This is a genomic window from Loktanella sp. SALINAS62 (genome assembly GCF_018263905.1).
Lineage (GTDB): Bacteria > Pseudomonadota > Alphaproteobacteria > Rhodobacterales > Rhodobacteraceae > Loktanella.
Map to the genome: position 1 here is coordinate 132,079 of NZ_JAAFZU010000034.1, position 56,320 is coordinate 188,398.

Annotated in this window: 60 protein-coding genes, 1 pseudogene, 1 riboswitch and 1 other annotated feature (2 of these 63 running past the window's edge); of the genes and pseudogenes, 26 read left to right on the forward strand and 35 right to left on the reverse strand. The window is 60.7% G+C overall.

Annotated elements, in window-relative coordinates; translation table 11 throughout:
• A protein-coding gene (gene lysM, locus GZH79_RS12700; RefSeq protein WP_211644148.1) for a peptidoglycan-binding protein LysM crosses the window boundary here: on the forward strand, positions 1 to 103 show its final stretch. 338 nt of this gene lie to the left of the window's left edge; the window shows 103 of its 441 coding nt (coding positions 339–441); its start codon lies off the left edge, out of view; its stop codon occupies positions 101 to 103.
• Here the strand turns inward: lysM and GZH79_RS12705 are convergent.
• On the reverse strand, positions 100 to 552 hold the full coding sequence (locus GZH79_RS12705) for a nucleoside deaminase (RefSeq protein ID WP_211644149.1): 453 nt from the start codon (positions 550 to 552) through the stop codon (positions 100 to 102). The two genes, lysM and GZH79_RS12705, sit on opposite strands and share 4 nt — an antisense overlap.
• Before the next feature lie 64 nt (positions 553 to 616).
• Between GZH79_RS12705 and GZH79_RS12710 the strand changes: the two genes are divergently transcribed.
• The 17 genes from GZH79_RS12710 (at position 617) to GZH79_RS12790 (ending at position 15,815) form a co-directional block, all read left to right on the forward strand.
• Complete coding sequence (locus GZH79_RS12710; protein WP_211644230.1) at positions 617 to 1,426, forward strand: pseudouridine synthase; 810 nt, start codon at positions 617 to 619, stop codon at positions 1,424 to 1,426.
• Between the two features lie 75 nt (positions 1,427 to 1,501).
• Positions 1,502 to 1,702, forward strand: a complete 201-nt coding sequence (locus tag GZH79_RS12715; RefSeq protein WP_211644150.1) for a hypothetical protein — start codon at positions 1,502 to 1,504, stop codon at positions 1,700 to 1,702.
• The gene (locus GZH79_RS12720) at positions 1,702 to 2,556 is read left to right on the forward strand and encodes a 5-bromo-4-chloroindolyl phosphate hydrolysis family protein (RefSeq protein WP_211644151.1); all 855 of its coding nucleotides are present in this window, start codon (positions 1,702 to 1,704) and stop codon (positions 2,554 to 2,556) included. The genes GZH79_RS12715 and GZH79_RS12720 overlap by 1 nt, the downstream gene beginning before the upstream one ends.
• Before the next feature lie 9 nt (positions 2,557 to 2,565).
• Positions 2,566 to 3,756: a toxic anion resistance protein gene (locus GZH79_RS12725; protein ID WP_211644152.1), complete on the forward strand. Its 1,191-nt coding sequence runs from the start codon at positions 2,566 to 2,568 to the stop codon at positions 3,754 to 3,756.
• A 3-nt stretch (positions 3,757 to 3,759) separates the two neighbouring features.
• Positions 3,760 to 4,731: a DUF2927 domain-containing protein gene (locus GZH79_RS12730; protein ID WP_249219154.1), complete on the forward strand. Its 972-nt coding sequence runs from the start codon at positions 3,760 to 3,762 to the stop codon at positions 4,729 to 4,731.
• 18 nt (positions 4,732 to 4,749) lie between these two features.
• Positions 4,750 to 5,859, forward strand: a complete 1,110-nt coding sequence (locus GZH79_RS12735) for an SPFH domain-containing protein (protein WP_211644153.1) — start codon at positions 4,750 to 4,752, stop codon at positions 5,857 to 5,859.
• 44 nt (positions 5,860 to 5,903) lie between these two features.
• Positions 5,904 to 6,494, forward strand: coding sequence for a cytochrome B (locus tag GZH79_RS12740; protein WP_249219155.1), 591 nt, complete (start codon positions 5,904 to 5,906; stop codon positions 6,492 to 6,494).
• 59 nt (positions 6,495 to 6,553) lie between these two features.
• A complete protein-coding gene (locus GZH79_RS12745) occupies positions 6,554 to 7,666 on the forward strand; it encodes a TFIIB-type zinc finger domain-containing protein (protein WP_211644154.1) in 1,113 nt (370 codons plus the stop codon).
• 11 nt (positions 7,667 to 7,677) lie between these two features.
• Entirely contained in the window at positions 7,678 to 8,583 is a 906-nt protein-coding gene (locus GZH79_RS12750) for a carbohydrate kinase (protein ID WP_211644155.1), read from the forward strand.
• Between the two features lies 1 nt (position 8,584).
• On the forward strand, positions 8,585 to 9,022 hold the full coding sequence (gene dtd / locus GZH79_RS12755; protein ID WP_211644156.1) for a D-aminoacyl-tRNA deacylase: 438 nt from the start codon (positions 8,585 to 8,587) through the stop codon (positions 9,020 to 9,022).
• A gap of 63 nt (positions 9,023 to 9,085) precedes the next feature.
• Entirely contained in the window at positions 9,086 to 10,252 is a 1,167-nt protein-coding gene (locus tag GZH79_RS12760; protein ID WP_211644157.1) for an alpha-hydroxy acid oxidase, read from the forward strand.
• 116 nt (positions 10,253 to 10,368) lie between these two features.
• The gene (locus GZH79_RS12765; protein WP_211644158.1) at positions 10,369 to 12,243 is read left to right on the forward strand and encodes an amylosucrase; all 1,875 of its coding nucleotides are present in this window, start codon (positions 10,369 to 10,371) and stop codon (positions 12,241 to 12,243) included.
• A gap of 120 nt (positions 12,244 to 12,363) precedes the next feature.
• Positions 12,364 to 13,023: a 50S ribosomal protein L25/general stress protein Ctc gene (locus GZH79_RS12770; protein WP_211644159.1), complete on the forward strand. Its 660-nt coding sequence runs from the start codon at positions 12,364 to 12,366 to the stop codon at positions 13,021 to 13,023.
• 114 nt (positions 13,024 to 13,137) lie between these two features.
• Complete coding sequence (gene pth / locus GZH79_RS12775; RefSeq protein ID WP_211644160.1) at positions 13,138 to 13,812, forward strand: aminoacyl-tRNA hydrolase; 675 nt, start codon at positions 13,138 to 13,140, stop codon at positions 13,810 to 13,812.
• Positions 13,809 to 14,855 carry a DUF2332 family protein gene (locus GZH79_RS12780; protein WP_211644161.1) on the forward strand — a complete coding sequence of 349 codons (1,047 nt, stop codon included), beginning with the start codon at positions 13,809 to 13,811 and terminating at the stop codon, positions 14,853 to 14,855. Before pth ends, GZH79_RS12780 begins: the two co-directional genes overlap by 4 nt.
• A gap of 4 nt (positions 14,856 to 14,859) precedes the next feature.
• On the forward strand, positions 14,860 to 15,234 hold the full coding sequence (locus GZH79_RS12785) for a DUF2237 domain-containing protein (protein WP_211644162.1): 375 nt from the start codon (positions 14,860 to 14,862) through the stop codon (positions 15,232 to 15,234).
• Entirely contained in the window at positions 15,234 to 15,815 is a 582-nt protein-coding gene (locus tag GZH79_RS12790) for a DUF4893 domain-containing protein (protein WP_211644163.1), read from the forward strand. Before GZH79_RS12785 ends, GZH79_RS12790 begins: the two co-directional genes overlap by 1 nt.
• On the opposite strand, the gene GZH79_RS12795 is transcribed toward GZH79_RS12790, so the two are convergent.
• The 15 genes from GZH79_RS12795 to GZH79_RS12865 all read right to left on the reverse strand — a co-directional run bounded on the left by GZH79_RS12795 (position 15,768) and on the right by GZH79_RS12865 (position 29,134).
• Positions 15,768 to 16,322: a LuxR C-terminal-related transcriptional regulator gene (locus GZH79_RS12795; RefSeq protein ID WP_211644164.1), complete on the reverse strand. Its 555-nt coding sequence runs from the start codon at positions 16,320 to 16,322 to the stop codon at positions 15,768 to 15,770. The genes GZH79_RS12790 and GZH79_RS12795 overlap by 48 nt on opposite strands.
• 15 nt (positions 16,323 to 16,337) lie before the next feature.
• A complete protein-coding gene (locus GZH79_RS12800) occupies positions 16,338 to 16,721 on the reverse strand; it encodes a hypothetical protein (RefSeq protein WP_211644165.1) in 384 nt (127 codons plus the stop codon).
• A 167-nt stretch (positions 16,722 to 16,888) separates the two neighbouring features.
• Complete coding sequence (locus GZH79_RS12805; protein ID WP_211644166.1) at positions 16,889 to 17,458, reverse strand: PepSY domain-containing protein; 570 nt, start codon at positions 17,456 to 17,458, stop codon at positions 16,889 to 16,891.
• Positions 17,459 to 17,676: 218 nt separating this feature from the next.
• On the reverse strand, positions 17,677 to 18,909 hold the full coding sequence (gene trpB, locus GZH79_RS12810; RefSeq protein ID WP_211644167.1) for a tryptophan synthase subunit beta: 1,233 nt from the start codon (positions 18,907 to 18,909) through the stop codon (positions 17,677 to 17,679).
• Between the two features lie 75 nt (positions 18,910 to 18,984).
• Complete coding sequence (locus tag GZH79_RS12815; RefSeq protein WP_349291200.1) at positions 18,985 to 19,626, reverse strand: phosphoribosylanthranilate isomerase; 642 nt, start codon at positions 19,624 to 19,626, stop codon at positions 18,985 to 18,987.
• A gap of 1 nt (position 19,627) precedes the next feature.
• A complete protein-coding gene (locus GZH79_RS12820) occupies positions 19,628 to 19,996 on the reverse strand; it encodes a LapA family protein (protein ID WP_211644169.1) in 369 nt (122 codons plus the stop codon).
• A 33-nt stretch (positions 19,997 to 20,029) separates the two neighbouring features.
• Positions 20,030 to 20,329, reverse strand: coding sequence for an integration host factor subunit beta (gene ihfB / locus GZH79_RS12825; RefSeq protein ID WP_283094808.1), 300 nt, complete (start codon positions 20,327 to 20,329; stop codon positions 20,030 to 20,032).
• A 283-nt stretch (positions 20,330 to 20,612) separates the two neighbouring features.
• On the reverse strand, positions 20,613 to 22,292 hold the full coding sequence (gene rpsA / locus GZH79_RS12830) for a 30S ribosomal protein S1 (RefSeq protein WP_211644170.1): 1,680 nt from the start codon (positions 22,290 to 22,292) through the stop codon (positions 20,613 to 20,615).
• A gap of 213 nt (positions 22,293 to 22,505) precedes the next feature.
• Positions 22,506 to 23,138, reverse strand: a complete 633-nt coding sequence (locus GZH79_RS12835) for an NAD(P)H-dependent oxidoreductase (protein ID WP_211644171.1) — start codon at positions 23,136 to 23,138, stop codon at positions 22,506 to 22,508.
• Positions 23,139 to 23,257: 119 nt separating this feature from the next.
• The gene (locus GZH79_RS12840; protein ID WP_211644172.1) at positions 23,258 to 23,875 is read right to left on the reverse strand and encodes a d(CMP) kinase; all 618 of its coding nucleotides are present in this window, start codon (positions 23,873 to 23,875) and stop codon (positions 23,258 to 23,260) included.
• On the reverse strand, positions 23,872 to 25,224 hold the full coding sequence (aroA, locus tag GZH79_RS12845; protein WP_211644173.1) for a 3-phosphoshikimate 1-carboxyvinyltransferase: 1,353 nt from the start codon (positions 25,222 to 25,224) through the stop codon (positions 23,872 to 23,874). The genes GZH79_RS12840 and aroA overlap by 4 nt, the downstream gene beginning before the upstream one ends.
• A gap of 80 nt (positions 25,225 to 25,304) precedes the next feature.
• Positions 25,305 to 26,036 carry a tRNA (guanine(46)-N(7))-methyltransferase TrmB gene (locus GZH79_RS12850; protein ID WP_211644174.1) on the reverse strand — a complete coding sequence of 244 codons (732 nt, stop codon included), beginning with the start codon at positions 26,034 to 26,036 and terminating at the stop codon, positions 25,305 to 25,307.
• 37 nt (positions 26,037 to 26,073) lie between these two features.
• The gene (locus tag GZH79_RS12855; protein WP_211644175.1) at positions 26,074 to 26,823 is read right to left on the reverse strand and encodes a dienelactone hydrolase family protein; all 750 of its coding nucleotides are present in this window, start codon (positions 26,821 to 26,823) and stop codon (positions 26,074 to 26,076) included.
• Positions 26,824 to 27,042: 219 nt separating this feature from the next.
• Positions 27,043 to 28,317 carry a glutamate-5-semialdehyde dehydrogenase gene (locus tag GZH79_RS12860; protein ID WP_211644176.1) on the reverse strand — a complete coding sequence of 425 codons (1,275 nt, stop codon included), beginning with the start codon at positions 28,315 to 28,317 and terminating at the stop codon, positions 27,043 to 27,045.
• Positions 28,318 to 28,354: 37 nt separating this feature from the next.
• Positions 28,355 to 29,134: a pyrroline-5-carboxylate reductase gene (locus GZH79_RS12865; protein ID WP_211644177.1), complete on the reverse strand. Its 780-nt coding sequence runs from the start codon at positions 29,132 to 29,134 to the stop codon at positions 28,355 to 28,357.
• A 274-nt stretch (positions 29,135 to 29,408) separates the two neighbouring features.
• Between GZH79_RS12865 and proB the strand changes: the two genes are divergently transcribed.
• Positions 29,409 to 30,569, forward strand: a complete 1,161-nt coding sequence (gene proB, locus GZH79_RS12870; protein ID WP_211644178.1) for a glutamate 5-kinase — start codon at positions 29,409 to 29,411, stop codon at positions 30,567 to 30,569.
• 123 nt (positions 30,570 to 30,692) lie between these two features.
• Here proB and metK read toward each other — a convergent pair whose 3' ends face one another.
• From metK to miaB, 8 genes are all read right to left on the reverse strand, one after another.
• Positions 30,693 to 31,874, reverse strand: a complete 1,182-nt coding sequence (gene metK / locus GZH79_RS12875) for a methionine adenosyltransferase (RefSeq protein ID WP_211644179.1) — start codon at positions 31,872 to 31,874, stop codon at positions 30,693 to 30,695.
• A gap of 5 nt (positions 31,875 to 31,879) precedes the next feature.
• Positions 31,880 to 31,928, reverse strand: a riboswitch (SAM-SAH riboswitch).
• Between the two features lie 32 nt (positions 31,929 to 31,960).
• A complete protein-coding gene (lnt, locus tag GZH79_RS12880; RefSeq protein ID WP_211644180.1) occupies positions 31,961 to 33,454 on the reverse strand; it encodes an apolipoprotein N-acyltransferase in 1,494 nt (497 codons plus the stop codon).
• A gap of 2 nt (positions 33,455 to 33,456) precedes the next feature.
• The gene (locus tag GZH79_RS12885) at positions 33,457 to 34,332 is read right to left on the reverse strand and encodes a hemolysin family protein (RefSeq protein ID WP_211644181.1); all 876 of its coding nucleotides are present in this window, start codon (positions 34,330 to 34,332) and stop codon (positions 33,457 to 33,459) included.
• 23 nt (positions 34,333 to 34,355) lie between these two features.
• Positions 34,356 to 34,856 (reverse strand): rRNA maturation RNase YbeY, encoded by a 501-nt coding sequence (gene ybeY / locus GZH79_RS12890; protein WP_211644182.1) that lies wholly within the window; start codon positions 34,854 to 34,856, stop codon positions 34,356 to 34,358.
• 9 nt (positions 34,857 to 34,865) lie between these two features.
• Positions 34,866 to 35,882, reverse strand: coding sequence for a PhoH family protein (locus GZH79_RS12895; protein WP_211644183.1), 1,017 nt, complete (start codon positions 35,880 to 35,882; stop codon positions 34,866 to 34,868).
• A gap of 131 nt (positions 35,883 to 36,013) precedes the next feature.
• Entirely contained in the window at positions 36,014 to 36,346 is a 333-nt protein-coding gene (locus GZH79_RS12900; protein WP_211644184.1) for a hypothetical protein, read from the reverse strand.
• 11 nt (positions 36,347 to 36,357) lie between these two features.
• Entirely contained in the window at positions 36,358 to 36,909 is a 552-nt protein-coding gene (locus GZH79_RS12905; protein WP_211644185.1) for an OmpA family protein, read from the reverse strand.
• A gap of 195 nt (positions 36,910 to 37,104) precedes the next feature.
• Complete coding sequence (gene miaB / locus GZH79_RS12910) at positions 37,105 to 38,415, reverse strand: tRNA (N6-isopentenyl adenosine(37)-C2)-methylthiotransferase MiaB (protein ID WP_211644186.1); 1,311 nt, start codon at positions 38,413 to 38,415, stop codon at positions 37,105 to 37,107.
• 119 nt (positions 38,416 to 38,534) lie between these two features.
• Between miaB and GZH79_RS12915 the strand changes: the two genes are divergently transcribed.
• From GZH79_RS12915 to GZH79_RS12940, 6 genes are all read left to right on the forward strand, one after another.
• On the forward strand, positions 38,535 to 39,398 hold the full coding sequence (locus tag GZH79_RS12915) for a hypothetical protein (protein WP_211644234.1): 864 nt from the start codon (positions 38,535 to 38,537) through the stop codon (positions 39,396 to 39,398).
• A gap of 120 nt (positions 39,399 to 39,518) precedes the next feature.
• Positions 39,519 to 40,154 carry an SRPBCC family protein gene (locus tag GZH79_RS12920; RefSeq protein ID WP_211644187.1) on the forward strand — a complete coding sequence of 212 codons (636 nt, stop codon included), beginning with the start codon at positions 39,519 to 39,521 and terminating at the stop codon, positions 40,152 to 40,154.
• A 16-nt stretch (positions 40,155 to 40,170) separates the two neighbouring features.
• On the forward strand, positions 40,171 to 41,355 hold the full coding sequence (locus GZH79_RS12925; protein WP_211644188.1) for a zinc-dependent alcohol dehydrogenase: 1,185 nt from the start codon (positions 40,171 to 40,173) through the stop codon (positions 41,353 to 41,355).
• Entirely contained in the window at positions 41,355 to 42,149 is a 795-nt protein-coding gene (locus GZH79_RS12930; RefSeq protein WP_211644189.1) for an SDR family NAD(P)-dependent oxidoreductase, read from the forward strand. Before GZH79_RS12925 ends, GZH79_RS12930 begins: the two co-directional genes overlap by 1 nt.
• Complete coding sequence (locus tag GZH79_RS12935; RefSeq protein ID WP_211644190.1) at positions 42,139 to 42,918, forward strand: SDR family NAD(P)-dependent oxidoreductase; 780 nt, start codon at positions 42,139 to 42,141, stop codon at positions 42,916 to 42,918. Before GZH79_RS12930 ends, GZH79_RS12935 begins: the two co-directional genes overlap by 11 nt.
• A 223-nt stretch (positions 42,919 to 43,141) precedes the next feature.
• The gene (locus tag GZH79_RS12940; protein ID WP_211644191.1) at positions 43,142 to 45,001 is read left to right on the forward strand and encodes a glucose/sorbosone family PQQ-dependent dehydrogenase; all 1,860 of its coding nucleotides are present in this window, start codon (positions 43,142 to 43,144) and stop codon (positions 44,999 to 45,001) included.
• Positions 45,002 to 45,115: 114 nt separating this feature from the next.
• Here the strand turns inward: GZH79_RS12940 and GZH79_RS12945 are convergent, their stop codons facing one another.
• The 11 genes and pseudogenes from GZH79_RS12945 to GZH79_RS13000 all read right to left on the reverse strand — a co-directional run bounded on the left by GZH79_RS12945 (position 45,116) and on the right by GZH79_RS13000 (position 55,496).
• Positions 45,116 to 46,336, reverse strand: a complete 1,221-nt coding sequence (locus GZH79_RS12945; protein WP_211644192.1) for a GAF domain-containing sensor histidine kinase — start codon at positions 46,334 to 46,336, stop codon at positions 45,116 to 45,118.
• A gap of 122 nt (positions 46,337 to 46,458) precedes the next feature.
• Positions 46,459 to 47,621: pseudogene (locus tag GZH79_RS12955) on the reverse strand (IS3 family transposase).
• Positions 47,217 to 47,333: a sequence feature (AL1L pseudoknot), on the reverse strand. Its footprint overlaps the pseudogene before it by 117 nt.
• Before the next feature lie 674 nt (positions 47,622 to 48,295).
• The gene (locus GZH79_RS12960; protein ID WP_349291202.1) at positions 48,296 to 48,583 is read right to left on the reverse strand and encodes a formate/nitrite transporter family protein; all 288 of its coding nucleotides are present in this window, start codon (positions 48,581 to 48,583) and stop codon (positions 48,296 to 48,298) included.
• A 15-nt stretch (positions 48,584 to 48,598) separates the two neighbouring features.
• Entirely contained in the window at positions 48,599 to 49,627 is a 1,029-nt protein-coding gene (locus GZH79_RS12965) for a LacI family DNA-binding transcriptional regulator (protein ID WP_249219156.1), read from the reverse strand.
• A gap of 245 nt (positions 49,628 to 49,872) precedes the next feature.
• Positions 49,873 to 51,024 carry a substrate-binding domain-containing protein gene (locus GZH79_RS12970; protein ID WP_249219157.1) on the reverse strand — a complete coding sequence of 384 codons (1,152 nt, stop codon included), beginning with the start codon at positions 51,022 to 51,024 and terminating at the stop codon, positions 49,873 to 49,875.
• A 43-nt stretch (positions 51,025 to 51,067) separates the two neighbouring features.
• Complete coding sequence (locus GZH79_RS12975) at positions 51,068 to 52,204, reverse strand: ABC transporter permease (RefSeq protein WP_211644196.1); 1,137 nt, start codon at positions 52,202 to 52,204, stop codon at positions 51,068 to 51,070.
• Positions 52,205 to 52,217: 13 nt separating this feature from the next.
• A complete protein-coding gene (locus tag GZH79_RS12980; protein ID WP_249219158.1) occupies positions 52,218 to 52,982 on the reverse strand; it encodes an ATP-binding cassette domain-containing protein in 765 nt (254 codons plus the stop codon).
• A gap of 99 nt (positions 52,983 to 53,081) precedes the next feature.
• Positions 53,082 to 53,414 carry a hypothetical protein gene (locus GZH79_RS12985; protein ID WP_211644198.1) on the reverse strand — a complete coding sequence of 111 codons (333 nt, stop codon included), beginning with the start codon at positions 53,412 to 53,414 and terminating at the stop codon, positions 53,082 to 53,084.
• Positions 53,411 to 54,295: an NAD(P)-dependent oxidoreductase gene (locus GZH79_RS12990; RefSeq protein WP_211644199.1), complete on the reverse strand. Its 885-nt coding sequence runs from the start codon at positions 54,293 to 54,295 to the stop codon at positions 53,411 to 53,413. Before GZH79_RS12990 ends, GZH79_RS12985 begins: the two co-directional genes overlap by 4 nt.
• On the reverse strand, positions 54,292 to 54,732 hold the full coding sequence (locus GZH79_RS12995; RefSeq protein ID WP_211644200.1) for a hypothetical protein: 441 nt from the start codon (positions 54,730 to 54,732) through the stop codon (positions 54,292 to 54,294). The genes GZH79_RS12990 and GZH79_RS12995 overlap by 4 nt, the downstream gene beginning before the upstream one ends.
• On the reverse strand, positions 54,729 to 55,496 hold the full coding sequence (locus GZH79_RS13000) for an SDR family oxidoreductase (RefSeq protein ID WP_211644201.1): 768 nt from the start codon (positions 55,494 to 55,496) through the stop codon (positions 54,729 to 54,731). The genes GZH79_RS12995 and GZH79_RS13000 overlap by 4 nt, the downstream gene beginning before the upstream one ends.
• Positions 55,497 to 55,600: 104 nt before the next feature.
• On the opposite strand from GZH79_RS13000, the gene GZH79_RS13005 reads away from it, so the two are divergent.
• A protein-coding gene (locus GZH79_RS13005; RefSeq protein ID WP_211644202.1) for a 2-hydroxyacid dehydrogenase crosses the window boundary here: on the forward strand, positions 55,601 to 56,320 show its 5' portion. The gene runs 228 nt beyond the window's last position; 720 of the gene's 948 nt are visible here — the first part of the coding sequence; it begins with the start codon at positions 55,601 to 55,603; its stop codon lies off the right edge, out of view.

Sequence of the window (56,320 nt, forward strand, 5' to 3'; positions counted from 1 at the left end):
GGCCAGCAAGTATCACGCGATTTTCGAAGCGAACAAACCGATGCTGACACACCCTGACAAGATCTATCCGGGCCAGAACCTGCGGATTCCGCAAGACAGCTAAGCCCCGCGTTTACCTGCGAAAAAGCGGCGCAACATGTCTTCGGACGATTGCGCCGCAATGCCGTCGTAAATCTCTGGGACGTGATGGCACTGGGGATGGCTGAACACCCGCGGCCCCTGTGCGACGCCGCCCGATTTCGGATCAGCCGCCCCGTAATACAACCGCGCCAGCCGCGCGTTGCTGATGGCCGCAGCGCACATCGGGCAGGGTTCCAGCGTCACGTACAGATCGCACCCCGTCAGCCGGTCCTGCCCCACTGCGGCACAGGCCGCGCGGATGGCCAGAACTTCGGCATGGGCGGTGGGGTCGTTCAATTCGCGCGTGCGGTTGCCCGCCTGCGCCAGAACACCCGCAGGCCCGACAATAACGGCGCCGACCGGCACCTCGTCCCGACCGGCGGCAGCGGCGGCCTGTTCCAGCGCCAATTCCATGTAACTGCGAAACGTCATGCCACTTGATGCCCCCGCGCTGCACGCTCTGGCAAGAGCCGTGCTTTCAGGCTATCGCTGCGGCATGACAGACAACACCCCAGAGGGCGACCGCATCGCCAAGGTTCTTTCGCGTACCGGTGTCGCAAGCCGACGCGAAGCCGAACGCATGATCGAAGCCGGACGCGTCAGCGTCAACGGCAAGACCATCATCAGCCCCGCGCTGAACGTGACCGACCGCGACCGCATCGTCGTGGACGGCAAGCCGGTGGGCAAGCCGGACGCACCGCGTCTGTGGCTGTATCACAAGCCTGCGGGTCTTGTGACCAGCGCATCCGACGATCAGGGCCGCGATACGGTGTTCGACAACCTGCCCGATGACCTGCCCCGCGTCATGAGCATCGGACGGCTGGACATCAATTCCGAAGGATTGTTGCTGCTGACCAACGACGGCGGCATCAAGCGCAAGCTGGAACTGCCCAGCACCGGTTGGCTGCGGCGCTACCGCGTGCGGATCAAGGGTTCCGTGTCAGAAGCGAAGCTGGATGAATTGCGTGCCGGTATCACCGTGGACGGCATGACCTACCAGCCGATGATCGTGACATTTGACCGCCAGCAGGGCGCCAACGCATGGCTGACAATCAGCATCCGCGAAGGCAAGAACCGCGAAATCCGCCGCGCGATGGAATCGGTGGGCACCGTGGTGAACCGGCTGATCCGTGTCAGCTATGGTCCGTTTCAGCTGGGCAATCTGGCCCCCAGCGGGGTCGAAGAGATCAAAGGCAAGGTCCTGCGCGACCAACTGGGCCTGAAATCAGCGGAACCCGAAACCCGCGCGCGCAAGCCCGTACAGCGTCCGCGCAAGCCGTCCGGCCCAGCGCCGAAGCGACGATAGGACGCAAAAATACTCGCAAATGAACCGAACGGCCCCTACCTAAGTTACATCGAAACATAGCCGGACCGTCCGCCCATGATGCGCCTTGTTCTTCTCGTCTTGCTGATCGCAGCTGTGGCGCTTGCCTTTGCCAGCGTGATGACGGCGTTGCGCAGCGTGAATGGCACCCGGCCCCGGCCGGAGACACCGATGCCTAAACCCTTTCGCCTGATTTCGTTCGTTTTACTGTTCCTGCTGATGCTGGGCGTCAGCACCGGATGGCTGGGGGCTGCGTAATGGCGCAAAAATTCGGCGGCAAATTCAGCCCCGGCGCGACGGGGCAGGACGTGACGGACCGCCCGACGGTGCATCCCGTGGGCGCGCGCGCGAACCTGATGTTCCTGCCGCCCATCGCGCTGGTGTTTGCATCATTGAATAATGGCCCGTTTGTGATGGCCATGGCCCTGATCGCGGCGGGCCTGATGACCTGTGGTGCGTGGCTGCTGCGCGACGGGTTGCGCGCCCAGGCGGCCTATGCCGCGCGATCGGTCGCGCGCCGCCCGGCCCTGCCGCGCAAGATCATGGCCGCCGGGCTGGCGGGCATCGGCGTCGGGCTGGCGGCCAGCACCGGCGACACCGGGATCGCGGGGTCCGTGGTTTACGGCATCGCGGCGACCGGTTTGCATCTGGCGGCGTTCGGCCTTGATCCGCTGCAGGACAAACGGCTGGAAGGTGTGGACACGTTCCAACAGGACCGGGTCGCGCGGGTCGTGGACGAGGCTGAGGTATTGCTGGCCGACATGACCGATCAGATCGCGCGGCTGCGCGACCGCCCCCTGACCGCACGGGTGGCCGCGTTCCAAGGCACCGCGCGGCGGATGATCCGGACCGTCGAACAGGACCCCCGCGATCTGACGGCAGCGCGGAAATATTTGGGCGTCTATCTGATGGGCGCGCGCGACGCGACGGCGCAATTCGCCGATCTGGCAACCCGCCGTCCGCAACCCGAAGCGCGCGCCGATTACATGGCCCTGCTGGACGATCTGGAACAGAATTTTGCGGCACGCACCGACAAATTGTTAGCTGACGACCGTAATGCTATGGATGTTGAAATGAAGGTTCTGCGCGACCGGTTGGCGCGCGAAAGGTAGGATGAAACCATGTCAGACACGACCCGCGCCACGGCGACCGCACGTCTCGCCGATATCGACAAGATCAACGCCGTCGTGTTGCCGGAACCCGGCGGCGCACTGGTGCCGCTGGATCAGGCCGATCCTGTAACAGGTGACGCCATCCGGTCACGCATGGCGGAAATCGATCTGGGCGACAGTGGGTCCATCGTGTCGTTCGGAACCGCCGCACAGGCCGAATTGCAGGCGATCAGCCAGTCGATGCTGGCCGGTGTCCGCAACAAGGACGTCGGCCCCGCTGGCGATTCCCTGCGCGAAATCGTCAGCACGATCCGCGGATTTTCGGTCAGCGAACTGGACGTCGGGCGCAAGCAGTCATGGTGGGAAAAGCTGCTGGGACGCGCGACGCCGATGTCGAAATTCGTGGCCCGTTTCGAAGATGTGCAGACCCAGATCGACCGGGTGACCGACGATCTGCTGCGGCATGAAACCACGCTCCTGAAAGATATCGAATCGCTGGACCAGCTCTATGAAAAAACGCTCGCCTTTTATGACGAACTGGGGCTGTACATCACGGCGGGCGAAGCAAAGCTGGCCCAAATCGACAGCACCGACATCCCCACCAAAGAGGCGGATGTCAAAGGCGCGGCAGACGATCAGGGTGTGATGGCCGCACAGGAATTGCGCGATCTGCGCGCCGCGCGCGACGATCTGGAACGCCGGGTCCACGATCTGAAACTGACGCGTCAGGTGACCATGCAGTCGCTGCCGTCGATCCGCATGGTGCAGGAAAACGACAAAAGTCTTGTGACCAAAATCAACTCTACCTTGGTGAACACCGTGCCGCTGTGGGAAACGCAGCTGGCGCAGGCCGTGACGATTCAACGGTCGTCAGAAGCGGCCAACGCGGTGCGCGACGCCAACGATCTGACCAACGAATTGCTGACCGCGAACGCGCGCAACCTGCGTGACGCGAACAGCGTGATCCGCACCGAAATGGAACGCGGCGTGTTCGACATCGAAGCCGTGAAACAGGCGAATACCGATCTGATCGCAACCATTCAGGAAAGCCTTGAAATCGCGGATGCAGGCAAGGCACGCCGCGCCACCGCCGAACAGGATCTGCAAAAGATGGAATCGGAATTGAAAAATACGCTGGCCGCCGCGCGCGCGGGAACGGCCCGCACGCGCGATACGGTCGGAACCTCTGCCGGTGCATGATTCATGATCCGTTTTGGTGCCCTGATGCGTTGCGGCGGTCTGTTGGCCGCGCTGGCTGCTTGTTCCCCACCGGTTGCACCGGCGGCGCCTGAACAGGTGGTGCGGCCCGTCGAACGCACGGTGGCACCACCTGCCCCCCCCGCACCGGTGCAGACCATCGCGCCAAGCGAAGAAAGCGAAAAGCTGCGGGTCTATTACCGGCGGCTGCAAAACGATCTGCTGACCCAAGGTTTGTTGCGCGGCGACGGCGGCGGCGTGGACACACCGTTCACCGATACAATGCTGGCGCGGAATTTCATTCGCATCGCGCTTTATGACGAATACGCCGCCGATGGCGACAGCCTGCGCGCACAGGTCACTGAATCGCGGTTGCGGCGCTGGGATCAGCCGATCCGCATGGCCGTGGAATTCGGCCCCTCTGTGCCGGATGCCCAGCGCGCGCGCGACCGGACCGGGGTTGCGTCCTATGCCGCACGCCTGTCGCGTGTCAGTGGCTTGCCGATCCGGATGACCGACCAGAACCCGAATTTCCACGTGTTGTTCCTGTCGGAAGACGACCGTGCCGGATACGCCGACCGCCTGCGCAAGATCGTGCCGGGCATCGGGGCGGGCAGCCTGCGCGCGATCATGGCACTGCCACGGGATCAATTGTGCATCGTGATTGCGTTTTCAGAAGGCGGTTCCAGCAGCTATGCCAAGGCCGTCGCCGTGATCCGCGCCGAACATCCCGACCTGTTGCGCACGTCCTGCGTACATGAGGAAGTGGCCCAGGGTCTGGGGCTTGCCAACGACAGCCCACAGGCGCGCCCATCGATCTTTAACGACGACGAAGAATTCGGTCTGCTGACGACCCATGACGAATTATTGCTGAAAATGCTTTATGATCCGCGCTTTACCACCGGCATGTCCGTGCAGGACGCCGCCCCCATCGCCCGCCGCATCGCCACCGAACTGATCGGTGGCGGGGCAAGCTAACCGCTAAAGGAATACTTTATGTCCATTTTCGATTTCCTGTCCGGCCAATTCATCGACGTCATTCACTGGACAGAGGACAGCCGGGACACGATGGTCTGGCGGTTCGAACGTCACGGACACGAGATCAAGTATGGTGCGAAACTGACGGTCCGCGAAGGTCAGGCAGCGGTCTTTGTCCACGAAGGCCAGTTGGCGGACGTGTTCACGCCGGGTCTGTACATGTTGGAAACCAACAACATGCCGATCATGACCACGTTGCAGCACTGGGACCACGGGTTTCAGTCGCCGTTCAAGTCAGAGGTGTATTTCATCAACACGACCCGATTTACCGATCGAAAGTGGGGCACGAAGAACCCGATCATGCTGCGCGATCCGGAATTCGGGCCGATCCGGCTGCGCGCCTTTGGCACCTATACGATCAAGGTGGCGGACCCCGCGCTGTTCCTGCGCGAAATTGTTGGCACGGACGGCGAATTCACCGCCGACGAGATCACATTCCAGATTCGCAACATCATTGTCCAAGAGGTCAGCCGCGCATTGGCGTCCAGCGGGCTTCCGGCGCTGGACATGGCTGCTAACACCAAGGATCTGGGTGATCTGGTGGCCAAGGCCATCGACGGCGCCGTGACGCAATACGGCCTGAACATCCCGGAACTGTATATCGAAAACATCAGCCTGCCGCCTGCCGTGGAAAAAGCACTGGACGACCGGACCAGTCGCGGCATCGCGGGTAATCTGGACGACCACATGAAATGGAAAGCGGCAGAAGCGATGGCGCAGCCCGGATCGGCGGCAGGACAAGCGATGGGCATGGGCATGGGGGCCGGTCTGGGGATGCAGATGGGCAACATGATGCAGGCGGGCCCGTGGGGCCAGCGCCCGGCGGCCCCTGCCGCCTTGGCACCGCCGCCGCCACCGCCGCCGGTGGAACACGTCTGGCACATCGCTGCGGGCGGACAGACCACCGGCCCGTTCAGCAAGGCGCGGATGGGCCGGATGGTGACCGAAGGCCAGCTGACCCGCGACAGTATGGTCTGGACCCAAGGACAGGACGGCTGGAAACGTGCCGAGGATACGGAACTGGCGCAATTGTTCACCGTGATGCCCCCGCCGCCACCCGGCGCATGATGCGTGATGCGAAACTTATCGGGCGGCTTTGACGTGGCTCTGCCATGACAACTGCACCTGACCTTCCGACCGGACCCTCTTGGACTGCGCGATTGCACGCGCGGATGCCCGCCCGTCGCACGTGGCTGAAAGCCATGCACGGTGCCATGATCCCGATGTTCATCTGGTTTTTGGTCGTGACCCCGGCGGATGTGGTGCCGCTGGGTCCGGCGGCGTTTCAGGCACATTCGCTGCTGGCGCTGGTTTTTGTAACCATGGTGCTGGTCTGGTATGCCGACTACCTGCGCCGCGGACTGGCCGGGCGACCCGGTCCGAAATTGCCGCCTGCGGCGCGCGTGGTGCATCGCTGGCTGCATATCTCGTTGATCTGGGGATTGTTCGGGGTGGCCCTGACAGGGTTTCTGCTGGGCCTGACGTCAGAGCGGTTGCTAAAGGCCGGGGGAATCCTGCCATTCGCGCCGCCGCTGGATTTCAAGGCCGCGAATGCGTTCATCGGCAAGGTCCATATCTACGAATACTACCTTGTCGCGGTGATTGCGGCATTCCATGCGCTGTTTCACATCTGGCGGCATACAGCGTTGCGCGACAACGCCCTGCGGATCATGGCGCCGAAACGCTGGCACAAATACCTCTAGGGGGTGGTTCCCGGCGCTGATCGTGACATGTTGTGTCCAGTTCACTGACCGGAGCCGCCATGCCTGCCGACACTGTCGCGCCCCCTGCCCCGACCGACCACCGTTTCCCCTGCGGAACCTGCGGGTCCGACCTGCGGTTCGATCCCGGATCGGGTGATCTGGTCTGCGACCATTGCGGCAACCATCAGGACATCGGCAGTCGCGCCAGCCCGTTCGTGACGCTGTCGGAACAGGATTTCGCCGCCGCCGTGAACGCCCAACTGCCCGCAGCAGAGGTCGAGGAAACCCGCGTATCGCAATGCCCTAGTTGCGGCGCACAGGTGGAATTTGACGCCGATCTGCACGCCACGGAATGCCCGTTCTGTGCGACCCCCGTGGTCACCACGACCGGCACGCACAGGCATATCAAACCGCGCGGGCTACTGCCATTCGGTCTGGAAGAGTCTCAGGCGCGTGACGCGATGAAGGACTGGCTAGGCCAGCTTTGGTTTGCACCCAACGGGCTGCAGCAATACGCGCGCAAGGGGCGGCGCATGGACGGCATCTATGTGCCCTACTGGACGTTTGATGCGCAGACGCAAAGCGCCTATTCCGGGCAGCGTGGCGACGATTACTACGTCAACCGGACCGTCATGCGCGACGGTAAACGCCAGACCGTGCGGGTCCGCAAAACGCGCTGGAGTCCGGCGCGTGGCCGGGTCGCGCGGTTCTTTGACGATGTGCTGGTGCTGGCGTCCACGTCGTTGCCAAAGCAATATACCGATGGGCTGGAACCCTGGGACCTTAGCGCGATGGAGCCCTATCAGCCCGATTATCTGGCCGGATTTCGCGCCGAGGGCTATCAGGTCACGCTGACCGACGGGTTTGAACAGGCGCGCGTCCATATGGATGCGATGATCCTGCGGGACGTGAAATTCGACATCGGCGGCGACCGCCAGCAGGTGTCCGACGTGCAGACGCAGGTGTCGGATGTGACGTTCAAGCACATCCTGCTGCCGGTCTGGCTGGCCGCGTATAAATACAAGGGCCAGACCTATCGCTTTGTGGTCAACGGACGCACGGGCCGTGTTCAGGGCGAACGCCCCTATTCCGCGTGGAAGATCGCGCTGGCCACGATCCTTGGGCTGGTGGTGGCGCTAACAGTCGGCTACCTATACGCGACGAATTCATAAAGGACCGACCGATGATCCTGTGTTGCGGCGAAGCCCTGATCGACATGCTGCCCCGTGAAACCGCGGATGGCGAACCCGCCTTTGCGCCCTATGCGGGCGGTGCCGTGTTCAACACGGCCATCGCGCTGGGGCGGCTGGGTGCGGATGTGCAGTTCTTTTCGGGGTTGTCGTCGGACCTGTTCGGACAACAACTGGTCGGCGTTCTGGCCGACAGCAAGGTCGATGCCGCCCCCAGCCATATCAGCGACCGGCCCACGACGCTGGCCTTTGTGCGGCTGGTGGACGGGCACGCAACCTATGCGTTTTATGACGAAAATACCGCCGGGCGGATGCTGACACCGGACGATCTGCCCGATGTGAAGGCGGATGCACTGTTTTTCGGTGGCATTTCGCTGGTGGTGGAACCCTGCGGCGATGCCTACCGCGCGCTGATGCTGCGCGAAGCGGGCGACAAGCTGACGATGATCGATCCCAACATCCGCCCCGGTTTCATCACCGACGAAGCCGCCTATCGTGCGCGACTGGACGCCATGCTGGCAGTGGCCGATATCGTCAAGATCTCGGACGAGGATCTGGCGTGGCTGACCGGTGATGCCGACCCTGACCGATTGCTGGGCGACAGCGCGACGCAGGTCGTTTTGCTGACCCGCGGGGCCGATGGCGTAACGGTGCGGACCCGGACCGAACAGTTCGACGTGGCCGCAGACAAGGCCACGGTCGTCGATACCGTGGGTGCGGGCGATACGTTCAACGCGGGGTTCCTTGCCGGGTTGGACCGCGCGGGCCTGCTGTCCAAGGACGCGGTGCGACAGGCCAGCGCGGATGCGTTGCACACGGCAGCCCGGTTGGGCGCGCAGGCGGCGGCGATCACCGTCAGCCGCGCGGGCGCCAACCCGCCGTGGCAGCACGAGCTGTAGCATGCGCGCGCTAATCCAGCGGGTGACAGAGGCATCGGTGCGCGTCGATGGCAACGTGATCGGACAGATCGGGCCGGGTCTGTTGGTGCTTGTCTGTGCGATGCAGGGCGATGCCGCCGACGCCCCGGCACGCATGGCGGCCAAAATCGCCAAGCTGCGCATTTTCAAGGACGACACCGGCAAGATGAACCGATCCCTGCTGGACACCGGCGGTGCCGCGTTGATCGTCAGCCAGTTCACGCTGGCAGGCGACACCAGCCGGGGCAATCGGCCGGGGTTTTCCAGCGCCGCCGCCCCCGACGACGGGCGCGCCGCCTATGGCGATTTCATCGCACAGGTGCAGGCGCTGGGGATCACGGTGGCGACGGGGACATTCGGGGCCGATATGGCTGTCAGCCTGACCAATGACGGACCGGTGACGCTGTGGCTGGACATCTAGCCTATTCATGGCACATCAGAGCGGTTCAGCCCTAGGCGAGGCTGGCGGGACAAAGAGGGCACCATGCGCGTCATCACCACCATCGACGACCTGAAGGCGCTGCATAAACGCCGGGTGCCACGGATGTTTTATGATTACTGCGAAAGCGGCAGTTGGTCGGAACAGACCTTCCGCGACAATGAAACCGATTTCGACCTGATCCGCCTGCGGCAGCGCATCGCCGTGGATATGTCGGATCGGCGGCTGGTCAGCACCATGGCAGGGCAGGATGTTGCCATGCCGGTGGCACTGGCCCCGGTCGGTTTCACCGGGATGCAATCGGCGGACGGCGAAATCAAGGCCGCCCGCGCGGCAGAAGCGTTCGGCGTGCCATATACCCTGTCGACCATGTCGATCTGTTCGATCGAAGACGTGGCGGCGCATACGACCAAACCGTTCTGGTTCCAGCTTTACGTGATGCGCGACGCCGAATTCGTCGATGATATCATTGCCCGCGCCAAGAATGCGGGCGTCGATACGCTGGTGCTGACGGTGGATCTGCAACTGCTGGGCCAGCGGCACAAGGATCTGAAAAACGGCCTGTCCGCGCCGCCGAAACTGACGCCTTCTGTCATGCTGAACCTTGCCACGAAATGGGGCTGGGGCATCGAGATGCTACAAACCCGGCGGCGGTCGTTCGGCAATATCATCGGACACGCCCGCAATGTCGACAGCGTCGGATCGCTGTCGTCGTGGACGGCGGAACAATTCGATCCGCGACTGGACTGGACCACGATTGCCCGGCTGAAGGACAAGTGGAACGGCAAGCTGATCCTGAAAGGCATCATGGACCCCGACGACGCAGTGCGCGCTGCCGATCTGGGCTGCGATGCGATTGTCGTCAGCAATCACGGCGGTCGTCAGCTGGACGGGGCGCTGTCGTCCATCCGCGTCCTGCCCAGCATCCTTGCCGCTGTCGGTGACCGGGTCGAAGTCTGGATGGACGGCGGCATCCGGTCCGGTCAGGACGTGCTGAAGGCGCTGGCCCTTGGGGCGCAGGGGGTGATGATCGGGCGGGCCTATGTTTACGGGCTGGGTGCGATGGGACAACAGGGTGTCACAACCGCACTGGAAATCATCTATCGTGAACTGGACCTGACCATGGCGCTGTGCGGACGGCGCGACATCAATAACGTGGACCGCGATATCCTGCTGATCCCTAAGGACTTTGAAGGCGAATGGGTATCCTGATTTTCGCTTTATCCAGCGTTGCGCAAGCCGGCGATCCCCAAAGCCGATGCTGGCATGCGACTTGGCCCGCGCGGTCCGCGCCTTATAATCTGGGTCACTGTTAGCAAAGGTTCGACATGTCAGCCAAACCGCGCCGCGGCATCACCAACGACGACCTTTTCGCGCTGCGCTGGGATCGCGGCAGGCGTGATTTGATCGGACCGTTGCACCGTCTTTACGGCCCGGATTCGGCAGACCTGCTGGACAGGTTGCGTGACCTGCTGAAAAAGCATTGGCGCGCGCGGCCCGCTGATCTGCGGCGGCTGGATCTGGAACGCGATCTGAATCCCGACTGGTTCCTGTCCGAAAACATGGTGGCCTATGTCTTTTATATCGACCGGTTTGCGGGCGATCTGAAACACCTGCCGTCGCGCATCGATTATCTGCGCGATCTGGGCGTGACCTATGCCCATATGATGCCCTGTCTGAAACCGCGCCCCGGTGCCAATGATGGTGGGTATGCGGTGATGGATTACACCGCGATCAATCCGGCGCTGGGGACGATGACAGATTTCCGGCAGTCAAACCTTGCACTGCGGGCGTCCGGCATCAGCCCGGTGATCGACATGGTGCTGAACCACACTGCCAAGGAACACGATTGGGCCGTGCGTGCCCGCGCGGGCGACCCGTTCTATCAGGCGTTTTATCGCATGTTCGATGACGACACCCTGCCGCGCCAATATGAAAAGACATTGGTCGATGTTTTCCCCGATCAGGCGCCGGGCAGTTTCACCTGGTATGACGATATCGGCAAATGGGTCTGGACCACGTTCAACGAATACCAATGGGATTTGAACTGGGAAAACCCAGAGGTGTTTCTGGCCGTGCTGGACAACATCCTGTTTCTGGCCAACCGCGGGGTCGAGGTGTTCCGGCTGGATGCCGTCGCATTCATGTGGAAACGGATGGGCACGACCTGCCAGAACCTGCCAGAGGTGCACGATATCCTTCAGGCGCTGACGCAGGCCACGCGCGTCGCCGCCCCCGCCGTCGTTCACAAGGCCGAAGCGATCGTCGGGCCGCAGGATCTGGTGCCCTATCTGGGCACTGGGCGTCATGCGGGGCGGGTCAGCCAACTGGCCTATCACAACAACCTGATGGTGCAGTTCTGGTCGACGCTGGCCAGTGGCGACAGCCGGTTGATGACCCATGTGCTGAAAACGCATTTCCCCGAAAGCTTCCGCCGGGCGTCCTTTGCGCCCTATATCCGCTGTCATGACGATATCGGCTGGGCCATCACGCCAGAAGATACCGCACATATCCCGCACATGGACGCCAAGGCGCATCGCAACTATCTGGCCGATTTCTATAACGGCACACATCCGGACAGTTTCGCGCAGGGGGCCGATTTTCAGGTCAACGCGGACACCGGCGACCGGCGCACCAATGGCACGTTTGCCAGCCTCGCCGGTCTGGAAAATGCGTCAACGCCGGACGCGGAAGACAAGGCAATTTCGCGGATCGCGCTGGGTCACGCGCTGATCGCATCCTATGGCGGCATCCCGTTGATCTATATGGGTGACGAAATCGGGATGACGAACGACCATAGCTATCTGGACGATCCCGCGCGGGCCGATGATGGCCGCTGGATGCAGCGCCCGATGATGGACTGGGACGCCGCCGTCGCAACCCAAGGCCGCGCCGCACGCATCCGCGCCGACCTGTCGCATATCCTGCGCGTGCGCAAAGCAACCCCGCAATTGGCAGGCATGATCCCGACCCGCGTGGTCGACACCGGGCATCGCGCATTATTTGCTTACCAACGGCTGGGCGACGACCGCGAAGTGACCTGCATCGTCAATTTCACCGACCGGTCGCAAACACTGCGCACCGCCGATGCGCTGCTGCGGGAAGTGCCGCAGACCGATCTGCTGACAGGGCAGCGCCTGATCACGTCAGAGGGTCGCATGACGCTGGCGCGGTATCAGTCCGTCTGGCTGCGGCCCGACTGATTTGGCCGACACGGGGGCGGAATCCGGCTTTTCAAGCGGGGCATGACGTTTTATAGGGGCGGCTCACCCGGCGCCATGCACCCTTGGAGGATGGCGCCCATTATTATTTGGAGATACCACATGGCTGACAAGATCCCTGATCTGCACGCCGAGGTCCGCGCGGGGACAGGCAAGGGGGCCGCCCGCCAAGCTCGTCGCGACGGAAAAGTACCCGGAATCGTTTATGGTGGCGGCAACGACCCGCTGGCAATCAACATCGATTTCAACAAACTGCTGACGCGCCTGCGCAAGGGCCGGTTCATGTCGACGCTGTTCAACCTGAAGGTTGAAGGCCACGACGATGTTCGCGTGATCTGCCGCGGCATTCAGCGCCATGTGGTCAAGGACCTGCCGTCGCACATCGACCTGATGCGCCTGAAGCGCACGTCGCGCGTCGACATCTTTATCCCGGTCGCTTTCGTCAACGAAGACACCTGCCCCGGCCTGAAAGCCGGCGGCGTGCTGACCGTGGTCCGGAATGAAGTCGAAATGAACGTGCTGGCGGGTGACATCCCCGATCAGCTGGTCGTCGATCTGGCATCGGTGAGCATCGGTGACACGATCAACATTTCCGACATCACACTGCCCGAAGGGGCGACGCCGGTCATCAGCGACCGTGATTTCGTCATCGCCAATGTCACCGCGCCACGCGCGCTGACCGCTGACGACGGTGATGATGATGACACCGTTGACGCCGACGAAGTGCCGACGACCGAAATGGGCGCACCTGACGGCGAATAATCACGCGGTTGATCCGGAAATTGGATCAATCATTGGAAAAGGGACCCTTCGGGGTCCCTTTTTGCATTCTCGGGTGGGCTTTCACTTGGGTCGCGGGCGATTTAGGATAGGCGCATGAAATTGATTGTCGGCCTTGGAAATCCCGGCGCGCAATATGCGGGCCACCGTCACAACATCGGCTTTATGGCGATGGACCGGATCGCGTCCGATCACGGCTTTGCGCCGTGGCGGTCGAAATTTCAGGGGCTGGTGTCCGAAGGCCGGTTGGGGTCCGACAAGGTCGTGCTGCTGAAACCCACGACGTTCATGAACAACTCCGGTCAGTCCGTGCAGGCGGCGGCTGCATTCCACAAGATCGACGTGGCCGATGTGATCGTTTTTCACGACGAACTGGATCTGGCCCCCGGCAAGGTGCGGCTGAAAACCGGCGGTGGCCATGCAGGACACAATGGCCTGCGGTCGATCCATGCGCACCTGTCGCCCGAATACGACCGTGTGCGGCTGGGGATCGGCCATCCGGGCCACAAAGACCGCGTGGCGGGCTACGTGCTGCACGATTTCGCAAAGGCCGATCAGGACTGGCTGGATGATGTGCTGCGCGGCGTGTCCGACGGAATCGCGGAACTGGTGGCAGGCCACGGCGACAGGTTTCTGAACGCGATTGCACAGCGGGTCGCCCCGCCGCGATCATCGACCACCACACCCAAACCAAAACCCGAAGCCGCAGCACCGGACCCTGCCCCTGACACACGGTCCGCGATGCAAAAGCTGATGGACCGCTTTACGTGACGACGGCGCGCATCCAGGATGCGTTCGCCGTGCAGGCCACACATTGCGCGGCATTGGGATCACCTTTTATGGAACGGCTGTGCGGGTTGTTTGCCACCCGCGATTGGCCGCACGGTGCCCTGCGGGACCGGATCGCGGATTGGCCCGGCGATCCGTCAAACCGGGCGGACGCTGTGCCGTTGCGTCTGGCAGGCGCGCTGCATGCGCTGAAACTGTCGGGCGATACGGTCCTGACCGCCGCCTATCCGCCGCACACGGTCGATGATGACGCGCTGTGGCTGGCGGTCGGCACCAGCATGACCGAACACGCCACATTCATTAATCGGTTCATCGACAGCCCGCCGCAAACCAACGAAGTACGGCGCGCAGCCGCGATCATCGCCGCCGCCCATTGGTTGCGGGACGTGCATCCGCTGCCGTTCAGGCTGTCGGAACTGGGGGCCAGCGGCGGGCTGAACCTGATGTGGGACCGCTTTGCGCTGGCGCTGCCGGGTCTGACGCTGGGGCCGGACGATCCGGCGTTGACGCTGCGACCTGACTGGACTGGCCCGCTGCCGCCTGCGACCGCACCGCAGGTGGTGGACCGGGCGGGCGTCGATCTGCGGCCCGTCGACGCGCATGATCCGGCGGGCGCGCTGCGGCTGCAGGCCTATCTGTGGCCGGACCAGCCCGACCGTCTGGCGTTGACACGTGCCGCGATTCGGGTCGCCGGACCGCCACCTGCGCAGGCTGATGCAATTGACTGGCTGACACCGCGCCTGACGCATGTGCCGCGCCAGTTGCACCTGATTTACCACACCATCGCCTGGCAGTATTTTCCGCCCGATGTGCAGGCCCACGGTCACGCCCTGATCGCTGAAGCCGGGGCTGCCGCGACCCCAGATACCCCGCTGGCTTGGGTCGGGATGGAGGCGGACACCAACCAGAACGGTGCCGCGCTGACCGTGCGATTATGGCCAGGTGATCACGCGCTGGAATTGGGGCGCGTCGATTTTCACGGGCGCTGGCTGCGCTGGACGCCCCCCGCAGACATGCTAGGTTAGGGTCATGGAAAAAGAACCTTCTTACAATGTGCTGGGCGGGCCGCTGCAACCCTGTTCGACCGACCCGGTGACCGGCTTTTTTCGCAATGGCGCGTGCGATACCTGTGCGCAGGATCAGGGCAGCCACACCGTCTGCGCTGTCCTGACGGCAGAGTTTCTGGCCTTTTCGAAATACGTCGGCAACGACCTGTCCACGCCGCGTCCTGAATTCGGATTTCCGGGGCTACAGCCGGGCGACCATTGGTGCCTGTGCGCGGGCCGTTTCCTGCAAGCCCACGACGAAGGCTGCGCGCCACAGGTCGATCTGGATGCAACGCACCTGCGCGCCGCCGATATCGTTCCGGTGGATATTCTGCGCAAATACGCGATAGCACCCTGATGCTGCGGCTGGCTGTATTGCTTTGCCTGTTCGCCGGGACGGCGGCGCAGGCCCAGACCACATTGCGCCCCGCCGATCAGGTCCGGCTGGACGCCCTGACCACCAGCGCCGGCACGGCCTTGCTGGCGGCGCTGGCGCGCGGATCACGCGGCGACATCGACCTGCTGCAAGAGGTGATGGAAGGCACGCCCCTAGCGCCCATTGAAACGACGCTGTCCGGCGACTGGTCGTGCAGGACGATCAAACTGGGCGGCGCCACCGCGCTGACAGTTTATGCGCCGTTTGATTGCGTGATCACACCGTCGGATGACGGCGGATTCGACATTGAAAAGACGACGGGGACGCAGCAGATGATCGGGCAGATCAGCCTGCGGCCCGAAGGCATGGTGCTGACGGCGACAGGTTACGTCGCCGATGCTGAACCGGTTTCATATGCCGAACTGCCCGACGATTACGTCACCGACGGCACGGTCTGGCCGATGGTCGGGGTTGTCGCACAAACAGCACCGGACCGCGCGCGCATCCTGATGCCGTTACCCGCGCTGGAATCCAGCTTTGACGTCCTGTCCCTGACGCGGTGACTGTGACGGCGGCGCACGCCCGTCACCCACGGGACCGGACATCAATTCCTCGATAAACAGGCTTAGCAGTTGGGGGCGGCCCGACACGGCGGCCTTGCGGTAGATCGCATTTGTCTGCGCCTTGACCGTGCCTTCGCTGGTCTGGCGCAGGCGGGCGATGTCCGGCGTCGACAGCCCCTTGATCGCGAACAGGGCCACATCGCGTTCGGCGGGTGCCAGCCCCCAATCCGCAAAGCGATCTTCGAGCAGGTCCATGAAGGCGCCGGATGCGACGCGCAACTGATCTTCGATCAGGCGATTACGGCGCACGGTGCGGACCAGCAGGATCGCGCCAAGGATCACGCCCAGCAGCAGGCCAACAGCGGCCCCCAGTTCGATCAATTCGTGGATCATCCAGCTGAATGCGAACAGCCCGGTCACGGTCGATATGATGTTGACGACAAAAAGCACGGCACTGACGGCCTGAAACAGCAGAACCAAAATCAGAATGCTGCGTGTGCTCACCATCGGATCGGCGCAGGGTCAGTCATCGTCATCGTCGTCGTCGTTGCCCCCGCGTCCCCTGCCCCGCCCACGGCCACGGCCACGGCCTTTGTCGTCGTCGTCATCATCCCTGTCGGCGCGGCGGCCACCGTTTGAGCTGCGATTGTCATCGTCGTCGTCGCCGGCTTTGCGGCCATCGTTGCGGGGCCGGTCATTATCATAGTTGCCACGCGACGGGTTGGCGACGCGTGGCACGGTCGAACCGCTGGACCGTCGCGTCCAGCTATCGCGCAAGATTTCGCCCGTGGCGGGGTTAAAGATCATTTCCCTGTCAAGCGTTGGGGAGAGCGCCCGTAACTGGATACGGCCCAGCAGGGTGCGGCTGATCTGGATTTGTTCAAACCCCTGATTCTGAAGTTGCATGATAATCTGATCCTGCACCGATTGTGCCTGCGCGAACAGGGGCGCAGACCAAAGCATCAGAACTAAAAGCAGACGTTTGCACACGGCGGGTTTCCAACATTAGAATGCCCCCGCTTATGCGCGGGGGCGAGGAAGTCTAGCGAGTTCAACGCCCTTGAGAAGGACGTTCAGTCATCATCACCGTCATCATCATCACGGTCGTCATCACGGCCGCGGCGGTTGTCGTCGCGGTCGCGGCGGTTGTCACCGCCAGCCCGGCTGCGGACGTTCCCACGGCCCCGGTCGTCATTCCCGCTCACTTCAGCTGAGCGGTCACGTCCAGCCTGCCCGCGTCCACGCTGGTCATCGTCGCCATCGTCGTCGCCATCGTCATCGGAAAACCGGCGTCCGTTGCCACCAAGTCCGGGGTCATCGTCGTCGTTGTTGCGGGTGGCGACGAAATTGCGGCGTTCGTTGCTGATCTCGATCCCGGGTGCATATGTGCGGCCGTCGGTCAACGTGCTGACTTCTTCCTTCAGAATCTCACCCGTGCGCGCGTCATAGACGACTTCAAGTTCGCGGTCGCCGCGGATGGCTTCCACCTTGACCTGATCTGAGCCGTTCACGACCTCGATCCGGCTGTAGCCCTGTTCGCGCAGGGCCGATATGACCTGATCCGAAATAGACTGCGCAGTCGCGGCGGTGCCGACTGTCGCCACGCCACAGGCCAGCATCGCGGACATCATAAAGTGTTTCATGTGGGGTCTCCCTTGGTTTCATGCAGCACGCCGTTCCCGTTTGGCGACGTGGCTGATAAATACCAAACGGCAACAACCCGCATCACGCCATTCGCACAGGGTTTAGGCGGGGCACAATAAACCTGCGGCACAACGGCTTAAACTTTGGTTTAGGGCCCCGAAACGCAGAACGCCGCCCGTGATACGGACGGCGCGCTGTCGTATGGTCGGGGTCTGGGTCAGCCCGGCATTTTCATTTCAAACCCAAGGTGTTTGGCCACGGTAAAAATGTCCTTGTCGCCGCGGCCACACATATTCATCACCAGCAAATGGTCGCGTGGCAGGTCCGGTGCGATTTTCATGACGTGTGCCAGCGCATGGGACGGTTCCAGCGCAGGGATGATCCCCTCTTTTGCGCAGCACAGCTGAAACGCTTCCAACGCTTCGACATCGGTGATCGACACGTATTGCGCGCGGCCAATGTCGTGCAGCCAGGCGTGTTCGGGACCGATGCCAGGATAATCAAGGCCCGCCGAAATGCTGAATCCTTCGAGGATCTGGCCGTCGTCGTCCTGCAACAGATACGTGCGGTTACCGTGCAGCACACCGGGGCGCCCGCCTGTCAATGATGCACAGTGTTCCATCTTGGCGTTCACGCCCTTACCGCCTGCTTCGACGCCGATGATGTTGACGTCTTTGTCGTCAAGGAACGGATAGAACAGGCCCATCGCGTTCGACCCGCCGCCGATCGCGGCGATCAGCGTGTCGGGCAAACGGCCTTCGGCGGCCTGCATCTGTTCGCGTGTTTCCTTGCCGATGATCGCCTGAAAATCGCGGACCATCGCTGGATAAGGATGCGGTCCGGCGACCGTGCCGATGCAATAGAATGTGTCGCGCACATTGGTCACCCAGTCGCGCAGCGCGTCGTTCATGGCGTCCTTCAGCGTGCCGCGACCGGACGTGACGGGAATCACCTCTGCCCCAAGCAGACGCATGCGGAACACATTCGGTGCCTGGCGTTCGACGTCATGCGCGCCCATGTAGACCACGCATTGCAGGCCGAATTTCGCACAGACGGTTGCGGTGGCAACGCCGTGTTGACCGGCACCGGTTTCCGCGATGATGCGTGATTTTCCCATGCGGCGGGCCAGAATGATCTGACCCAGCACATTGTTGATCTTGTGGGCACCGGTATGGTTCAGTTCGTCCCGTTTGAGATAGATCTTGGCGCCACCAAAATGATCGGTCAGCCGTTCGGCAAAGTATAGCGGGCTGGGCCTGCCGACGTAGTGGGTCCACAGGTCATGCATTTCCGCCCAGAAACTGTCGTCGGTCTTGGCGTTTTCGTACTGCGCTTCCAGCTCAAGGATCAGCGGCATCAGGGTTTCGGATACGAAACGCCCGCCGAAATCACCAAAGCGGCCCTTTTCGTCGGGGCCGTTCATGAAGCTGTTGAAAAGATCGTCCGGCATGGGCCCATCCTTGGTCAAAGTGCCTGTCAGCAGTATCCCTGTCGCGCCCTGCGTTCAAGCGGTCGCGGCGTCACGTCACAGGGCGCGGACCGCAGCGCAGAAATCACGGATCGCATCCGCGTCCTTGTCGCCCGGTGCGCGTTCCACACCTGACGACACATCCACCATCGGCGCACCCGTCCGGGCGATGGCATCCGCCACATTGGACGGCCGCAATCCGCCAGCCAGCATCCATGGCACAGTCCAACGGACGTCTTTGAGCAAATCCCAGTCAAACGCGTGGCCATTGCCGCCCGGCAGATCGCTGTCGTTGGGTGCCTTTGCATCGACAAGCACCTGTTCGCACACCGCCATATAGGCATCCAGTTGCGCCAGATCGTCGGCGTTTTCCACCCCGATGGCTTTCATCACGGGCAGTCCGCTGCGGTCGCGAATTTCGGTCACCCGTTCTGGGCTTTCCGATCCGTGCAATTGCAGCATGTCCAGCGGCACCCGTGCCAGCAGTTCGTCAAGCGCCTGATCGTCCATATCGACCACCAGACCAACCTTTTGCACACCCAGCGGCACGACCAGCGACAATTGGGCCGCCTGATCCAGTTCCAGATGGCGCGGCGATTTGGAAAAGAAAACCATTCCGATATCATCGGCGCCACATGCCACTGCGGCAGCGACGTCCTGTTCCGTGCGCAGGCCGCAAATCTTGATACGTGTGGACACGTCAGCCCGCTTTTCTGCGGGGGGCATCCAGCAGGGCAATCACGTCGTCACCCTTGTCAGGCTGCGCTGTCTGCATCCGCAGTTCTGCCACTTCCTTGCGCAGGCGGGCCAGTTCCTTATCCTTGCTGCGGGCATCCACCCGTTCGGGATATTCGCGGATCCATTCCCAGACCAGTCCGACCAGCAAACCGATGCCCGCCGCCAGAAAGATCACGATGAACAGCGGCAGCGTCACGTTGGGCGAAATGTTCAGCAGGTCGGCAAAGGGCGTCGGCATTGCCTGCAATGTCGTCGCGTCCCGATTGGCAAGACCCACAAGGATCAGGACAACCGCCACGATCGCCCAAAAGACGTATTTCAAGGTTTTCATCGCGTCAGTCCTTATCAATGGCGCAGAACGGGATCAGGACCCGTTCAGGCGGTCGCGCAGCAGTTTGCCTGTCTTGAAGAATGGCACATGCTTCTCTTCGACTTCAACCGATTCACCCGTCCTTGGGTTCCGCCCAATCCGACCGTCACGCTTTTTGACAGAAAACGCCCCAAAGCCGCGCAGTTCGACACGTTCGCCACGCACAAGAGCGTCAGTGATCTGATCGAATATCGTGCTGACGATCCGTTCAACGTCACGCTGATACAAATGGGGATTATCATCGGCAATCTTCTGTATCAGCTCCGACCGGATCATCTCACCCTCCACATGCATGTCGTGTGTCCGGGGTCCAAAAGGTCCCGCCACCGTGTCCAAGTTTATTACCGATCTGCGCAAGTTTGAAAACGTCGTTCACAGATTCTGCCGCGAAAAACGTAATTGACGCAGCCACCGGCGCGGATTTTCATGAAATTGTTATAGTTTATGGAACAGTTGCGCATTCGCGCAGCGTTATGGGCAACCGCGTTCCCCGGGCCGATTCGCGCAAGCAGATATAAAAACGGCCCCGCCAGATCGCTCTGGCGGGGCCGTTCCGTCATCATTCAATGAAGAAAGGTTACTCGTCGCCCTTCAGCGCCGCACCCAGAATGTCGCCCAGCGATGCGCCGGAATCAGAGGAGCCGTACTGTTCGACAGCTTCTTTTTCTTCCGCGATTTCGCGTGCCTTGATCGACAGGCCCAGCTTGCGGGTCTTTGAATCGATATTGGTCACACGCGCATCGACCTTGTCGCCCACGCCGAAACGTTCGGGGCGCTGTTCGGACCGGTCACGCGACAGATCGGAACGACGAATAAAGGATTTCATGCCTTCATAATCGACTTCGATGCCGCCGTCTTCGATCTTGGTCACTTCGACCGTGATGATCGAACCGCGCTTCACGCCACCAATGGCGTCGGCAAAGGGATCACCGTCCAGCGCCTTGATCGAAAGCGAGATACGCTCTTTTTCGACGTCGACTTCGGATACCTTGGCCTTGACCATGTCACCCTTGCGGAAATCGCCGATGACGTCTTCGCCACGGCCTTCCCATGTCAGGTCGGACAGGTGGACCATGCCGTCAATGTCGCCTTCGAGGCCAACAAACAGACCGAATTCGGTGATGTTCTTGACTTCGCCTTCGACTTCGGTGCCTTCGGGGTGCGTTTCAGCGAACACTTCCCATGGGTTGCGCTGTGTCTGCTTCAGACCCAGCGACACACGGCGTTTCGCGCTGTCGATTTCCAACACCATCACTTCGACTTCCTGAGAGGTCGAAACGATCTTGCCGGGGTGCACGTTCTTTTTGGTCCATGACATTTCGGACACGTGAACCAGACCTTCGACGCCGGGTTCCAGTTCGACGAATGCACCGTAATCGGTAATGTTCGTCACGCGGCCGGAATGGGTGGAATCAAGCGTGTACTTGGCTTCGACGGCATCCCACGGATCGTCCTGCAGCTGTTTCATGCCCAGGCTGATACGGTGGGTTTCCTTGTTGATCTTGATGACCTGCACCTTGATCGTTTCACCGATCGTCAGGATTTCGGACGGGTGGTTCACACGGCGCCACGCCATGTCGGTCACGTGCAACAGACCATCGACACCGCCCAGATCAACGAACGCACCGTATTCGGTGATGTTCTTGACGACGCCGTCAACTTCCTGGCCTTCGTGCAGGTTGCCGATGACTTCGGCGCGCTGTTCGGCACGGGATTCTTCAAGGATGGCACGACGCGACACAACGATGTTGCCACGGCGACGGTCCATTTTCAGGATCTGGAACGGCTGTTTCAGACCCATCAGCGGGCCAGCATCGCGCACGGGGCGGACATCAACCTGAGAGCCGGGCAGGAACGCGACAGCGCCGCCCAGATCGACGGTGAAACCACCTTTTACGCGGCCAAAGATCGCGCCATCGACGCGCAGTTCATCGGCATAGGCCTTTTCCAGACGGTCCCAAGCTTCTTCGCGGCGGGCCATTTCACGCGAAATGACGGCTTCGCCACGTGCGTTTTCGACCTGACGCAGAAACACTTCAACCTCGTCACCGACGGACAGGTTGGGCTCTTCGCCGGGTTCTGCAAATTCCTTAAGATCGATGCGGCCTTCCATCTTGTAGCCGACGTCGATGATGGCTTGTCCCGCTTCGATCGCGATGACCTTGCCCTTGACGACCGAACCCTCGGAGGGGGTGTCGATCTCGAAGCTCTCGTTCAACAGGGCTTCGAATTCTTCCATGCTTGTGTTGCTTGCCATGTGGCGCTTTTTTCCTAATCTGACGTTTTATACGGGCCGAACGGTTGTCTCCGCCGGTCTTTGGATTGCAATTGGCCGCATCATCGATACGGGACATAAAACAACAGGGCCGGTACAATACCGACCCTGCTCGAGTCTCATGCCCGCACCTGTCTCGATGCTTCGGCCTGCGTTGCATACTACGCAGGCCGCCATATCGCAAGCCCCGCCGGGTCAGTCGATCCGGGTGAACAGGCGATCTTCGGCGCGGCGCACCTTGGCGGCATCCACCAGCCAGTCGCCTTCGGCGGCACGGTAGCCCAGAACCAGCATCACCGACGACCGCAGCCCGCGGTCCCGCAGACCCAGAATTTCGTCAAAGGCATCGGGATCAAAGCCTTCCATCGGGGTGCTGTCAACGCGGTGTGCGGCGGCGGCGACCATCGCCACGCCCAGCGCAATATAGGCCTGTTTGGCGGCATGCTGGACATTGATGTCGGCATCGCGGCCCACCAGATTGCCCTTCAGTCCTTCGTAGTACTGACGCAACTGGTCGGTGACACCGCCGCGCGCAGCACCGGTTTCGTCGCGGACCATGTCGATGCGGTCGTTGGTGTAGTCATCCCAGACGGCGAACACCAGAACGTGACTGCCGTCGACAAGCTGCTTCTGGCCAAAGGATGCGTCTGACAGCTTGGCGCGGATATCCTTGTTGGTGATCACCAGCACTTCGAACGGCTGGGTGCCGCTGGATGTGGGTGCCAGGCGCAGCGCTTCCAGAATGGCGTCGACCTTGTCGTCGGGCACGGTTTTCGACGGGTCCATCTTTTTGGTGGCGTAACGCCACTGAAGGTCATCCATCAGCATGATCGGGTCATTTCCTGTCATTTCCACGCCCAATTGCGGGCTGTGTTCTGTGTTTGAAATAGGGGACCCCGGATCAGAAAGTAGCGATTTTGTCGCACATGGGATGTGCGGCGATGCAGTCAGTCGCGCGCGGGCAAGGCACGGGTGACGATGGCAATGGCCTGCGCCAGTACGGCGTCAGCCGACAGGTCCGACGTGTCAAGGATCACGGCATCAGCGGCAGGTCGGAGGGGGGCTGTCGCGCGATTTGCGTCGCGGGCGTCGCGGGCCTGTACGTCCGCCAGAATGGCAGCACGGTCAGCAGGCTGGCCGCTGTCGCGCAGTTCCAGATACCGCCGTTCCGCGCGGGTTTCGGCGCGGGCAGTCACGAACAGCTTGACCGGGGCGTCGGGGCAGATGACCGTGCCGATGTCACGCCCGTCCAGCACCGCGCCCCCGTCACGGCGGGCAAAACCGCGCTGAAAATCGACCAGCGCCTGCCGCACATCGGGGATCACGGCGACGCGGCTGGCGGCATCGGCCACAGCCTGCGTGCGCAAGGCGGGATTTTCCAGATCGGCAGGGTCAAGCCCGCGCGCCACGTCGATCGGTGCGCCCCCGGCCAAGACACCTGCGCCGACCGCACGATACAACAACCCCGTGTCCAGATAGGCAAAGCCGAAATGCGCGGCCAGCGCGCGCGACAGCGTGCCCTTGCCCGCCGCAGCAGGACCGTCGACAGCGACCGTCAGCTTCATGCGCCCGACCGGGAAAGTTGCGCGCCCAGATCGGCCATCAACGGCTCGAAGATCGGAAAGGATGTCGTGATCGGGCGACCGTCGTCGACGCTGACCGGCTGCTGCGCCGCCATGCCCAGCACCATGAACGCCATGGCGATCCGGTGGTCCAGCCGGCTGGCGACGGTCGCACCACCGGGCACGCCACCGGCCCCCAGACCATGCACGCGCCACCAGTCAGGCCCGTCATCCACGATGACACCGCAGGCGCGCAGGCCCTGAGCCATCGCGTCGATCCGGTCGCTTTCCTTGACGCGCAGTTCTTTGACGCCCTGCATGTCGGTGACGCCGCGGGCGCAGGCCGCAACGACCGACAACACGGGATATTCGTCGATCATACTTGCCGCACGATCCGGCGGCACGCTGATACCCTGCATGTCGGGGCTGTAGCGGGCGCGCAGGTCGGCCACGGGTTCGCCGCCTTCGATCCGTTCGTTTTCATAGGTCAGATCGGCGCCCATGTCGCGCAGGGTGGTGAACAGCCCCGCACGGGTCGGGTTCAGGCCGATCCCCGGCACCAGCACGTCGGACCCCGGCACGATCAGCGCTGCACAGACCGGAAACGCGGCAGAGCTGGGATCACGCGGCACGGCGATCTGCTGGGCTTGCAGTTCCGGCTGGCCCTGCAGCGTGATGATACGGCCTTCGTCGGTATCCTCGACCGTGATTTCAGCGCCGAAACCGGACAGCATCCGTTCGGTATGGTCGCGGGTCGGTTCGTGTTCGATCACAATGGTTTCGCCGGGCGCATTCAGCCCCGCCAGCAGCACCGCGGATTTCACCTGCGCGGACGGCACCGGCACGGTGTAGCGCACCGGCAGCGGATCGTGTGCGCCCGCGATGGTCATGGGCAGACGGCCACCCTCGCGGCCGACGGCGTGCGCGCCGAACAGGGCCAGCGGGTCGGTTACGCGGCCCATCGGGCGCCCGTTCAGCGATGCGTCGCCGGTAAAGGTCGCGGTGATCGGGCTGGTGGCCATCGCCCCCATGATCAGCCGCACACCAGTGCCGGAATTGCCGCAGTCGATCACGCCATCGGGTTCGGCAAAGCCACCAACGCCGACGCCCTGCACCGACCACGCCCCACCGCCGTGATCCGTGACGGTCGCGCCAAAGGCCCGCATCGCCCGCGCGGTGTCCAGTACATCGTCGCCTTCCAGCAGGCCGGTGATGCGCGTTTCGCCAATCGACAGCGCGCCCAAAATCAGCGCGCGATGCGAAATTGACTTGTCACCCGGCACAGGGGCCGTGCCGGTCAGCGGCCCGCAGGGCGAGGACGTCATGGGAATGGGGGTGCCGTGGCCGGACATATCGGGCTTCCTTTGCTGCGCGTCCGATCCCTACCCCACCTGCCCGTGAGGGAAAAGACCGGACAGGTGGTCAGGGCGCGTCAGCCTGTGGTGGTTTCGCCGTCACGCAGGAATGTCAGGTAGTGCGGCGTGCGGTCTTCGCGGATCGCCTTTTGTTCGTAGCGGGTGCTGATCCAGTCGTCCCAAGGGTCCCGCCAGTCGGCGGGGCGTTCGGCGGTCCATGTGAACCCCGCCTGCGGCACCTGTTCCAGCGTCTGGCGTACGTAATCGGGAATGTCGGTCGCCACGCGGAATTCGGCACCCGGTTTCATGCAGCGCGCCAGCGGTTGCAGATGTTCCTGCGTGACGAAGCGCCTGCGATGGTGGCGCGCCTTGGGCCAGGGGTCAGGGTAGTTCAGGAATGCCTTGTCCAGACAGGCATCGGGCAAGACGTCGAACAGATCGCGCACATCGCCGGGATGGACGCGCAGGTTGTCGACATCGGCCTGCCGGACCTTGCCCAGCAGCATCGCCACGCCATTGATGAAAGGTTCGCAGCCGATGATGCCGACATCGCGGTTGGCCTGCGCCATGCCGATCAAATGTTCGCCACCGCCAAATCCGATTTCCAGCCACAGCGGTTTGCCGTCAAAGATCGCGTCGGGGTCAAGCGGGGTGCGGTCGGGGTTCACATCCCAACCGACCGGACCGGGCGACAGATTATCCAGATCGTTGTCCAGATAATCCTTTTGGCTCGCACGGATCGTCTTGCCCTTGAAACGGCCATAAAAATTGCGCCACGGGGCGCCAGAGGGGTGTCGGTCCTGTGTCATGGCGGTCCTTTAGACCAATGACACCCCTCGCTGCAAGTTACAGGCTGTCGGACAGAAAGGTCTGCAACCCGTCCCATGATCCCTGATCGGCAGTCAGGTCGTAATCGTCAGACCCGAACACGGTAAAGCTGTGGCGCGCACCGCCGAAAACCTCTGCCCCGTGGGTGACGCCAGCCGCGTTCAGATCGGTCAGTAGGCTGGCCAGCGCGTCCATGCCGGACACCGGATCGGCAGAGCCGTGGAACAGCATGACCGGGGCCTGCACGCCTGAATAGTCCTGCCCCTCTGGCAGGTCGAGCCCGCCGTGGAAGCTGACGAAACCGTCGATATCAGCGCCTGCGCGCGCCGCTTCCAGAACGGCGGCCCCGCCGAAACAATAGCCGATCATCACGATGTTATCCGTCGCACCGGTGATGTTCGCGGCTTCTGCGATGGCCCCCATCAGACGCGCGCGAAAGGTGTCGCGGTCGCCGTACATCTCGCCCGACAGCGCCTGATACTCTTCCATGCCCTGCGGGTCGGTATCGGCGCCGTAAACGTCGATGGCAAATGCGGTATATCCCTGTGCCGCCAGCATGTCGGCGCGGCGTTCTTCGTAATCGGTCATGCCGTCCCAGTCGTGGACGATCAGCACTGTGCCGCGCGGCGTTTCCAGATCGGTGTTGGTGGCGACGTAGCCTTCGAACGTGACGCCGTCGATGTCGTAGCTGTGGTATTCACCGATCAGCTCTGCCTGTACGGCACCCGCGATCAGGCTGGCGGCGGCGGTCATGGCGATGGTTTTCATGTGTCTCTCCCTGAGGTGACTGATGGCGTGGATGTAGTGCTACGCAGGGTAAAGTCGCGGGCGGGATGCAGGATATGTGCGGCGGCAGGATGCCGCAGCATAACATACGCACCTGCAATGCCCGGTGTTTGGACCTTTGCCCCCTGCGTTGATCAAAGGAATTTCGGCTTGCAGCTTTTAAGCAGCCGTCGCGTTTTCAACTTTGCGCGCCATCCTAACCTACGGCCGTTGCTGACCGGTTCCAAAGACGAGATATTTGAAACTGGTCAATTGCTCTGCCCCGACTGGTCCGCGTGCGTGCATTTTACCTGTCGCGATCCCAATTTCGGCACCCATACCAAACTCGCCCCCGTCCGCGAACTGGGTTGACGCGTTGTGCATGACGACGGCTGAATCAATGGCCGTCATAAAGCGTTTTGCAGCCTCCATATCTTCGGAGATGATCGCGTCCGTGTGGCCTGACGAATGGTCCTGCACGAATGCAATGGCCTCGTTCAGGTCACCTACAATTTTGACAGAGATGATATTGCTTAGATATTCTGTGTCCCAATCTTCGTCGGTTGCGGCAACGATGCCCGGCAGAATACCTTGCGCTTCGGCGTCACCACGAAGTTCGCAATCCCCAAGGGCCTGCGCCAAGCGCGGCAACACACCAGCCGCGATGTCGCGGTCGATGACAACGCACTCTGTCGCGCCACAGATGCCGGTCCGGCGCATTTTGGCGTTCTGAACGATGCCAACGGCTTTTTCGATATCTGCGCTGGAATGGATGTAACTGTGGTTATTGCCATCCAGATGCAGCAGCGTCGGCACCCGTGCCTCTTTTTGCACGAGCGAAACCAATCCGCGTCCGCCACGCGGAATGACCAGATCAACCGTGTCTGTGCTGTGCAAAAGCAGCTTGACGGCCTCGCGGTCACGGGTATCGACCAGTTGAACGGCATCTTCGGGCAGACCTGCCGCCTTTAGGCCCGCTGCCAGACACGCGACGATAACGCGCGAGGAATGCAGGCTTTCGGAACCGCCGCGCAGGATGACGGCATTGCCGGATTTCACACAAAGCGCACCCGCATCGGAGCCCACGTTGGGGCGGGATTCGTAGATCATCGCGATGACACCGATCGGCACACTGACGCGGTCGATCTTCAGGCCATTGGGTCGATCAAAACTTGCAAGGGTCCGGCCCAACGGATCGGATTGTTCCGCGATGGCGGTGACGGCGTCCGCCATGGCGGCCACGCGGTCTTTGGTCAGGGTCAAGCGGTCGATAAACGCCGCGTCCTTACCGCTGATGCTGTCCAGATCGGCCGCGTTTGCAGTCAGAATTTCGCTCGTCCGCGCGCGCAGTTCCTTTGCCGCTTCGTGCAATGCCTGATTGCGCTGTTCTGCTGTCGCCAAAGCAAGCTTTTGCGCCGCGGTTTTTGCGCGCTGGCCAAGCTGTGCAACGATTTCTGTGACGTCCATCGGCTTTGTTTCGATGCTCATATCGTTCATATCATGTCTCCTGTAGGCTGCGCGTGTCGCGCGGTATTTATTTCAACGCGGCGGCGCGTCGATATGCGGCCTGCACCGTATCATCCAAAAGCGCGTCCAGTTGCCCGCCACGTCGCAACGCGTCCAATCCGGCCTGTGTCGTGCCGTTCTTGCTGGTCACGGAGTTTCGCAAATCTGCCAGCGACGCATCCGACTGTCGGGCGGTCTCAATCGTGCCGGCGATGGTATCAAACACCAGCGTGCGGGATGTCTGTTCATCAAACCCCAAGCGCATTGCGGCATCCACATAGCTGCGCATGATCTCGAACACATATCCCGGCCCGCTACCACTTACAGCGGTGAGCCGGTCGATTTCATCCTCGCTGGCGAGGGGGACACAGCTGCCTGTCTGAGAGATAAACGCGGTGACTTCATCGATCTGCTGTTTGGTGCAGACCGGATTTGCATAAAGCCCCGACACCCCCATCCCGACCATGGCCGCCAAATTGGGCATGACGCGCATAATCGCGGCTTCGCCGACGATACCCGCCAATGTGGCCACACTGCAGCCTGCCGCGATCGACACAAAACAGCCGCCCGGTTTCAATGCGGCACTGTAATCGGGCAGCAGGTCAGCGATCATCTGCGGCTTGATGGCGATGACAATGACGTCAAATTCTGCCGTCGGCAGCGATGTCGCTTTTGTGACATGCGTCACGCCTTTTGGCAGGTCTATGGCTGCGGGATCGGCGACCGTAAACTGGTTGCCGTCGTGATTGACCCATTGACGCAACATCGCGCCACCCATCTTGCCACATCCGAGCAAAAGTATCTTCAATTTCGGTCTCCTTGTCTTCGACCGTCCTGCACACATCGTGTGCCGCACCCTTTTGATGGGGCGCTGGATCAACCGGTAGATTTTTATCGGCGCCAAGCGGAGCAAATAGGCAAACAAACTGCGCTGCATCGCAGCAACCTGTTTGCATTCGCAGCGGGAGTGCGTGTTATACGACCCCCGAACACCTGAATGAGGGCTTGCTATACGGCTACGTCCAAGGACGCAAACGGATAGTATTTTCCTACTTAAAACAAACTGTTAACGGAGATGCTATATGTCGACGAAGAAAAAGATCGTGATCAAGATCGGATCAAGCTTGCTTGCCAATAGCGACAATCTGACACTGCGTTATGCTTTTATGAACGGCCTGCTAAGCGACTTGGCGCAGCTTCAGCGAGAGGGACATAATATTGTTTTGACGTCGTCCGGATCGGTTGCGCTGGGGTTGAATATGATCGGAAAACGACCCGAGGACGCAGGCATTCTGGACAAGCAGGCAGCAGCCGCCTGCGGTCAGCCACTGCTGATGAACGCCTACCGTCAGGTCGCATCAGAGTACGATCTGGAAGTCGCGCAGATGCTGGTGACCGTCGAAGATATGGAAGAACGCCGCCGTTTTCTGAACATCAAAAACACCATGCTAAGATTGTTCGAAAACGACATCATGCCGATCATCAACGAGAACGATACCATTGCAACGCGCGACCTGCGTGTTGGCGACAATGACCGTCTGTCGGCCAAAGTGGCCCAAATGGTAGAGGCGGATAAACTGATCATCCTCACCAGTGTCGATGGTCTGTATGATCGCGACCCGTCGGATCCTGACGCGACTTTCATCCATGAAATCGAAGACGTCAGCGAGCATCTGGATTCAACCACCAGCATCAGCGCATTGGGCAGCGGCGGTATGCTGACGAAAATGCATGCGGCAAATATGGCGCAGAATGCGGGCGTCGAAACGATTATTGCAGAGGGCATTATCGAACGTCCTGTGTCCTCTGTTCTTAACAACGAGCGCCGTTTCACGCGCTGTCTGGTGCGGGGCGAAACAGCTTCGCCATTGAAAGTATGGCTTAGCAACCGGCTACAGGTGTCCGGCGCGCTCGTCGTCTCGAATGAAGTTGCAGAAGGCATCGTGACCAAAAAGCGTGGGATCAGCCGGATGGACGTCACCTCGCTTCAGGGCGATTTCACCAAGGGCGACGTTCTGCACGTATATGATGAGGATGGTCAGGAAATCGCCCGCGGGCTGACAAATTTCTCGTCCGAAGAAACAATGCTGCTGGCGCGGCATCTGGATATGCCTGTCGAGAATGTCATCGGCTACAAGACGAAGAGCGATATCATTGGCGCCGAAAACATCCTCGTGCTTGAGGAAAATCATCTTCAGCTTGAAGCACCTGAACACGATCAGAAAATCGTTGTTCCAGCATAATCAATCGCGCGCGACCGGGCCCGATGCATCCGGCGTATCGGGCGCATAGCCTGCTTTCGCAGTCTTCATGACAGCAAAAAGGGCGGGCCAATGGCCCGCCCTTTGCAACACTCAGAACACCGATCAGACCGCGCGGGTCAGGGCGTCGGCAAGGTCGGTGCGTTCCCAGCTGAAACCGCCGTCGTCCTGCGGCGCACGGCCAAAGTGGCCATAGGCCGCCGTGCGGGCATAGATTGCGCGGTTCAGCCCCAGATGCGTGCGGATGCCCTGCGGGGTCAGGTCCATCACCTGCGGAATGATCCGTTCCACTGCGGATTCGTGGACCTGTCCGGTGCCGTGCATGTCGACGTAGATCGACAGCGGTTTGGCGATGCCGATGGCATAGGACAGTTGCAGCGTGCAGCGGGTCGCCATGCCGGAAGCCACGATGTTTTTCGCCAGATAACGCGCGGCATAGGCGGCAGAGCGGTCCACCTTGGTCGGGTCCTTGCCGGAAAAGGCGCCACCACCGTGCGGGGCGGCCCCGCCGTAGGTATCCACGATGATCTTGCGGCCCGTCAGGCCCGCATCGCCGTCCGGCCCGCCGATCACGAATGTGCCGGTCGGGTTGACCCACCATTCGGTCGCATCGGTGATGAAACCGTCGGGCAGCGTTTCGCGGATATAGGGTTCGACGATGGCACGGATATCGGCCTGCGACTGGGCATCGGATTCGTGCTGGGTGGACAACACGATCTGCATGACCTCGACCGGTTTGCCATTGGCATAGCGCAGGCTGATCTGGCTTTTGGCATCGGGGCGCAGCAGCGGTTCGGCCCCGGATTTGCGCACCTCTGCCAGACGGCGCAGGATGGCGTGGGCATACTGGATCGGCGCAGGCATCAGGTCGGGCGTTTCGGTGCAGGCGTAACCGAACATGATCCCCTGATCGCCGGCCCCTTCGTCCTTGCCTTCGGCGCTGTCGACGCCTTGAGCGATATGGGCAGACTGGTTGTGCAGCAGGTTCGTGATTTCCACAGTTTCGTGGTGGAACTTGTCCTGTTCGTAACCGATGTCCTTGATGCAGGCGCGGGCGATGTCGGGCACGCTTTGCTTGAATTCCGCCAGACGGGATTTGTCGGACAGGCCGACCTCTCCGCCGATGACGACGCGGTTTGTCGTGGCGAATGTCTCGCAGGCGACACGCGCTTCGGGTTCTTCTGCAAGAAATGCGTCAAGGATGGCGTCGGAAATGCGATCACAGACCTTGTCAGGGTGACCTTCGGAGACGGATTCCGAGGTAAAAATGTAGTCTTGGCGTGCCATGAAAGTGCTCCGGTAATGTGATCCCGTCCCGTCAGGAAGCCGTTGGAACGGGGGATGATGCGGCGTAGGCGGTTGCTATAGAGGGGTCAAGCGGCAACTTTATGGCCGCGCCGCTTCGCCCCCCAGGTGGCGCAGAGCCCCAACAGAACAAGCAACATAACGGGCCAATCGCCCCACCGTGTATAGACTGTGGGCGACAGCGCGGGTGGCAGTGCCGCGTCGATGTGGCCCGCCTGTCCCAATGGCAGTGACGCAAGGATCCGGCCGCGCGCGTCGATCATTGCGCTGATGCCGGTGTTGGCGGACCGCACCATCGGCAGGCCCTGTTCGATGGCCCGCAGTCGGGCCTGCGCCAGATGTTGTTGCGGGCCTGCCGCCTCGCCGAACCAGGCGTCGTTCGTGATCATGACCAGTAGCCGGGGTCTCGCGCCCGCCACCGTGATTTCTTCGGCAAAGATACCTTCGTAGCAGATCAGCGCCCGCGCGGCGCCGATGCCCGGCAGGTCGATCAGCGACTGACGCGGCAGGCCTTTGGCAAAGCCGCCGCCATCGGACGGGGCAAGCCCGCGCACACCCAGCGATTTCAGCACGTCACCAAAGGGCACATATTCCCCGAACGGCACCAGATGGGATTTGTCGTAAACGTCCTGCACCTGCGCACCACGCCCTAACACGATCAGGCTATTGTAATACTGTCCGTCTTCGACCCGGTTGATCCCGGTGATCAGCGGTGCGCCACGGGCGGCGTCGGCCATCGCTTCCAGTTCGGGCCAGGAATAATCAAGCCGGACGGGAATGGCGGTTTCGGGCCAGACGATCAGGTCCGGCACGGGGTCCGCGCGGGTTGCATCCATCATCCGGTTGAAAAACACGCGATTGCGTTCGGGGTCCCACTTTTCATCCTGCGGTGCGTTGGGCTGCACGATGCGGATCAGCGGACCATCCACCGTGTCTGCCGGACCGGGGGCCAGCAGCGGCAGGGCAAGGCCTGCCAGAACAGCAGGGACACCCCCCCACCAGCGGCCACGGGCCAGCATCACCAGCCCTGCAGAGATGATCAGCAATAGCAGCGTCAGCAGATGTGGCCCACCAAAGGCCGCCAATTGCGACAAGGGCATCGGGATCAGCGCATGGCCGATCAAAGCCCACGGAAACCCGGTGAACAAATAGCCGCGCAACGCTTCTGCCAAGGTAAGGCACAGGACCAATGCGGGCAGACGCCCTGCCCCGATCAACCGCGCGGCGGCAACGGCCACGACCCAGAACAGGGTTTCGCGTAGCGCCATCAGGCTAACACCCAAGGGGGCAGCCCAGCCCCACGTCGCCGCATCCACCAAAAACGGTTCTACCAGCCAGCGCAGGGTGAACCCGAAATACCCCAGCCCCAGCGCACCCATGGCCACCATTGCGGCGCGCAGGGTCGGCGCAGTTGTCAGGACCGCCAGCGCCAGCGCCCAGCCCAGCATGGCAGCGGGCCACAGATCAAAGGGAGCATGCGACAACGCGATGAACACGCCAAGCGCCAAAAGCCCGGCCAGCCGCAGCCAAGCGGATGCAGTCCAGACGCGTGCCAGTGTCATTGTCAGGCCTTTGGCATGCGCACCCGCAGCCGCTTGATGCGGCGCGGGTCGGCATCCAGAACCTCGAATTCGGGACCGTCAGGGTGCTGAATGACCTCTCCCCGGACGGGCACATGCCCTGTCAGCATGAAGACCAGACCACCAAGACTGTCGATTTCCTCTTCGTCGATTTCTTCGTGTTCGGTCAGGTTCATGCCGATTTCGGCCTCGAACTCTTCCAGTCCGGTCTTGGCTTGCACGATGTAGACGCCGGGCGATTCTTCGGTCCAGCTTTGCGCTTCTTCGACATCGTGTTCGTCTTCGATCGCACCGACGACCTGTTCGATCAAATCCTCGATTGTGACCAACCCGTCTGTGCCACCGTATTCGTCGATCACAAGTGCCATATGGATGCGTTCGGTTTGCATCTTTGCCAGCAGGATGCCCAGATGCATCGAGGGCGGCACATACAGCAGCGGTCGCAGCAGTGCGCGCAGATCAAAGGCGGTCGCGTCACCGTTGAAACCGTATTTCAGCGCAAAATCCTTGAGGTTCACGAACCCCATGGGTGTGTCCAGCGTACCGTCGAACACCGGCAGACGCGTCAGACCGCTTTGACGGAATACCTCGACCAAATCGTCCTTGGATGCTGTAACGGGCGAGGCGGTGATATCCGCCTTTGGAACGGCGACGTCCTCGACCTTGAGCCGGCGCAGGTTCAGCATCCCCAACATGGGCGCTGCGGCCCCGCTGGCGCGCAGGTTTTCCGGTGTCAGGTCACGGGTGTCATCATTCGGGCTTAGTGCCTCGAACAGGCGCGCGAAAAATCCGCGACTGTCATCTTCGGTCTGGTCGTCGCGACTGTCTGTTTCGCTTGACCTGTCATCGGTGTCGTTCATTGGCCCTCTGCCTGATCGTGCCTTTACCCGGCGTCTTCGCCATATGGGTCCGCATACCCCATAGCGACAAGTATCCGCGACTCCAAGCCTTCCATCAAGTCGGCATCGCCGTCGCGTTCGTGATCGAACCCCAGCAGATGCAGGGTTGCGTGCACAATAAGATGCGTCGCGTGTTCAGCGATGGGTTTTGCTGCGGCTTCGGCTTCTTTGGCACAGGTATCATAGGCGATGGCGATGTCGCCCAGTTCCGGGTCGGACGGGTCGGGTGGCGGCGGCATTTCGCCGTCGATCCCGGCCGCACGTTCATCCGACGGCCACGACAAAACGTTCGTCGGTGACGGCTTGCCGCGAAAATCGGCATTCAGCGCCGCAATCCGCACATCATCGCAGCCCAGCAGGCTGATGTCCCAATCATCGGGGTCCAGACCGACCTCTGCCAGTGCGGCCGCACAGGCGGGTGCGGCCAGCGCCGCAAGGTTCAGCGCATCCCAGCGCGGATCTTCGCAAATCAGATCAACGGCCATGTGGTCGGGTCACACCTTCTTGGCTTCTTCCGCCTCGTAGGCTTCGATGATGGCTGCTACCAGCGGGTGCCGCACCACGTCCTTGGAGGTGAAGTAGTTGAAGCTGATCTTGGGGATGTTTTTCAGCAACCGTTCTGCATCCCACAACCCCGAACTGACACCGCGCGGCAGATCGATCTGGGTGCGGTCGCCGGTAATTGTCATGCGCGACCCTTCGCCCAGACGCGTCAGGAACATTTTCATCTGCATTGACGTGGCGTTCTGCGCTTCGTCCAGCACGACGGCAGCGCGGGCCAGTGTACGGCCCCGCATGAACGCAAGTGGTGCAATCTCGATCCGCTTTTCCTCGATCAGCTTGGCGACCTGCTTGGCGGGGAAAAAGTCGTTCAGCGCATCATAAAGCGGCTGCATGTAGGGATCGACCTTGTCCTTCATGTCGCCGGGCAGATAGCCCAGCTTTTCGCCCGCCTCGACAGCGGGACGTGCAAGGATGATCTTGTCGACATTGCCGCTGATGAAATGGTTCACCGCGACCGCGACCGCCAGATAGGTCTTGCCCGTTCCGGCGGGACCGATGCCGAACGACAGTTCATTGTCGAACAAGGACCGGACATAGGCTTTTTGCGCGTCTGTGCGCGGTTCGACCAGTTTCTTGCGGGTCTTAATTTCGACGCGGTCGGCGGTCGTGCCTTTGAACATTTCCTTTTGGTCGCCAGCCAGTGGCGGTCCATTATCGACCCCCATCCGCAGCGCCCCGGTCACATCGCCGGGTTCCAGCGTGCGGCCCGATTCCAACCGCTGATACAGCGATTGCAGGATATCGCGGGCGGATTGACGGGCATCGGGTTCGCCCAGCACCTCTAACCGGTTGCCACGGCGCAGGATCTGCACGCCAAGCGCGCTTTCGATGGCTGCAAGATTGCTGTCATACTGACCGCACAGGTCGATCAGCAGAAAGTTGTCTGGAAATTCAAGGGCGCCGGCAGGGGCGTCAATGTCCGCGACGGTGGGGGTGCTTTGGGCCAATCAAGTCTCCGGGTTAACGCCTGTGTGGGTGAAGGTGGCAACGCTTGTCACCAAGTGCAACCCGTTGATGCCAGCTTGGGTTGCCCCGGCCCAAGAAAAAAGCCGCGGATCCGATCCGCGGCTTTTGATCTTTACCGAAAGTTGCTGGCCCGGACCGGGTCCGGGATCGAGGATCCGGCCTTGAATGGGCCGACCGCGGTGTTTGGCGGGGCAACCCCGGAACAGACCGGACGACCGTCCGGCGTCATGCGTTCGGACAGGTAGCCTTCGACGCCGTCGTCGATGATCCAATGGTCACAGCCGTTGGGGTCGACCCAGACGCCCGCAATCAGCGTCGACAGATGGTGAGAGTTGATGCCGCGATCGACGCTTTTGTCGCCCGGCGTCGCGGCCAAATCCAGATCGGCACAGGCGGTCAGCGCCGTGCCCGCCAGGATCAGGCCAAACAGTTTAAAGCAGTTCATGTCCATTCCCCTTAACGGATGCAGTAGATTTCGACGCGGCGGTTCTGCTGCATCCCGGCGGCGGTGTTGTTGGTCGCGCGCGGCTGGCGTTCGCCAAAGCCTTTGACATCGACGACACGTGCCCCGATCTCTTGTGCGACACCTGCAACGGCGCTGGCGCGGTTGTTGGACAGGCGGATGTTGTATTCATCGGACGCGCGGCTGTCGGTATGACCGTAGATCATGAACCCGAACGCGTTGGCGGACCGGAAAAAGCTTTGCAGCTGGGCACGGGCGTGGTTCGTGATGTGGTAACGATCCGTGGCGAACAGCGTATCGGTCGGGATCACCCCGCAAATTTCAGACCGATGGCAGACCGGACGGCCGTCACGGGTGCGGTGTGGCGACATGTAACCTTCGGCGCCGTCATCCATCGCCCAATGTTCGCAACCATCGGGGTCGATCCAGATCGTCGGGCGATAAATTTCGCCGTTCTGCTGCGCCGACGCGCTGCTGGCGATCAAGCCGGCAGCCAAGGCCGCGGCAAGCCCTGCGTTCAAAATATATTTTAGTTTCAATGCCACGTCGCAATCCCCTCGATAAATCGGCAGCTACAAGCAGAAGTAGGTCTTGCACTGTATTAACACACAATCGCCATGTTTCTAGCAAGTATGGTTCATCAGGGGATGCTTTTTTCCATATATTGTGTCCAATGGGGCAACAATAGCCGCCCAATCGTCACTTTTTGCAGCGAATGTGGAATACGCAGTGCCGTGCCATCAGTCGATCAGAACGCCGCCCAGCGAATTCGGGCCAGCGGTTTCGATCCGGACACGCCGCACCTGCCCCAATGCGGTTTCGGGCGCGTCGGCATAAACGGCGTGCAGATAATCTGACTTGCCGATCAGCTGGCCGTCGATGCGGCCCTTCTTTTCGAACAGGACGCCGACCTCGCGGCCGACCATGCTGGCCTGGATCGCGCGTTGCTGTTCGGTCAGCAGCGCCTGAAGCCGTTGCAGGCGGTCGTTCATCACGTCTTCTGGCAGTTGCGGTTTTTCGGCTGCGGGGGTGCCGGGGCGTGTGGAATACTTGAACGAATAGGCCTGCCCGTAGTTCACCGTACGGATCAGATCCATTGTCGCCTGAAAATCGTCTTCGGTTTCACCGGGGAACCCGACGATGAAATCACCCGACAGCAAGATATCGGGGCGGGCCGCACGGATGCGTTCGATCAGGCGGATATAACCCGCCGCCGTATGTTTGCGGTTCATCGCCTTAAGAATGCGGTCGGACCCCGATTGCACGGGCAAATGCAGATAGGGCATCAGTTTGGCGCAATCGCCATGCGCCGCGATCAGCGCATCATCCATGTCGTTGGGATGCGATGTGGTAAACCGGATGCGTTCCAGCCCGTCGATCAGGGCCAGTTCCCGGATCAATCCGGCCAATCCGCCGTCGTGGCCGTGATAGGCGTTCACGTTCTGCCCCAGCAACGTCAGTTCCGCCACACCTGCGTCCACCAGTTCGCGGGCTTCGGCAATAACACGGGTGGCGGGGCGGCTGACCTCTGCCCCGCGGGTATAGGGGACCACGCAGAAGGCACAGAATTTGTCGCAGCCTTCCTGCACGGTCAGAAATGCCGAAGGCGCGCGCTTTGCCTTGCCGCGCGATTTCAACGTGTCGAATTTGTCGTCTTCGGGGAAATCGGTGTCCAGCGCCCGCTTGCCGCTGCGTACGGCGGCGTCCATTGCGGGCAGACGGTGATAACTTTGTGGACCGACGACCAGATCGACAACGGGCGCACGGCGCATGATTTCTTCGCCTTCGGCCTGTGCCACACAGCCTGCCACGCCGATTTTCAGATCGGGGTTCGCATCCTTGAGCGGGCGCAGGCGGCCCAGTTCGGAATACACCTTTTCCGCCGCTTTTTCGCGGATATGGCAGGTGTTCAGCAGGATCATGTCCGCGTCTTCGGGCCGGTCGGTCGTCACATAGCCCTGCCCGCCTAACGCTTCTGACATGCGTTCGCTGTCATAGACGTTCATTTGGCAGCCATAGGTCTTGACGAAAAGCTTGCGGGGCGCGGACATCGGGATCACTCGCTGGCAGGGGGCAGAGGGCGTGCGTTCCCTAACCCCTGTCGCCTCGTCTTGCAATGGACTGCGATTTCGCAGACGGTGCCGCAGACCCCAAGGCTGACCCGGCACCGATGATTTATCCCTCTTTGACAGCGTTTCTGAAGGCCGAGAAAGGCGCGATTGGCAAGGGCCCCATCGCGTTGATCCTGCTGGAAGACGATGTCGAGGTCGACAGCACCCTGCGGCATCATCTGGAAAGCGGATTCCGGCGGGTGATCGCGTTCGGTCTTGCCAATATCGACGTGGCCCCTGATGTAGCGCCCCTGATTACCCGCGTGTACACGGATGTGCTGGATGACGGCGCGCTGGAAAACATCGTGAACGGTGTCATCGAAATCGCAGAAGGCCAATGGCTGTTCTACTGCTACAATTCCGAATATCTGTTTTTTCCATTTTGCGAAACACGGACCGTGGGCGAGATGATCGGGTTCTCGATGGAAGAACGCCGGCATACGATCCTGAATTTCATTATCGACATCTATGCGGGCGATCTGCACGCCCATCCCACTGCGGTCAGCATGGATGACGCGTATCTTGATCGGTCCGGTTATTATGCACTGGCGCGTCAGGACGCGTGGAACAACGATATCGACCGGCAGTTCAATTTTTTCGGCGGATTGCGCTGGCGGTTCGAGGAACACGTGCCCGTGCCGCGCCGCAGGATCGACCGCACATCGTTGTTTCTGGCCAAGAACGGCTTGCGGATCAGGGCGGATCACACGGCGAATGACCCCGAATACAACACCTATGCCTGCCCGTGGCACAACAGCCTGACAGCAAGCGTCGTGTCGTTCCGCACGGCCAAGGCGTTGGCCCGCAACCCCGGATCTGCCCCGCATATCAAGACGTTCCGCTGGCACAACTCTGCCCCGTTCGAATGGCATTCGCAGCAATTGCTGGCGTTGGGGCTGATGGAACCGGGGCAATGGTTCTGACCGCACGCTAGACACGACACGGGTCGTTTCCGCCAAACCGGCCCCAACAAATGTTGCCGGAACATCGGCACCCCAACGTCCGTTTCCAAATCGCAGACGCGCGAGAGTTGGAGGCCGACAATGACAAACAGACATCGAAGTGGACGCAACAGCGGTCTGGGCGCATTGGTCGTCACCGCCGCCGGACTGGCGGGTGCCGCGCTGTTTTATCAGGCGCAAACCCGCAATCGCGTCGCATCCCGCCCGCCCGACAGCGCGCCGGGCCGCACCGCGCGGCAATTGCGGTTCGGACGCAAGGCCGTGGTCGGACGCACCGTGACCATCGACCGCCCCCGCAGCGACATCTATGCCTATTGGCGCAATTTTGAAAATCTGCCGACGTTCATGGAAAACGTCCGCGAGATCAGCGTCGACGGCGACCTGACCCACTGGACAATCACAGGGCCGCTGGGCCGCGATATTCATGTCGAAACGCGGATCGTGACCGACGATGCACCTACACAGATCGCATGGCAGTCCACCGAAAATTCCGACATCGAAACGCAGGGCAAAGTCCATTTTCACGACGCCCCCGGCGGACGCGGCACACAGGTCGAAGCGATCATCGCCTATAAACCACCGATGGGTGAACTGGGCCGCTGGGTCGCCAAGGTGTTTCAGGCGGAACCACACCTGCAGGGCCGCCGAGAGCTGAAACGCCTGAAAATGCTGCTGGAGGCGGGCGAAATCGCCACCTCTGCCAACCGCAAATCCTGATCCATAGGAGAACATCATGCGTGCACTGACTTGGCATGGCCGGCACGACGTCCGCGTCGATACGGTCCCCGATCCTGAAATCATCAATCCCCGCGATGCGATCCTAGAGGTCACATCGACCGCGATCTGCGGGTCGGACCTGCATCTGTATGACGGCGTGATTCCCGGCATGATGTCAGGCGACATTCTGGGGCACGAATTCATGGGCCGCGTCGTCGATGTCGGACCCAAAAGCACGCTGAAGGTCGGGCAACGCGTCGTCGTGCCGTTTACCATTTCCTGCGGCGCCTGCTTTTTCTGCCAGAAACAGCTTTATTCGGCCTGCGACAATTCCAATCCGGTCGAAAAGCAGGATGTCACCGAAAACCTGTATGGTCATGCGGTATCGGCGCTGTTCGGGTATTCGCATCTGACCGGGGGCTATCCCGGCGGTCAGGCCGAATATGTCCGCGTGCCGTTTTCCGATATCGGCCCCATCGTCATCCCCGACGGGTTTGACGACGACGAGGTGCTGTTCCTGTCCGACATCCTGCCGACCGGCTGGATGGCTGCCGAAAACGCGGGCATCGAGGACGGCGATACCGTCGCGGTCTGGGGCTGCGGACCTGTCGGGCTGTTCGCCATTCAGGCGGCAAAGCTGATGGGCGCCGCACGGGTCATCGCCATCGACGAATTCCCCGCACGGCTGGATCTGGCGCGCCAGATGGGCGCTGATGTCATCGACTTTAAACAGACGCATGTGCTGGACGCGCTGATGGACATGTCAGGCGGCATGGGGCCGGATGCGGTGATCGACGCTGTCGGCATGGAATCGCACGGCTTTGCGCCCGATACGGTCATGGACAACGTCAAGCAGCGCGTCGGCATGGGTGCCGACAGCGCCCACGCCCTGCGCGAGGCGATCATGGCTGTCCGCAAGGGGGGACGCATTTCGATCCCCGGTGTCTATGGCGGCTTTCTGGACAAGTTTCCGCTGGGCGCACTGATGGAAAAAGGTGTGCAGGTGAAATCCGGCCAGACCCACGTGCAGCGCTATCTGGACGAGCTGTTGCGCCGTATCGGGGACGGGGAAATCGACACCACGTTCCTGATCTCTCATCGGTTGCCGCTGGAAGATGCGGCGCGCGGATACGAGAATTTCCGCTACAACCAGAACGAATGGACCAAGGTGATCCTGAAGCCTGGCACGATGTCAAACTGATGGCAGACGCACGCAAATTCGCCGTCGTCACCGGTGCGTCCTCTGGCATCGGGTTAGAATTGGCCCGCTGCGCCATCGCGGATGGCTGCGACATTCTGATCGCCGCGCACGAGCCCGAAATTCTGGCCGCCGCGCAGATGCTGCGCGGTACCGGCGCCACGGTCGACGCGGTGGAAACGGACCTTGGCACCAAGCTTGGGCTGGATGATCTGTGGTCCACGATTGCGGACCGTCCGATTGATTATCTGATGGCAAACGCGGGCCAGGGATTAGGCGACGCGTTCCTTAATCAAGATCCGCGCGATATCGAACAGGTCATCCACGTCAACGTCACCGGCACCACGTCGCTGTTGCACCGCGCGATCCCGCAGATGCGGGCACGCGGCAGCGGGCGCATTTTGATCACCGGGTCCATTGCGGGCGTGATCCCCGGCGCGTTTCAGGCAGTTTATAATGGCACAAAAGCCTATCTTGATATCCTGTCATGGGGCCTGCGCGAGGAATTGCGCGACAGCGGCGTCACCCTGACCTGCCTGATGCCGGGGCCGACGGATACAGAATTTTTCGCCCGCGCCGACATGCTGGATACCCCCGTCGGGCAGGCTGACGACAAGGACGATCCGCAAAAGGTCGCCCAAGCGGGATATGCCGCAATGATGCGCGGCCACGCCGGGGTCACGACCGGATTCATGAACAAGGTGCAGGCAAGCCTGGCCGGGATCATTCCCGACAGTGTGCTGGCCAAGATGCACCGGAATTTGGCCGAACCAAAGGAACACACTCATGACCCGTAAGCTTGCGGTCATCACTGGCGCATCCACGGGTCTGGGCTATCAACTGGCCCGGTTGGCCGCGCAAGACGGCCACGATCTGATCATCGTGGCTGACGAGGACGCAATTCACACGGCGGCGGACAAATTGCGCAGGCTGGGGGCCGCCGTCGACGCGCAGGTCATAGACCTGTCCGGGCGTCAGGGCGTCACCGCGTTCTGGGATATGATCGGTGAACGCGAGGTGGATCTGTTCGTGCTGAACGCCGGGCGCGCGTTGGGACATGCGTTTGATGAACAGGACTGGCCGGATGTGAAACGACTGGTCGATCTGAACATCCTACAAACCACATCGGTGCTGCACACTGCAGGCACGCGAATGCACAAGCGCGGCACAGGTCGCATCCTGTTGACGGGGTCAATCGGCGGCTATGTCCCCGGACCGTTCGATGCCATCTACAATGCGACAAAGGCCTATCTGGATAGCCTGTGCTATGCGCTACAAGAGGAATGGAAAGACTCAGAGGTGACGCTGACCTGCCTGATGCCGGGTCCGACAGAAACACCGCTGTTTCAACGTGACGACAACGATCTGCAAGAGGCACCAATTACCGGAAAAGCCAAATACGACCCGGTGATGGTGGCGGAACAGGGCTATGCCGCTGCCATGTCCGGCGCGCGACGCGCTGTGCCGGGATTTGCCAGCAAAGTCATCACGATGTTCGCCAGTATCGTTCCGGACGAGATGTTGTCCCGCATCCATCGACGCGGCGCTGACCCCGTAGAAGATTGATCCGTCAGGCCCCCTGAAAGCTTGGCCGCGACACTGACCGGACATCAAACGCAATGCCCGCCCGACAAACGATCCGGCCACCCGGATCGGACAAAACGAATGTGCTTTCAGATCACGATTGTTTATCGGGAAATCGCCCTGACACGCGGAACTGCGACAGATTGTCACCGTTCACTCCATGAACGGCGCGGCTTGGCTGCGCCCCCGAGATTGGAATGATGACATGATAAAGCGACACCGCAAATCAACCCTTGTGACCCCTATGACCGGCGGCGGACTGGCCGCGATTCTGGCCCTGGGTGCTGGAATGGCCATGGCACAGGTCACACCGACGGACATTGCAACCGGCGACAGCAGCCTGTTTTCATCGCGCGTCCTGACGACCGGGCTGGATAACCCATGGGCCATGCGCTGGGGGCCGGACGACCGCATCTGGTTGACCGAACGCACCAGCGGAGAGGTCACGCGTGTTGATCCGACAACGGGTGCGCAACAGGTTCTGCTGGCACTGGACGACGTTTACACCGGACCCCAACACGAAGGTCTGCTGGGCCTCGCCCTACATCCCGAACTGTTGCAGGGCACCGGCAACGATTACGTCTATGTCGGCTACACGATCAACAACGGCACCGCCGAGCTTCCCGATCCATCGGCGCAGATCGTGCGGTACACGTATAACGCGCAGTTGCAGCAGTTGGTGGAAAAGACCGTGTTGATCGACGGTCTGCCCGCGTGGAACGACCACAACGCCGGGCGCGTGGTGTTTGGCCCCGACGGCAAAATCTATTATTCCATCGGTGAACAGGGCGCGAATTTCGGTCGCAACCTGCGCCGCCCGAACCTTGCGCAGGAATTGCCAACCGAGAGCGAGGTCAGCAACGAAAACTGGCGCAGCTATTCGGGCAAGATCCTGCGTCTGAACCCTGACGGGTCCATCCCCGACGACAACCCCATGATCGATGGCGTCCAAAGCCACATCTACAGCTATGGCCACCGCAACCCGCAGGGGCTGGCGTTTGGCGACGATGGCACGTTGTACGAATCCGAACACGGCCCCGCGACGGACGACGAGCTGAACATCATTCAGGCAGGCGGCAATTACGGCTGGCCGCGTGTTGCAGGGCGCATCGACAATCAGAACTACCGCTATGTGAACTGGAGCGCGGCACCCGAAGACGTGTCGGAAAACGCCGATCCATTGCCCGACAGCGTGCCCGTTTTTCCCGAAACAAGTTTCGAAGCCGATATGATCCCGCCGCTGGCGACCTACTGGACGGTCAATGACGATTATCCAATTGGCGAAATCTGCGGCTATATCTGCGATCCAACAATCGCGCCGTCGTCAATCCTGCCCTATCAGGCCGGCAACGACGGGATTGCGGAATGGGACAATTCGGTCCTGTTGCCGACACTGAAACACGGCACGCTGTATGTCCAACCGCTGACCGATGACGGCATGGACGCGGACGGTGATCCTGTGGCGTGGCTGTCGACGCAGAACCGCTATCGTGATGTGCTGATCGGGCCTGACAAAACCACGGTATATCTTGCCACGGATGCCTTTGGGTCTGCCGCGCAAAAGTTCGGCGACGGGCTGAACACCTCGATCCTGCACAATCCCGGCGCGATCCTGAAATTCACCTATGGCAAAGGTGGCGACAGCGGCGTCGGCACGGTTCAATCATCGACCACCGTGGACGAAGCGCGCGCCGCCATCGGCAGCGGCGACAGCCCGCAAGAATGGGAAGACCCTGCGACAGGCAACACCGAAGCCGCGTCGGTGACGGGTGAATCCAACATCGCGGATGTCGCGGCATTGGGCGGCCCGAAATTTGCCGAAACCTGCGCCACCTGCCACGGCCCGAACGGGCGTGGTGACGCCGGTGCTGTCCTGGCAGAAAACCCGAACCTGGCGGATGCGGATTTCGTCGCTACCACCCTTGTCCACGGCTATGGCTACATGCCTGCGTTTGGGGATCAGCTTAGCGATAACGACATTGCCGAAATCGGCACCTATATCCGTAATAGCTGGGGCAACGATTTCGGTGTGCTCAGCACGGCTGACGTCGAAGAAGCACGCTAGGGTCGCGCGCTTTTTGCGTGACTGTCCGGGTCTTGAACGGCGACCCGGACAGCAATCTGTCAGCAACGGCTTGGTTCTGTTGCAAAATCGGACAAGATCAGGATCAACAGGGGGTCAGGCGGCTGCGGCTGTCTTGACCTCTTGCAACGGGAGCGACAGGGAAAAAGTCGTGCCTTTCCCGGTTTCGCTGACCAATGCGATCCGGCCATCCATGCGGTCCACAAGACGCTTTACAATCGTCAGCCCCAATCCGCTGCCACCAAAGTTCTGTGCGACGGTTTCATCTGCCTGTTCGAATTCAAGAAACACCTTTGATTGGAATTCAGCCGGGATGCCGATTCCCGTGTCGGTGACGTCGATCACGACCTGACCGTAGGAATCATCGCCAAGCTTGATCGTGACCGCGCCCTTGTCCGTGAACTTGATCGCATTTCCGATCAGGTTTTGCATGATGATCTTGCAATTGTTCCAATCAAATTCAAAACAGCGCGCATGCAGGCCATCATCAATTTCAAGCTTGATCGCCTTGTTTTCAGCCAAAGCGGTCAGATCTTCGATGACCTCGTGTGCGAGCTCCCCGATAGAGCCCACTTTATGCACGACGGGTGTTTCATAAAGGTCGATTTTCGACAGATCCAGAACCGTATTCACGAAATGCAATAACCTGTCCGCCGACCGGTTCAGGATGCTGGCCAGCGTTCCCGCCTGTCCGTCCAGTTTTTGCGCATGCAGCATTTTGGTGGATGCGACGATGCCGGTCAGCGGGGTGCGGATTTCGTGACCGACTTGCGCAATATATTCCTCGCGCGCGGAGACGATGTTCTGCAACTCTTGGCTCAGGTTTTGTTGTTCCTTTGCCAAAGCCCGCGCTTTTACGATATCATCAATGCACAGTGCCAGTTTTTCAAGCACGTCCTTGTCGCCATCTGACCAATCTCTGGGTGTCGTCGTCATGCAGCAGATCGCGCCGATGACTTTGCCCGAAAGGGTATGGATGGGGCTTCCGATATAGGATCGCAGACCTTCGGCCGTGACGATCGGCAGTTCACAGGTGCGCGGATCGGCCAATACGTCCGGGATGGCCAGCGTTGCATTGCTGGCCTGAACGAAACGGCAGATCGACTCTTCGATCGGCATGTCGCAGGCCCCGGCATTTTCGAAAATTGCCCCGCGATGGGCCGAAATGAACTGACGCCCCTTTTCTTTATCCAGAACTGAAACAAAGGCGATTGGCGCGTCAAAGATGCGCGACGCCAAATTGACGATATTGGCAAAGCTTTCATCCATAGTCTCTTGCAGCAGACCAAGCGCTTCGAACGTGTAAGATTTAGACATGATGTTCCCCCGATCACTTTTTCATGACCTCACCGTCACGCTGATCCGATACATTAAATTGTGTTAAAGATAGGGCATCAGCGCTTATCTTTTTGAAAAACAATCAAAAATCAAAACAGGGTTTAGGCAATGGCGCTGTGCAGGCGCGTGTTGTTATACCAGTCGACCCATTTCAGGGTTTCCCATTCGACTTGACCAACCGACTTTCAGGGGCCGAGGAACTTGATGACCTCGGTCTTGAACAGGCCGATGATGCTTTCGGCAAGGGCATTATCATAGGAATCTCCGACGCTGCCGACCGAGGTATCGATGCCGGCCTCTGCGAGCCGCTCAGTGTATCGGATCGACGGGTATTGGCTGCCTCGATCACTATGGTGGATCAGTTTGTCGGCCTCGGACGGTGCGCGCTGACAGATGGCCTGGTTCAGGGCATCGAGGATGAAACCGGTGGTCATCGAGGCGGAGACGCGCCAGCCGACGGGGCGAAGACGTCGATTATGAAAGCCACGTAGACCATCCCTTACCAGCTGGAGACATAGGTGAAGTCGCTGACCCAAAGCTGGTTCGGCATGTCCGCCACGAAGGCTCGGTTCACCTTATCGTCCGGGCAAGGTTGTGCCGTATCGGGATCAGTGGTGATCACTTTCTTGCCCCGCACAACGCCTTGTAATCCCATGACCTGCATCAACCTCTCCACAGGGCAGCGGGCGATATCATGGCCGCTGCGGCGTAAGCGGTGCCAGACCTTGCGCGCGCCATTTCGTCCCCGGCTTCCCTCGAAGGCCTGCTTGATCGCAGCCATGTCCAGCTGATCCTGCCTGGCCCAGTCCGATGCCAGGTCCGGATCACGCTCCACGGCCTTGAAGGCGTAATAAGTCGATGGTGCGATCCCCAGAACCCGGCAGATCGGCCCGACACCATGGATACAACGGTGATCATCAATAAACGTGATCATTTGCGGAATGGGCGGTCGAGCTCCGCCGCTGCGAAATATGCGCTGGCCTTCTTCAGGATCTCGTTGGCTTGGCGCAGGTTCACGGACCTCGCGCTCCAGATCCTTGATCCGGTCTTTCTCGGCGCTCGTGAGTCCAGCGCGCAGACCGGTGTCGCGTTCGGCCTGCTGGCACCAGACGCGCAAACTGTCCGGCGAACAGCCAAGCTTCGGCGCGATCGCCTTATAGGCGGCCGTATCGCTGGAATAATCGGCACGGTTCTCTCGAAACATCCGAACACCGCGTTCGCGAAGCTCGGCCGGATAGGCGGGGGTGAATCTCTGCTTTGTCATAGGGATCATCCTTTGAGTGTTTTACTCTCCGGTAAACCCGGGGCGGTTCAGGCCGCATGATCAGCGAAATGCACCGCCTGTTCACGATGACGACCGACGCACAGTAGGTGCGTGGCTCGGTGATTTGTGCCGGTCGCTGCGCGGCTCCGGCAAGAGGTTGACCGGGGTGACGTCGTCGGACCGCAAGATTGGGGTGACCATTGCAGATCGCGGTAGCCAATCAGTGTTGCTGATACCCAACGACGGCTTGTCGCGAGGTGGACCCAACATCGAAACCGACGACACAGATCCCGCTCCGTGATCGGCTCAGAATACCGACGCGCGCACAACCTGCGCAACCGTTACCTGAGGGCGGAGCGGGACAGAGAAGCAATTGCAGGTTGCAGATTGCATCATTCATTACTGATGTGATGATCAGCGACCCGGATAATTTCCTACCGTCTTTGGACACGGCTTCTGCGCCGTTGCGGGCCTGTCGTTCGCTGCGTCGTTATTTTTGAATCGTCAGCTTTGCGCCTTTTTGCGAAACGGCTTCATCAATCAGGTTGTTCGCGCGGAAAGCTCAGTGTCGCGACCCAGCCTCAGGGCTTATTGTTCAAACGACCGCCGTTCTGGAGTTTGCCCGGCTGGCGGCAGGACCTACCGCGTTGGCCCGGCCTAGCCGCCAGCCGTAGCTAACTGGCGCCTTTCGCCTGGGCGGCGTGCGACATGGTCACCAAGCCGACGCCACCCAGCAGATTCCCCACGACCGAGACGCCGAATATTTGCGCGATGTCGATCCAGGTGGTCTCGGCTTGGAACGAAACCCCGAATGACAGATGGAGCATGGTCAATACACCATGCTCGAACGGTCCCAGCGCAAGCAGGACGCAGGCGAGCAGGATGCGGGCAGTGGAATCGCGGCAGGCGATGAAGAGGTATGACAGCAGCGCCACCAGCGGGCCGCCGATGATCCCAAGGATATTTTGACGGCAACGTCATCGGTTGCGCATTTCAGAGACCTTCTCTGTGGAACCGGCGACGACCAGTTCAGGAGCTATCTTTCGTATCTGCTGTTCAGTAGGCTTCTTGATGGTATTGACGATCAAATCGGCGATCTCCTCGCCAATCTTGCGGGGAAAGGGGTTGACCGTTGTCAACGTCGGAACGCAGATGCTGGCGATCTCATAGGCGCCGAAGCCAGTTATCACCATATCCTGTGGCACGCGTAACCCGCGACGCTGGCATTCCGTCAAAGCGCCGAAAGCCGAAAGATCCGAAACGCAGACCACTGCCTGGGTGTCCGGATGCAATGCGAGAAGCCTTTCCATGGCCTGCGCCCCTTCGCGCATCGAAATTGGCGGAGGGCCGGCTTCGATCAGGCGGTCGCAGGACAGTCCATGAGCTTTCATCGCCGCCATGAACCCGCGCCGACGGTCTGCACCGCGCGTGTCAGCGACGACATCGCCGCCGATGAAGGCGATGCGCTCATGACCTTGGGCCGCAAGATGATTGACCATCACTTCCATCGTCGCAGCATTGGAAAATCCGACAACGTGGCCGATGGGGTTTGCGGGCAGATCCCATGCCTCAATCACGGGGATACCTGCGCCTTCCAGCAAGCGGCGAGCGCGCACCGTATGCTTGCCGCCTGTCACAACGATCGCCTCGGGGCGGCGGCGCAACAGTTGCTCGATCGCGCGTTCTTCCTGGGCCATGTCGTAATTCGTATAGGCCAGCAGAACTTGGAGCCCCTCGTTCGACAAAACCTCGGACAGGCCTGCCACTGTATCGGCAAAGTTCGCATTGTTGATCGACGGAATCGTAACGGCGACAAAATCAGTCCGCTGGGACCGGAGGTTGGCCGCTGTGCTATCGAAGACATACCCCAGGTCCTCGGCAACCTTTAGGATCGTGTCGCGTGTTTCCGGGCGGACAGAGGTGTCCTTTTGGAAAGCCCTGCTGACAGTCATGACGGACACGCCTGCGGCGCGAGCGACATCCTTCATCGTGATCGAACGCTGCATCCTGAGCCTGTCAGCGGCAAATAACTGAGCGTCGGAAACGACTCGTGCAATCATTGGACTGGCAGATCATCTCTCGTCGTTTCAACTTCATAAGTTTAATGGTCATATCGCTGATCACGAGCAGTTGTTTCATTTTAACAACGACCTGTCCAGTCACATTGGTAACGATACCAAGAGCCCGCTTTTGGTTTAAAAAATGAAAGGGCCGGGCGTTATGCCCAGCCCTTTCCCGACTGTATGATTGTTCAACGCTCAAGCGGTTCGATCCCGGAGAAACGGAACGCTTCTTTTTCCAACGCGGCCAGTTCATCCTCCGCCATCTGGTCGTGGGCAACTGTAATCCGACCAAGGAATACGAAGGGTAACTCGTCGGCCCGACCTTCGAGGTGATAGCGGATCGCCTCGGCCGTGGCTGCGCCGACATCATCGCCCATGCGCATCGGCGTCGCGTCCAGTTCACCGCGGCGGATGGCGTCAAGCTCAAGGCCAGTGCCACCCCAACCTGTCGAAAACACGGTGCTGGCTGCATCGACCGAGACTTGGGCTTCGACCGAGCCCATTGCCATGGCCGTGTTGGCGTTGTGGATCACGGTTGCCTCTGGATAAGCCTGAAGCATCAGTTGCGTGCCCTCATACCCTCCCTCGGTCGTGTATTCGCCGTAGTGTTCGTAGGCGAGGGTCCAGTTACCACGTTCTTGCACGCAGGCGGCCCATTCGCCGGACCGTTGATTGTCGGTGATACCAGGAATGCCGCGATTCATGGCATACGTTACGTCGTTGCCAAGGCGATCCAGTATGTAGTCGCACATCACCGCTGCGCCAAGCGACGAAGAAAAGTCAAACCAGTTTGCGGGCTGGTTTTCGAGATATTTCAGCGGCGTGTGGAAGGCCCAAACAAAGGTTGTCAGGTCCGGGTTGCCGGCGAGCTTGTCGATATTGTCGGCTTGGGTGGCCAGCTCAGAGGGGCCGAAGATGACGAAGTCGTAAAGATCGGCATCTTGGTCTACCTGCGAGGCATAGGTCGCCTGTAGCGAATGTTCGACCTGCCGACTGGCAAATTCCGTTGTCTCGTAAGGAATGCCCAGTTCATCCAGACGTAAGGTCATGGCAAGATAGTTGCGCGCCCAGAAGTCCGACGTATCCGCAGAAGGATAAATCAGCGCGATCTGGATCGGCCCATCCAACGTGCCGGTAAATTGTTCTGCCGGCTCTCCCGTGACCGCCTGCAGTGCCTCGAGAGTGCCAGGAACGTTTACCTGTTCGGGCAGCCAGAAGTCCCGGTCTCCGTCATCGGGTAGTGTGGTCAGAGGTAGATGACCCTCGGCGGTCGCCATACCAGTCGTCAGGGCAAGTGCAGAACTGAGGCCCCAGAGCCATGTGCGTGAAGTCGTTTTCATTGGTCTTCCTCCCTTGGTGAATTTTTGGTCGTTTTGTCCGTATTCAGCCGCTAGCGCCCGGTGGTGTCGCCAGACCGGCACCGATCGCGAACAGCACTGCCAGTATCCCCGCGAAAATGAGTGCCAGGATCAGAATTTTCTTGTTGTCGGGATTGGCCAGCGCCGCTCCGATAGAGCCACCGCCATCACGGTCCTTTTTCTGAAGCCAAGCATAGGCCGCGACGGACAGGATGATGACGACTCCTGATGCGACTGACTGCCAGAAAAACTCGATCCGTAGGGTGACGAGCGCGTTGATCATCATCGACAGCAACAAGACACCCGCCAGCGACCCAACGATCGAGGGGCGCCCGCCAAAGAGTGAAGTGCCACCTACGACGACCGCTGCGATCACGTGAAGATTGAAATAAGGCGCTGATGTTGCCTGAACCGCGTTGAGTTTGCCCAGCAACATCATCCCAGCCAGAGCTGCCATCGCGCCCATCAGGGTGTAAGCATAAACCTTATGGCGATCGACCGACACGCCCGTCATTTCAGAGGCTTCGGGGTTCGATCCAATAGCGATGGTGTAGCGACCGAAATACGTATTCCGAAGCAGGAAGTAGCCGCCGACCATCGTAATCAAACCTATCACGACCGGCGTGGGCAGAATGCCGAACATTTGGCCACGGCCGATTTCAGTGATCAGGTCGGGAAACCGGGCCAACACAAGACCCTTGGCCAGCACCAGCGCGAACCCGCGGTAAACCAAGTCCATCGCCAATGTGCCGATCAAGTCCGGCACCTTGAGCCGCGTGATGACCAATCCGTTGATCAGTCCCATTACGCCACCCAGCCCAAGCGCGATGAACACGCAGACCCAAGCGGGAAACCCGTATTGCTTCATCAGGAAGGCGACAATGATGGCCGACAGCGCGGCTACAGACCCAATGGACAGATCAATGCCGCGCTGGGTGATGACAAAGGTCATTGCCATCGCCATCGGCATGTAAAGCGCCGCATCCAGCAGGATCTGATTCATGTTGGACAGGCGGAAATAGCGTGCCGGTTCAAACACACCCATGAAAGCAGCAATCATGAAGATCATGACGAGCGGCCCAAGCACGCCCATGAAGGGTTCAATCCGGGCAATCAGCCCACGCTGGTGCGCGGAAGTCTGGGAAGTGGGGACAGTGGTCATGAGGTTGAATCCTTCAAGCTGCGGCCGCATTGGCGCCGGTAATCAGCCCAAGCACGTCTTCGACGGTAACATTGGCGGTTTTGACCACCCCGGCGCAGGTGCCGCGGCGCTGGACATGCACGCGGTCGGAAATTTCGAAAACGTCGTCGAGCGAATGAGAGATGACGATCACCGCCAGACCCTGGTCGCGCAATGCCTTGATCAGGCCCAATGTGCGCGCGGTCTCCTGCGGGCCGAGTGCCGCCGTCGGTTCATCCATCACCAGCACCCGTAGATCCTTGTGCCGAACTGCGCGAGCAATAGCGACCGCTTGGCGCTGACCGCCAGACAAGCTTTCGGTCGGCACATTCATATCACGTAGCTCCACCCCGAGGCGGCTGCGCAAAACCTCGGTCGCCTCCCGGTCCATGCGTCGGTTGTCGAGAATGCTTAATCCCAGAAACTTTCGCGTAAGCTCAGTCCCCAAAAACAAGTTTTGAGCTGGCGTCAGATGATCGGCGATGGCCAGATTTTGATAAACCGCGTCAATGCCATTGGCGATGGCGTCAGAATGATCCGCCATGGTAAAACGTTGTCCGTCCAGTTCGATATGGCCATTCGACGGTTGATAGACCCCGGTCAGGATCTTGATCAGCGTTGATTTTCCCGCGCCATTATCCCCCACGATAGCAAGAACCTCGCCTGCATAGGCATCGAGATCTACACCATCGAGCGCCACGACTCCGCCAAATCGCTTTCTGATCCCGCGCATCGAGATCACAGGTTTTCCTTCGGCCATCATGACATCCTCCCAGTCCGTCAAAATCTTGAAATTCAGCTTATGGTATCGTTAACATTCGTCAATATATTTTTCCCCTTTCTGCCGCAATTTGCTTGATTAAGGGTCAAAATGATTGGCTGTGGTAACGTGGTGATGGATCCGACCCTCGAAAAACTCGGCCACGATCTCCTGCGTCACGTCACGTGATTGGTCCCGAGCGGTGCTGGTCAGCGCGGACTCCATCGTCGCCATGTCGGGATACGTAATTCCCAAAATCAGCGGAAATTCTGGTGCGCCCGCATCACGGTCCTCGCTGAACATGACGCGCACGTCGGTATTGCCAGGAAACTGCCGCCAGAGCGGCACCAGACGATCCAAAATTGCGGCGCGGAATTCGGCAGTTTCGCCGGGTTTGACGGATCCTTCAAATAACGCATACCGTGTGATCATTCTGATATCTCCTTTGTTCCATTGAAAAATTCCATCAAGGCGGCCTGATCCTCACCGCCCAGCCCCGAGGCGGTCATCATGCGATGGATTTCGAGGCAGAGCGCCGTCAGTGGCATCGCCGTGTGCGTCCGCCGAGCGAGATCCTGGGCGCCCTCTAGGTCTTTTACCATGTTGTCGATCCGTCCAGTGCGACGGTAGTCTTTTGTGGCAAAGCGCGGCATGTATTCCTGTAAGATCGCGCTATCGGCGCGCCCTCCACGCAGCGCGACAGGCACTTTTTCTGCATCGACGCCCGCGTCGAGCGCCAATTTGGTGGCCTCGGCAACGCCCAGAAACCCAAGCCCGCACAACACCTGATTGATGAGTTTCGTGGTCTGGCCTGCGCCAACGGGCCCCATATGAGTGTAATTCGTTGCAACATGACGTAATACCAAGTGGGCATCGGCCACATCCGCAACTGCACCGCCGGCCATCAAGGTCAACTCGCCCGTCAGCGCCTTGGGCGCCCCCCCCGACAGAGGGCTGTCGACCCAGCGCAATCCCGCTTCTGCGGCCCGTGCGGCAAACGCCTTGGTGGCGTCGGGATCGATTGAAGACATGTCGATGATCAATGTTCCCTTTTGCGCACCCATGGTAACACCGTCCGGGCCAAAGACCGCCATCTCTACGATGGAAGGCGAATTCAGCGAAATAACGACGTAATCCGACGCAGCGGCAGCAGCAGCGGCGCTTGGCGCAGCATGCGCGCCGCGTTCGACCAGGACCGCGACCCGGTCTTCGTCGAGATCGAACACCTGCACGCTCTGCCCGGTTTCGAGCAGTCGGGTGCCGATCGCGCCGCCCATGGCGCCCGCACCGATCAGAGCTATTTTCAGGCTCATGCCGACTTCTCCATCAATCCCGAAAGAAAGGTCGCGACAACGACGTCTGGTGCTGCTTTGATATCGGCTGTCACGCTCAAGTCGTCAGGTCCTGGAACCTCTGTCATCCGTGAGAACAGCATTTCACGGCGACCAATCTGGAACAGGTAGGACACAGGGGCGCCCGCAGCACTATTTATTGCCTCGCGATGCACTCGGCGCGGTGCGGAGCGGGGCACGACAGTGCCGGGGTGGCGAAGTGTGCCGCCAACTCGCTCCAGCCATGGCGCACGATCCGCGTCATTCAGAGCCGAGCCGTTGACCATCTTGTCACAATTGGCATTTGTATGCAGGTCATCGCCGTCGAAGAAGCGCGCGCCTATTATATGCGCAAAGGCGCCATCGGTATGGGACTTGCCGCTGCCTGAAACACCCATGGCCACAGAACGCCCGGTCATAGTGATGCCGTGATACCACCGTCGACGAAGACGGTGGTGCCATTCACGAAGGACGAAGCCGCCGAGGCGAGGAAAATGCAGGTGCCGACCAGTTCTTCAACCTTACCCCAGCGACCCGCCGGGGTCCGTTTTTCAAGCCATGTGGTGAATTCGGGATCTGCAACCAAGGCGGCGTTCAGCGGCGTGTCGAAATAGCCTGGCGCAAGTGCGTTGCAGTTCAGGCCGAGTCGTGCCCAGTCGGTCGCCATACCTTTAGTCAGATTTGCGACCGCACCCTTGGTCGCAGTGTAGGGTGCGATACCCGGCCGGGCCAGCGCAGTTTGAGCGCTGGCGATGTTGATGATTTTGCCCGCGCCACGCCCGATCATGTGCCGTGCGCAAGCTTGGCTTACGTGAAAAACGCTGGCGATGTTGGCCTGTAAAAGACGCTCGAAGGCATCAGCCGGAAAATCCTCGAGCGGTGCGCGATGCTGGATGCCCGCGTTATTCACAAGGATGTCTATTGCGCCAGTGTCAGCCTCGTAGCCGTCGATGGCGTGGCGCACGGCTTCATGATCCGTCGCGTCGAAGACAAGCTCCTGAACCGAAGCGCCTTCGGCCCGCAAATTCCGCACGGCACCGGCCAGTCTGGCGGCATCGCGCCCGTTAAGTATGACCGTAGCGCCCGCTCCGGCCAGCCCACGCGCAAGAGCCAGTCCAATACCCTGCGATGACCCGGTCACCAGCGCGGTGCGCCCACCAAGGTCAAACAATTCCAATCCCATGATTTGTGCCTTTTTCCGTCTCGACAACCTTCTAGGCTGCCTTTATGTTATCGTTAACAAATTGAGTCAAGTGACCAAAACTTATTAAGCTGGGAGATCGGACCATGTCGAAACCCGAGGTTCTGCAAATCGGCCCTTACCCGGACTGGGATCAGGGCCCACTGGACGCAGCCTTCACAATGCACCGGTATTTCGAAGCGGCCGATCGCGCGGCGTTCCTGTCTCAGGTCGGACCTGCGGTGCGAGCCATCGCCACGCGTGGTGAGCTTGGCGCTGATGCGACTATGATCGCTGCCTGCCCCGCGCTCGAAATGATCTCCGTCTATGGCGTGGGCTATGACGCGGTGGATCTTGCGGCTTGCCGAAAGCGCGGTATCCGGGTGACCAATACGCCCGACGTGCTGACGGCGGACGTGGCCGATCTGGGTGTAGCGATGATGCTGGCGCAAGCTCGGGGTATGATCGGGGCGGAACGCTGGGTGCGGGACGGGTCCTGGGCGAGAAAGGGTCTTTACCCGCTGAAAACGCGGGTCTGGGGCAAGCGCGTGGGGATCCTCGGACTTGGCCGCATCGGCTTCGAGGTCGGAAAGCGCCTTGCCGGCTTCGACATGGAGATCGCCTACTGCGATGTCGTGGCCAAGAATTATGCACCCGACTGGCGCTTTGTTCCAGATCCGGTGTCGCTGGCCCGCGAGGTGGATTTTCTGTTCGTGACGCTCGCCGCTTCGACCGAAACCCGGCATGTCGTGGGCCAAGAGGTCATCGCGGCCCTTGGCCCGGAGGGCATGGTGATCAACATCAGCCGTGCCTCAAACGTCGACGAA

Coding starts and splice junctions, on each gene's coding strand:
- GZH79_RS12785 (WP_211644162.1), top strand. CDS start 14,860: ATGGAAAAAGAACCTTCTTACAATGTGCTGGGCGGGCCGCTGCAACCC.
- GZH79_RS12995 (WP_211644200.1), bottom strand. CDS start 54,732: ATGACCGGGCGTTCTGTGGCCATGGGTGTTTCAGGCAGCGGCAAGTCC.
- GZH79_RS12925 (WP_211644188.1), top strand. CDS start 40,171: ATGCGTGCACTGACTTGGCATGGCCGGCACGACGTCCGCGTCGATACG.
- GZH79_RS12915 (WP_211644234.1), top strand. CDS start 38,535: ATGATTTATCCCTCTTTGACAGCGTTTCTGAAGGCCGAGAAAGGCGCG.
- GZH79_RS12985 (WP_211644198.1), bottom strand. CDS start 53,414: ATGATCACACGGTATGCGTTATTTGAAGGATCCGTCAAACCCGGCGAA.
- GZH79_RS12725 (WP_211644152.1), top strand. CDS start 2,566: ATGTCAGACACGACCCGCGCCACGGCGACCGCACGTCTCGCCGATATC.
- GZH79_RS12770 (WP_211644159.1), top strand. CDS start 12,364: ATGGCTGACAAGATCCCTGATCTGCACGCCGAGGTCCGCGCGGGGACA.
- ybeY (WP_211644182.1), bottom strand. CDS start 34,856: ATGGCCGTTGATCTGATTTGCGAAGATCCGCGCTGGGATGCGCTGAAC.
- GZH79_RS12930 (WP_211644189.1), top strand. CDS start 41,355: ATGGCAGACGCACGCAAATTCGCCGTCGTCACCGGTGCGTCCTCTGGC.
- GZH79_RS12855 (WP_211644175.1), bottom strand. CDS start 26,823: ATGAAAACCATCGCCATGACCGCCGCCGCCAGCCTGATCGCGGGTGCC.
- GZH79_RS12735 (WP_211644153.1), top strand. CDS start 4,750: ATGTCCATTTTCGATTTCCTGTCCGGCCAATTCATCGACGTCATTCAC.
- miaB (WP_211644186.1), bottom strand. CDS start 38,415: ATGTCCGCGCCCCGCAAGCTTTTCGTCAAGACCTATGGCTGCCAAATG.
- GZH79_RS12820 (WP_211644169.1), bottom strand. CDS start 19,996: ATGAAAACCTTGAAATACGTCTTTTGGGCGATCGTGGCGGTTGTCCTG.
- lnt (WP_211644180.1), bottom strand. CDS start 33,454: ATGACACTGGCACGCGTCTGGACTGCATCCGCTTGGCTGCGGCTGGCC.
- GZH79_RS12850 (WP_211644174.1), bottom strand. CDS start 26,036: ATGACACAGGACCGACACCCCTCTGGCGCCCCGTGGCGCAATTTTTAT.
- ihfB (WP_283094808.1), bottom strand. CDS start 20,329: ATGCATGTGGAGGGTGAGATGATCCGGTCGGAGCTGATACAGAAGATT.
- GZH79_RS12710 (WP_211644230.1), top strand. CDS start 617: ATGACAGACAACACCCCAGAGGGCGACCGCATCGCCAAGGTTCTTTCG.
- GZH79_RS12720 (WP_211644151.1), top strand. CDS start 1,702: ATGGCGCAAAAATTCGGCGGCAAATTCAGCCCCGGCGCGACGGGGCAG.
- GZH79_RS12805 (WP_211644166.1), bottom strand. CDS start 17,458: ATGAAACACTTTATGATGTCCGCGATGCTGGCCTGTGGCGTGGCGACA.
- GZH79_RS12860 (WP_211644176.1), bottom strand. CDS start 28,317: ATGAACGATATGAGCATCGAAACAAAGCCGATGGACGTCACAGAAATC.
- GZH79_RS12885 (WP_211644181.1), bottom strand. CDS start 34,332: ATGAACGACACCGATGACAGGTCAAGCGAAACAGACAGTCGCGACGAC.
- rpsA (WP_211644170.1), bottom strand. CDS start 22,292: ATGGCAAGCAACACAAGCATGGAAGAATTCGAAGCCCTGTTGAACGAG.
- pth (WP_211644160.1), top strand. CDS start 13,138: ATGAAATTGATTGTCGGCCTTGGAAATCCCGGCGCGCAATATGCGGGC.
- proB (WP_211644178.1), top strand. CDS start 29,409: ATGTCGACGAAGAAAAAGATCGTGATCAAGATCGGATCAAGCTTGCTT.
- GZH79_RS12795 (WP_211644164.1), bottom strand. CDS start 16,322: ATGGTGAGCACACGCAGCATTCTGATTTTGGTTCTGCTGTTTCAGGCC.
- GZH79_RS12975 (WP_211644196.1), bottom strand. CDS start 52,204: ATGACCACTGTCCCCACTTCCCAGACTTCCGCGCACCAGCGTGGGCTG.
- GZH79_RS12750 (WP_211644155.1), top strand. CDS start 7,678: ATGATCCTGTGTTGCGGCGAAGCCCTGATCGACATGCTGCCCCGTGAA.
- metK (WP_211644179.1), bottom strand. CDS start 31,874: ATGGCACGCCAAGACTACATTTTTACCTCGGAATCCGTCTCCGAAGGT.
- trpB (WP_211644167.1), bottom strand. CDS start 18,909: ATGCCGGACGATCTTTTCAACAGCTTCATGAACGGCCCCGACGAAAAG.
- GZH79_RS12740 (WP_249219155.1), top strand. CDS start 5,904: ATGACAACTGCACCTGACCTTCCGACCGGACCCTCTTGGACTGCGCGA.
- GZH79_RS12765 (WP_211644158.1), top strand. CDS start 10,369: ATGTCAGCCAAACCGCGCCGCGGCATCACCAACGACGACCTTTTCGCG.
- GZH79_RS12920 (WP_211644187.1), top strand. CDS start 39,519: ATGACAAACAGACATCGAAGTGGACGCAACAGCGGTCTGGGCGCATTG.
- GZH79_RS12715 (WP_211644150.1), top strand. CDS start 1,502: ATGATGCGCCTTGTTCTTCTCGTCTTGCTGATCGCAGCTGTGGCGCTT.
- GZH79_RS12970 (WP_249219157.1), bottom strand. CDS start 51,024: ATGAAAACGACTTCACGCACATGGCTCTGGGGCCTCAGTTCTGCACTT.
- GZH79_RS12730 (WP_249219154.1), top strand. CDS start 3,760: ATGATCCGTTTTGGTGCCCTGATGCGTTGCGGCGGTCTGTTGGCCGCG.
- GZH79_RS12760 (WP_211644157.1), top strand. CDS start 9,086: ATGCGCGTCATCACCACCATCGACGACCTGAAGGCGCTGCATAAACGC.
- GZH79_RS12705 (WP_211644149.1), bottom strand. CDS start 552: ATGACGTTTCGCAGTTACATGGAATTGGCGCTGGAACAGGCCGCCGCT.
- GZH79_RS12945 (WP_211644192.1), bottom strand. CDS start 46,336: ATGTCTAAATCTTACACGTTCGAAGCGCTTGGTCTGCTGCAAGAGACT.
- GZH79_RS12990 (WP_211644199.1), bottom strand. CDS start 54,295: ATGAGCCTGAAAATAGCTCTGATCGGTGCGGGCGCCATGGGCGGCGCG.
- GZH79_RS12940 (WP_211644191.1), top strand. CDS start 43,142: ATGATAAAGCGACACCGCAAATCAACCCTTGTGACCCCTATGACCGGC.
- GZH79_RS12835 (WP_211644171.1), bottom strand. CDS start 23,138: ATGCTGATGGATGACCTTCAGTGGCGTTACGCCACCAAAAAGATGGAC.
- GZH79_RS13000 (WP_211644201.1), bottom strand. CDS start 55,496: ATGGGATTGGAATTGTTTGACCTTGGTGGGCGCACCGCGCTGGTGACC.
- GZH79_RS12980 (WP_249219158.1), bottom strand. CDS start 52,982: ATGGCCGAAGGAAAACCTGTGATCTCGATGCGCGGGATCAGAAAGCGA.
- GZH79_RS12935 (WP_211644190.1), top strand. CDS start 42,139: ATGACCCGTAAGCTTGCGGTCATCACTGGCGCATCCACGGGTCTGGGC.
- GZH79_RS12800 (WP_211644165.1), bottom strand. CDS start 16,721: ATGCAACTTCAGAATCAGGGGTTTGAACAAATCCAGATCAGCCGCACC.
- GZH79_RS12840 (WP_211644172.1), bottom strand. CDS start 23,875: ATGAAGCTGACGGTCGCTGTCGACGGTCCTGCTGCGGCGGGCAAGGGC.
- GZH79_RS12900 (WP_211644184.1), bottom strand. CDS start 36,346: ATGAACTGCTTTAAACTGTTTGGCCTGATCCTGGCGGGCACGGCGCTG.
- GZH79_RS12745 (WP_211644154.1), top strand. CDS start 6,554: ATGCCTGCCGACACTGTCGCGCCCCCTGCCCCGACCGACCACCGTTTC.
- dtd (WP_211644156.1), top strand. CDS start 8,585: ATGCGCGCGCTAATCCAGCGGGTGACAGAGGCATCGGTGCGCGTCGAT.
- GZH79_RS12790 (WP_211644163.1), top strand. CDS start 15,234: ATGCTGCGGCTGGCTGTATTGCTTTGCCTGTTCGCCGGGACGGCGGCG.
- aroA (WP_211644173.1), bottom strand. CDS start 25,224: ATGTCCGGCCACGGCACCCCCATTCCCATGACGTCCTCGCCCTGCGGG.
- GZH79_RS12965 (WP_249219156.1), bottom strand. CDS start 49,627: ATGCAGCGTTCGATCACGATGAAGGATGTCGCTCGCGCCGCAGGCGTG.